General features: G+C 73.4%; 46 protein-coding genes and 1 pseudogene (1 of these 47 only partly in view). 27 read left to right on the top strand and 20 right to left on the bottom strand.

All coding sequences use genetic code 11. The features are described from left to right. The 3 genes from AB0E07_RS23725 to AB0E07_RS23715 form a co-directional block, all read right to left on the bottom strand. Positions 1-1,482, bottom strand: partial view of a pyruvate dehydrogenase gene (locus AB0E07_RS23725; protein ID WP_362255525.1) — the 5' portion only. 261 nt of this gene lie to the left of the window's left edge; the window shows 1,482 of its 1,743 coding nt (coding positions 1-1,482); its start codon is at positions 1,480-1,482; its stop codon lies off the left edge, out of view. A 77-nt stretch (positions 1,483-1,559) separates the two neighbouring features. Next, entirely contained in the window at positions 1,560-2,819 is a 1,260-nt protein-coding gene (locus AB0E07_RS23720) for a protein phosphatase 2C domain-containing protein (RefSeq protein ID WP_362255522.1), read from the bottom strand. A gap of 150 nt (positions 2,820-2,969) precedes the next feature. Then, positions 2,970-6,659 carry a S8 family serine peptidase gene (locus AB0E07_RS23715; protein WP_362255519.1) on the bottom strand — a complete coding sequence of 1,230 codons (3,690 nt, stop codon included), beginning with the start codon at positions 6,657-6,659 and terminating at the stop codon, positions 2,970-2,972. Between the two features lie 196 nt (positions 6,660-6,855). Between AB0E07_RS23715 and AB0E07_RS23710 the strand changes: the two genes are divergently transcribed. Together AB0E07_RS23710 and AB0E07_RS23705 are read left to right on the top strand one after the other, a co-directional pair. Continuing rightward, entirely contained in the window at positions 6,856-7,839 is a 984-nt protein-coding gene (locus AB0E07_RS23710) for a helix-turn-helix transcriptional regulator (RefSeq protein ID WP_362255516.1), read from the top strand. A 36-nt stretch (positions 7,840-7,875) separates the two neighbouring features. Further along, complete coding sequence (locus AB0E07_RS23705) at positions 7,876-8,358, top strand: DUF456 domain-containing protein (RefSeq protein WP_362255513.1); 483 nt, start codon at positions 7,876-7,878, stop codon at positions 8,356-8,358. Between the two features lie 13 nt (positions 8,359-8,371). Here AB0E07_RS23705 and AB0E07_RS23700 read toward each other — a convergent pair whose 3' ends face one another. From AB0E07_RS23700 to AB0E07_RS23680, 5 genes are all read right to left on the bottom strand, one after another. Further along, entirely contained in the window at positions 8,372-8,860 is a 489-nt protein-coding gene (locus AB0E07_RS23700; RefSeq protein ID WP_362255510.1) for a methylated-DNA--[protein]-cysteine S-methyltransferase, read from the bottom strand. Between the two features lie 5 nt (positions 8,861-8,865). Beyond that, positions 8,866-10,254: an AlkA N-terminal domain-containing protein gene (locus tag AB0E07_RS23695; protein ID WP_362255507.1), complete on the bottom strand. Its 1,389-nt coding sequence runs from the start codon at positions 10,252-10,254 to the stop codon at positions 8,866-8,868. 82 nt (positions 10,255-10,336) lie between these two features. Then, entirely contained in the window at positions 10,337-11,428 is a 1,092-nt protein-coding gene (rsgA, locus tag AB0E07_RS23690; protein ID WP_362255504.1) for a ribosome small subunit-dependent GTPase A, read from the bottom strand. 234 nt (positions 11,429-11,662) lie between these two features. Beyond that, positions 11,663-13,132: a cellulose-binding domain-containing protein gene (locus AB0E07_RS23685; protein WP_362255502.1), complete on the bottom strand. Its 1,470-nt coding sequence runs from the start codon at positions 13,130-13,132 to the stop codon at positions 11,663-11,665. Positions 13,133-13,339: 207 nt separating this feature from the next. Then, positions 13,340-14,659: a radical SAM protein gene (locus tag AB0E07_RS23680; protein ID WP_362255499.1), complete on the bottom strand. Its 1,320-nt coding sequence runs from the start codon at positions 14,657-14,659 to the stop codon at positions 13,340-13,342. A 138-nt stretch (positions 14,660-14,797) separates the two neighbouring features. Here AB0E07_RS23680 and AB0E07_RS23675 point away from each other — a divergent pair, with 138 nt between their 5' ends. The 6 genes from AB0E07_RS23675 to AB0E07_RS23650 all read left to right on the top strand — a co-directional run bounded on the left by AB0E07_RS23675 (position 14,798) and on the right by AB0E07_RS23650 (position 23,578). Next, the gene (locus AB0E07_RS23675; protein ID WP_362255496.1) at positions 14,798-16,048 is read left to right on the top strand and encodes an FAD-binding protein; all 1,251 of its coding nucleotides are present in this window, start codon (positions 14,798-14,800) and stop codon (positions 16,046-16,048) included. Positions 16,049-16,141: 93 nt separating this feature from the next. Further along, a complete protein-coding gene (locus tag AB0E07_RS23670; protein ID WP_362255493.1) occupies positions 16,142-17,371 on the top strand; it encodes an ROK family transcriptional regulator in 1,230 nt (409 codons plus the stop codon). Positions 17,372-17,590: 219 nt separating this feature from the next. After that, positions 17,591-18,856 (top strand): sugar ABC transporter substrate-binding protein, encoded by a 1,266-nt coding sequence (locus AB0E07_RS23665; protein WP_362255491.1) that lies wholly within the window; start codon positions 17,591-17,593, stop codon positions 18,854-18,856. Between the two features lie 23 nt (positions 18,857-18,879). After that, positions 18,880-19,848, top strand: coding sequence for a sugar ABC transporter permease (locus AB0E07_RS23660; protein ID WP_362255488.1), 969 nt, complete (start codon positions 18,880-18,882; stop codon positions 19,846-19,848). Next, the gene (locus tag AB0E07_RS23655; RefSeq protein ID WP_362255485.1) at positions 19,845-20,675 is read left to right on the top strand and encodes a carbohydrate ABC transporter permease; all 831 of its coding nucleotides are present in this window, start codon (positions 19,845-19,847) and stop codon (positions 20,673-20,675) included. Before AB0E07_RS23660 ends, AB0E07_RS23655 begins: the two co-directional genes overlap by 4 nt. A 41-nt stretch (positions 20,676-20,716) precedes the next feature. Then, positions 20,717-23,578 (top strand): glycoside hydrolase family 2 TIM barrel-domain containing protein, encoded by a 2,862-nt coding sequence (locus tag AB0E07_RS23650; RefSeq protein WP_362255483.1) that lies wholly within the window; start codon positions 20,717-20,719, stop codon positions 23,576-23,578. Positions 23,579-23,606: 28 nt separating this feature from the next. Here the strand turns inward: AB0E07_RS23650 and AB0E07_RS23645 are convergent, their stop codons facing one another. Further along, positions 23,607-24,122 carry a hypothetical protein gene (locus AB0E07_RS23645; protein WP_362255480.1) on the bottom strand — a complete coding sequence of 172 codons (516 nt, stop codon included), beginning with the start codon at positions 24,120-24,122 and terminating at the stop codon, positions 23,607-23,609. Then, positions 24,119-25,840, bottom strand: coding sequence for a PHP domain-containing protein (locus AB0E07_RS23640; RefSeq protein ID WP_362255478.1), 1,722 nt, complete (start codon positions 25,838-25,840; stop codon positions 24,119-24,121). The genes AB0E07_RS23645 and AB0E07_RS23640 overlap by 4 nt, the downstream gene beginning before the upstream one ends. A 290-nt stretch (positions 25,841-26,130) precedes the next feature. Between AB0E07_RS23640 and AB0E07_RS23635 the strand changes: the two genes are divergently transcribed. Then, entirely contained in the window at positions 26,131-27,450 is a 1,320-nt protein-coding gene (locus tag AB0E07_RS23635) for a jacalin-like lectin (protein WP_362255475.1), read from the top strand. Between the two features lie 274 nt (positions 27,451-27,724). Then, positions 27,725-28,309, top strand: a complete 585-nt coding sequence (locus tag AB0E07_RS23630; RefSeq protein WP_362255472.1) for a TetR-like C-terminal domain-containing protein — start codon at positions 27,725-27,727, stop codon at positions 28,307-28,309. Here the strand turns inward: AB0E07_RS23630 and AB0E07_RS23625 are convergent. The 3 genes from AB0E07_RS23625 to AB0E07_RS23615 all read right to left on the bottom strand — a co-directional run bounded on the left by AB0E07_RS23625 (position 28,261) and on the right by AB0E07_RS23615 (position 32,055). Next, complete coding sequence (locus tag AB0E07_RS23625; protein WP_362255469.1) at positions 28,261-29,064, bottom strand: isocitrate lyase/phosphoenolpyruvate mutase family protein; 804 nt, start codon at positions 29,062-29,064, stop codon at positions 28,261-28,263. The two genes, AB0E07_RS23630 and AB0E07_RS23625, sit on opposite strands and share 49 nt — an antisense overlap. A gap of 135 nt (positions 29,065-29,199) precedes the next feature. Continuing rightward, positions 29,200-30,918, bottom strand: a complete 1,719-nt coding sequence (locus tag AB0E07_RS23620) for a DUF2264 domain-containing protein (protein ID WP_362255466.1) — start codon at positions 30,916-30,918, stop codon at positions 29,200-29,202. Between the two features lie 90 nt (positions 30,919-31,008). Beyond that, the gene (locus AB0E07_RS23615; protein ID WP_362255745.1) at positions 31,009-32,055 is read right to left on the bottom strand and encodes a rhamnogalacturonan acetylesterase; all 1,047 of its coding nucleotides are present in this window, start codon (positions 32,053-32,055) and stop codon (positions 31,009-31,011) included. Between the two features lie 191 nt (positions 32,056-32,246). On the opposite strand from AB0E07_RS23615, the gene AB0E07_RS23610 reads away from it, so the two are divergent. Further along, complete coding sequence (locus AB0E07_RS23610) at positions 32,247-33,914, top strand: rhamnogalacturonan lyase B N-terminal domain-containing protein (protein WP_362255463.1); 1,668 nt, start codon at positions 32,247-32,249, stop codon at positions 33,912-33,914. Positions 33,915-33,921: 7 nt separating this feature from the next. Here the strand turns inward: AB0E07_RS23610 and AB0E07_RS23605 are convergent, their stop codons facing one another. After that, the gene (locus AB0E07_RS23605; protein ID WP_362255460.1) at positions 33,922-35,334 is read right to left on the bottom strand and encodes an RICIN domain-containing protein; all 1,413 of its coding nucleotides are present in this window, start codon (positions 35,332-35,334) and stop codon (positions 33,922-33,924) included. Positions 35,335-35,548: 214 nt separating this feature from the next. On the opposite strand from AB0E07_RS23605, the gene AB0E07_RS23600 reads away from it, so the two are divergent. Together AB0E07_RS23600 and mmuM are read left to right on the top strand one after the other, a co-directional pair. Continuing rightward, positions 35,549-37,114, top strand: coding sequence for an FAD-dependent monooxygenase (locus AB0E07_RS23600; RefSeq protein ID WP_362255457.1), 1,566 nt, complete (start codon positions 35,549-35,551; stop codon positions 37,112-37,114). 115 nt (positions 37,115-37,229) lie between these two features. Then, positions 37,230-38,135 (top strand): homocysteine S-methyltransferase, encoded by a 906-nt coding sequence (gene mmuM, locus AB0E07_RS23595; protein WP_362255454.1) that lies wholly within the window; start codon positions 37,230-37,232, stop codon positions 38,133-38,135. A gap of 188 nt (positions 38,136-38,323) precedes the next feature. Here the strand turns inward: mmuM and AB0E07_RS23590 are convergent, their stop codons facing one another. Continuing rightward, a complete protein-coding gene (locus AB0E07_RS23590) occupies positions 38,324-39,904 on the bottom strand; it encodes a carboxylesterase family protein (RefSeq protein WP_362255451.1) in 1,581 nt (526 codons plus the stop codon). Between the two features lie 284 nt (positions 39,905-40,188). On the opposite strand from AB0E07_RS23590, the gene AB0E07_RS23585 reads away from it, so the two are divergent. Continuing rightward, on the top strand, positions 40,189-41,256 hold the full coding sequence (locus AB0E07_RS23585) for a LacI family DNA-binding transcriptional regulator (RefSeq protein WP_362255448.1): 1,068 nt from the start codon (positions 40,189-40,191) through the stop codon (positions 41,254-41,256). On the opposite strand, the gene AB0E07_RS23580 is transcribed toward AB0E07_RS23585, so the two are convergent. Both AB0E07_RS23580 and AB0E07_RS23575 read right to left on the bottom strand, forming a co-directional pair. After that, a complete protein-coding gene (locus AB0E07_RS23580) occupies positions 41,234-41,878 on the bottom strand; it encodes a ThuA domain-containing protein (RefSeq protein ID WP_362255445.1) in 645 nt (214 codons plus the stop codon). The two genes, AB0E07_RS23585 and AB0E07_RS23580, sit on opposite strands and share 23 nt — an antisense overlap. Positions 41,879-41,951: 73 nt before the next feature. Then, complete coding sequence (locus AB0E07_RS23575; protein ID WP_362255442.1) at positions 41,952-42,530, bottom strand: hypothetical protein; 579 nt, start codon at positions 42,528-42,530, stop codon at positions 41,952-41,954. 62 nt (positions 42,531-42,592) lie between these two features. On the opposite strand from AB0E07_RS23575, the gene AB0E07_RS23570 reads away from it, so the two are divergent. Continuing rightward, positions 42,593-43,222: a VOC family protein gene (locus AB0E07_RS23570; RefSeq protein ID WP_362255438.1), complete on the top strand. Its 630-nt coding sequence runs from the start codon at positions 42,593-42,595 to the stop codon at positions 43,220-43,222. Positions 43,223-43,286: 64 nt separating this feature from the next. Continuing rightward, positions 43,287-43,682, top strand: a complete 396-nt coding sequence (locus AB0E07_RS23565) for a VOC family protein (protein ID WP_362255435.1) — start codon at positions 43,287-43,289, stop codon at positions 43,680-43,682. Between the two features lie 207 nt (positions 43,683-43,889). Here AB0E07_RS23565 and AB0E07_RS23560 read toward each other — a convergent pair whose 3' ends face one another. Next, complete coding sequence (locus tag AB0E07_RS23560; RefSeq protein WP_362255432.1) at positions 43,890-44,561, bottom strand: helix-turn-helix domain-containing protein; 672 nt, start codon at positions 44,559-44,561, stop codon at positions 43,890-43,892. 182 nt (positions 44,562-44,743) lie between these two features. Continuing rightward, entirely contained in the window at positions 44,744-45,682 is a 939-nt protein-coding gene (locus AB0E07_RS23555; protein ID WP_362255429.1) for an AraC family transcriptional regulator, read from the bottom strand. Between the two features lie 80 nt (positions 45,683-45,762). On the opposite strand from AB0E07_RS23555, the gene AB0E07_RS23550 reads away from it, so the two are divergent. After that, positions 45,763-46,707, top strand: coding sequence for an NAD(P)H-binding protein (locus AB0E07_RS23550; RefSeq protein ID WP_362255426.1), 945 nt, complete (start codon positions 45,763-45,765; stop codon positions 46,705-46,707). Between the two features lie 18 nt (positions 46,708-46,725). On the opposite strand, the gene AB0E07_RS23545 is transcribed toward AB0E07_RS23550, so the two are convergent. Next, positions 46,726-47,871 carry a YihY/virulence factor BrkB family protein gene (locus tag AB0E07_RS23545; RefSeq protein WP_362255423.1) on the bottom strand — a complete coding sequence of 382 codons (1,146 nt, stop codon included), beginning with the start codon at positions 47,869-47,871 and terminating at the stop codon, positions 46,726-46,728. 100 nt (positions 47,872-47,971) lie between these two features. Here AB0E07_RS23545 and AB0E07_RS23540 point away from each other — a divergent pair, with 100 nt between their 5' ends. From AB0E07_RS23540 to AB0E07_RS23495, 10 genes and pseudogenes are all read left to right on the top strand, one after another. Next, positions 47,972-49,606 carry an acyl-CoA dehydrogenase family protein gene (locus AB0E07_RS23540; RefSeq protein WP_362255420.1) on the top strand — a complete coding sequence of 545 codons (1,635 nt, stop codon included), beginning with the start codon at positions 47,972-47,974 and terminating at the stop codon, positions 49,604-49,606. A 270-nt stretch (positions 49,607-49,876) separates the two neighbouring features. After that, complete coding sequence (locus tag AB0E07_RS23535) at positions 49,877-51,151, top strand: GAF domain-containing protein (protein ID WP_362255417.1); 1,275 nt, start codon at positions 49,877-49,879, stop codon at positions 51,149-51,151. Between the two features lie 177 nt (positions 51,152-51,328). Beyond that, positions 51,329-52,507, top strand: a complete 1,179-nt coding sequence (locus tag AB0E07_RS23530) for a hypothetical protein (protein WP_362255414.1) — start codon at positions 51,329-51,331, stop codon at positions 52,505-52,507. Positions 52,508-52,524: 17 nt separating this feature from the next. After that, complete coding sequence (locus AB0E07_RS23525; protein ID WP_362255411.1) at positions 52,525-53,097, top strand: GNAT family N-acetyltransferase; 573 nt, start codon at positions 52,525-52,527, stop codon at positions 53,095-53,097. 125 nt (positions 53,098-53,222) lie between these two features. Continuing rightward, on the top strand, positions 53,223-53,306 hold the full coding sequence (locus AB0E07_RS23520) for a putative leader peptide (protein ID WP_310591794.1): 84 nt from the start codon (positions 53,223-53,225) through the stop codon (positions 53,304-53,306). Between the two features lie 126 nt (positions 53,307-53,432). Next, positions 53,433-55,130 carry a nitrite/sulfite reductase gene (locus AB0E07_RS23515; RefSeq protein WP_362255408.1) on the top strand — a complete coding sequence of 566 codons (1,698 nt, stop codon included), beginning with the start codon at positions 53,433-53,435 and terminating at the stop codon, positions 55,128-55,130. Beyond that, positions 55,127-55,306 carry a hypothetical protein gene (locus AB0E07_RS23510; RefSeq protein WP_362255405.1) on the top strand — a complete coding sequence of 60 codons (180 nt, stop codon included), beginning with the start codon at positions 55,127-55,129 and terminating at the stop codon, positions 55,304-55,306. The genes AB0E07_RS23515 and AB0E07_RS23510 overlap by 4 nt, the downstream gene beginning before the upstream one ends. Continuing rightward, on the top strand, positions 55,303-56,013 hold the full coding sequence (locus AB0E07_RS23505) for a phosphoadenylyl-sulfate reductase (protein WP_362255402.1): 711 nt from the start codon (positions 55,303-55,305) through the stop codon (positions 56,011-56,013). Before AB0E07_RS23510 ends, AB0E07_RS23505 begins: the two co-directional genes overlap by 4 nt. Then, on the top strand, positions 56,010-56,585 hold the full coding sequence (cysC, locus tag AB0E07_RS23500) for an adenylyl-sulfate kinase (RefSeq protein WP_362255399.1): 576 nt from the start codon (positions 56,010-56,012) through the stop codon (positions 56,583-56,585). The genes AB0E07_RS23505 and cysC overlap by 4 nt, the downstream gene beginning before the upstream one ends. Next, a pseudogene (locus tag AB0E07_RS23495) lies at positions 56,582-56,730 on the top strand (sulfate adenylyltransferase small subunit); the annotation flags it as partial. The gene cysC and the pseudogene AB0E07_RS23495, both read left to right, overlap by 4 nt.

Here is a 56,730-nt window from a genome sequence, read left to right as displayed (position 1 = left end):
CACCGCGGCGAAGTCGGGGTTCTTGTTGGTGGTGCCGTACGAGGGCAGTCCGGCGACCAGCATCTCCAACTCCACCATGGAGAGCGCGGAGTTGTTGAACAGGACGACCTTCACCGGCAGGTCGTACTGGACCAGGGTGAGGAAGTCGCCCATCAGCATGGTGAATCCGCCGTCGCCGGACATGGAGACGACCTGGCGCCGACGGTCGGTGAACTGGGCGCCGATCGCCATGGGCAGCGCGTTCGCCATCGAGCCGTGCGAGAAGGAACCGATCACCCGGCGGCGGCCGTTGGGGGTGAGATAGCGGGCGGCCCACACATTGCACATTCCGGTGTCGACGGTGAACACCGCGTCGTCGTCGGCGAGTTCATCGAGGACGGAGGCGACGTACTCGGGGTGGATCGGGGTGTGCTTCTCCACCTTCCGGGTGTACGCCTTGACGACGCCCTCCAGCGCGTCCGCGTGCTTCTTCAGCATCCGGTCGAGGAAGCGCCGGTTGTTCTTGGCGCGCACGCGCGGGATCAGACAGCGCAGGGTCTCGCGGACGTCGCCCCAGACGGCGAGGTCCAGCTTGGAGCGCCGGCCGAGGTGTTCGGGCCGCACGTCGACCTGGGCGATCCTCACGTCGTCGGGCAGGAAGGCGTTGTACGGGAAGTCGGTGCCGAGCAGGATCAGCAGATCGCACTCGTGGGTGGCCTCGTAGGCGGCGCCGTAGCCGAGCAGGCCGCTCATCCCGACGTCGTAGGGGTTGTCGTACTGGATCCACTCCTTGCCGCGCAGGGCGTGGCCCACGGGCGACTTGACCTTCTCCGCGAACTGCATGACCTCGGCGTGCGCGCCCGCGGTGCCGCTGCCGCAGAACAGGGTGACCTTGTCGGCCTCGTCGATCATCCGGACCAGGGCGTCGATCTCGGCGTCGCCGGGGCGGACCGTGGGCCGGGAGGTGACCAGGGCGGTCTCGACGGGCTTGGCGGGGGCGGGCTGGTCGGCGATGTCGCCGGGCAGGGAGACGACGCTGACGCCGGAGCGGCCGATCGCGTGCTGGACGGCGGTCTGCAGCAGGCGGGGCATCTGCTGCGGGTTGGAGATCAGCTCGCTGTAGTGGCTGCACTCGCGGAACAGCTGGTCGGGGTGGGTCTCCTGGAAGTAGCCGAGGCCGATCTCGCTGGAGGGGATCTGCGAGGCGAGGGCGAGGACCGGCGCCATGGAGCGGTGGGCGTCGTAGAGGCCGTTGATCAGGTGCAGGTTGCCGGGGCCGCAGGAGCCCGCGCAGGCGGCGAGGCGGCCGGTGATCTGCGCCTCGGCGCCCGCGGCGAACGCGGCGGTCTCCTCGTGGCGTACGTGCACCCACTCGATGCCGGGGTGGCGGCGCACCGCGTCCACGACGGGGTTGAGGCTGTCGCCGACGACGCCGTAGAGGCGTTCCACTCCGGCACGGACGAGGATGTCGACGAACTGTTCCGCGACGTTCTGCTTGGCCATGGCTTCGGTGTGCCCCTTCGGTCTCCTTCGATGCCTCCGGGTTCCATTGGAGGCACAGGGGCGCGCGGTTCGCTCGGTCAGCTCTCCCAGACGGCGGCGGCGGTGCGGTCGTCGGCGTAGCCCTTGACCCGCACCTGGGTGTCGGCGAGGAACGCGGCGAGGCCGGGCGGGGTGGGCCCGGACCACCGGCCGGTGAGGTGGCGGGCGAGGTCCGCCTCGCCGCGCAGGGGCTCGGCGAGCCCTCCGGTGCACATCAGCAGCGTGTCACCCGGACGGGCTACGGAGGCGCGGAAGCGGAAGGGTTCGCGGGCCGGTTCCGGGGCGGGTTCGTAGGGGCTCGGGGGTGTGGGGATGCCGAGGTCCATGGTGAGCCGGTCGCCCTCGGGGGTCTCCGACGGCGGTGAGCCGAATCCGACGACGGCCTCGCCGACGGCGTCGGTGACGCGGGGCTCGATGTCCTGCCACTCGCCGTCGCGGAGCCGGAACAGCCCGCCGGCCCCGACGCCGAAGAAGACCCGGGTGCGGCACGCCGGGTCGGCCGGCAGGAGCAGACAGCGCAGGGTGGCCGCGTACTCCTCGGGGTCCACGCCCCGTTCGGCCGCGCCGGCGCGGAGCCTGCCGAGGCTGCGGTCGGTGAGGCGGTGCAGGCCGGACTTGAGGTCGCCGCGTCGGCCGGCCCGGATGTCCTCGGCGAGCCGGGCCTGGCTGCGGCCGACGGCCCGGCCGATCCAGTGGCAGACCTCGGCGGCGGCGCGGTGGGCGCCGGGGGTGGCGCGGGCGCCGGTGGCCATGGCGACGAGGACGAGGGCCAGGTCGCCGGTGCCGAAGCGGGCGGTGAGCAGGGAGTCGCGGCGGGGCTCGCCCCGGTAGCGGGCGGAGTCGCCGCGCACGGAGGCGGCGCGCAGGGTGCAGGCGCCGTAGTGCGCGCCGTCGAGCACGGTGTCGGCGACCAGGTCGTCGAGGGCGTCGGGGTCGGCGGGCGGCAGGGCGGTGGGTTCGGCGTCGTAGGTGGGCGGGCCGGAGCCCAGGTAGGCGGGGGCGGCGGGGCGCGGCTCCCGGGGCGCGGGGGCCACGGGGGCCGGCTCCGGGGCGGGGCGGGCCTCGCCCGGCGGGGCCGCGACTTCGGCGGCTTGGGCGGCTTGGGCGGCTTGGGCGGCGTCGGCGGGCGGCGGCTCCCACGGGGCGCGCGGCCTGCCCACGGTGTGGGACGCGGAGGCGAACCGGTCGTCCAGCGAGTCCGGCGCCCCCGCGGGCCCGGTGTCCTCGGCGGTGTTGTCGTACAGCTGCATCCACCAGTCGTCCTCGCGTCCGGTGGGCCTTCCCCCCTGCTGGCTCATGCCCCTAATTGTCCACCGCTCGGGCCGGATGAAAACGGGGCATCCCGAAAATCGGGTGAGCCGTCGAACTGGTGTGGGACGGACGGGACATGTGCCGCCGGGCGGTTCCACCCCCCACGGGAGAACCGCCCGGCGACGTCCTGGTGACCGTCAGCGCACGTCGTAGGCGCGGGTCACGGTCTGGTCGACCGCATTGCCGTTCGCGTCGGTCAGTTCGGTCCTGAGGGTGACCTGCTTCCCGGTGGCGCCGGCATGGTCGACCACCGCCTCCCAGGCGCCGTCGCGCCGGACGGTGCGCGCCTTCGTCCAGGTCTCGCCCTCGTCGTACGAGTAGGAGAGCCGGACCTCGGTCAGCCTGCCGGGGGTGTAGCCGGCGTGCCCGGTGGCGGTGAGGGCGATGCGCTGTCCGTCCTGGGCGGGCAGGGTCTTCCGTCCGTCCTCGGGCAGTGCGTAGCGGGGGAAGAGGAGCGGGATGCCCTGCGAGTACACGTCCTCGTCGAGGGCCGAGCGGAAGGACCAGGTGGTCGTGGTGGCGGTCGAGCGCTGCCACGCCCGCGCGGGCTGGCCGATCTTCGTGGTGTTCAGGGTGAGTTCGTAGGCGGAGTCCTCGGCCGGGACGGTGAACACCCCGAAGGGGTAGCCGCTTTCCCCCACCGCCTCGCCGTCGCGCTTGAGGACCATCGAGCCGATGTCCCCGAAGCTGCCCTGGATTCCCTGGTGTTCGTTGTCGCCCCAGAAGCCGGGCGCGACGCCGATGAGGTCGCCCTGCCGTTCGGCCGCCAGTGCCGGCCGTCCGCTGTCGTCGAGCGGGGCGACGGGGGTGAGGACTCCGCCGTACCACTCCTCCCGGGTGGACTCTCCCTTCCGGTAGGTCCGCGCCGGATCGGTCATGAACTCGCCCCAGGGGAAGCTGCTGGAGACGTCCTGGCGCCAGGCGGTGTCGCCGGGTGTGTGGAACTCGGTGCGGGTGAAGGGGGCGGGCACGGTCTCCAACTGGGCGAAGTAGGCGGCCAGTCCGTTCGGACGGGTCATCGACTCCATGTCGATGTGGTCGGTGCCGGCCCCGGACATCGAGCGGTACGTGGCCTGCGTGGACGCCAGCCCGGCGTCGCGGACCCGGTAGGTGCGGGCCGAGCCGATCGGTCCGCTCTCCGGGAAGGCGAGGTTGTACACGTACGGGCTCTGGGCGGTGGCCCGCCAGCGCAGGGCCGCGCCCTCGGTGGCGAGGAGGGCGGTGGCCTCTTCGGCGGGCAGGGCGAGCACGGGCAGCGGGCCGCCCGCGAAGCCGGTCGAGGGGTACCAGCGGCCGGGCTCGTCGCGGTGGACGACCAGCGCCACGGCGCCGGCGGCACTCGCCCGGCTCGCGACGTCCGCGGCGCCTTCCCCGTCCGGCAGGCGCACCACCGCGACCTTCCCCTTCGCGCCCGAAAGTTCTTCCTCCGTACCGGACTTGGCGTCGAGCACGGCCGCCTGTCCGGTGCCGTCGAGGTTGGCCGAGCCCAGGTGGGCGGTGGTCGGGTGGAGCTTTCGGCCGCCGACGACGGCGAGTTCGGTGATCTGCGGGGCGGCGGCGCGCCAGAAGCTGTCGAACTCGAAGTCGCCGTCGTGGGCGCGGCCGGTGACCGAGGCGTAGTAGCCGGTCAGGGTGCGGCCGGCCGCCGCGGTGCCCGCGTGCAGCCAGGTGTCGTCCCAGCTGCGGGCGAACCCGAGGGTGGCGCTGCGGACTTCGGAGGGCCGTTCGGTGTCGACGCTCAGCCGGTGGGCCTTGCGGGCGTCGAGCACGATGGTGGTGTCGCCGCGGATCTCCAGCTGCGGCCGGGCGAGGTAGGTGAGGGAGTCCACGAGCGTACCGGCGGGCTCGGGGGTGGTGACGAAGGAGGACAGGAAGTAGCTGCCGGGGCGGACCCGGTACGTCTGGTCGGTGGCCGCCTCGTTGAAGCGGCGTTCGCCGCTCGCGTCGTCGGTGCCGATCAGGTCGACCGAGGAGGATCCGTCGGCGGGCCGGCCGAGCCGGTCGACGAGCTTCACCCGCAGGGTGACCGTCTCGGGCTGGACGTACAGCGCGAACGGGGTGGAGACGGTGACGCCTTCGGCGGTGGCGAGCACGCGTCCGGTGATGTCGCCGTACTGGGCGCGGGTGAGAGCGGCGGTCGGGTCGACGGTCAGCGGGATCTCGGCGGTGCCGCCGGCCGGAACGGTGAGTGTGCGGCCGCTGAGGCGGGCGACCGGTGAGCGGACGGCGGAGCCGTCGTTGCCGGTGACACCCTCGACCGAGAGTCCCAACTTCACCGGCCGGTCGCCGGTGTTGGTGTACGGCACGGTGACCGTGGTGCGGTCGCTGCGGTGCTGCGGCCAGTCGAAGGCGCCGGCCTGCACGGCGGGCGCGCCGAGCACGGGCTGCTCGACGGCCGCGGCGACGTCGAGGCGGCCGCCGCCGGTGGCGCGGACGTCACCGGGTATCTCCGTCTCGGCGGAGGAGACCAGGGCCGCCTTGATCCGCTGCGCGCTCCAGCCCGGGTGCCGTTGCCTGACGATCGCGGCGGCGCCCGCGACGTGCGGGGTCGCCATCGACGTACCGCTCATCGACTGGTAGGCGTACACGCCGCGGCCGCCCGCGTTGGCGGCGGAGATGGCGACGCCGGGGGCGGTGATCTCGGGCTTGAGGGTGTGGGAGCCGTAGGCGGGGCCGCGGCTGGAGAAGGAGGCCGTTGTGTCGTCGCGGTCGACGGCGCCGACGGTGAGCACGCTGGGCGCGCAACCCGGCGAGGAGACCGTGTTGTCGCCGGGTCCGGTGTTGCCGGCGGCGATCACGAACAGGGTGTCCTCGGCGGCGCGGGCGAGTTCCTCTGCGGCCAGGGCCATCGGGTCGGAGCAGTCGGTGCGGGCGGGGTTGCCGAGGCTCATGGAGACGACGTCGGCGCCCTCGTCGACCGCCCACTGCATACCGGCGATGATCCAGGAGGTCTCGCCGTAGCCGTAGTCGTTGAGGACCTTGCCGTTGAGGAGTTCGGTGCCGGGCGCGACGCCCTTGTTGCGGCCGCCGCTCGCGGCGCCCGAGCCGCCGACGGTGGAGGTGGTGTGGGTGCCGTGGCCGTCGCGGTCGGCGGCGTCCTCGGAGTCGGTGAAGTTCTTCGAGGCGGTGATCCGGCCCTTGAGGTCGGGGTGTTCGGCGTCGACGCCGGTGTCCAGCACGGCCACCTTGGTGCCCGTGCCGTCGTACCCGGCGGCCCAGGCCTCGGGCGCGTTGACCTGCCGGGTCGAACGGTCCAGCGTGGCCTCGACCTTGGCGTCCAGCCACAGCTTGCGCACCGGGCCGCGGGCCTCGGCGACCTCGGCCCACAGGCCGGCCGCCCGGTCCTTCTCCGTCTCCAGCGCGACCCCGTCGATGGCGTCCAGGACGAGTCCGCGTTCGGTGCCGCGCGGCAGGGCGCGCGGGGCGGCTCCGTCGTAGGTCGCGATCAGCGGGAGGGTGTCGCGGTGGGCGTCGTCGTAGCCCTGGCGGACGAGCCCGGTGACGTTGAAGAGTTCCTCGTCGACCCGGCCGGCCGCGAGGGCCTCGACGGCGCTCTCCGGGTACACGTACAGGTCGTCGCCCGAGCGACGGGTCTGGGTGAAGGGGGTGCGGCCGTCGTCGCCGGGCAGGGCGAGGGCCCCGTCCGCGGTGACGAGGACGCGGTCGCCGGTGACGAGTGTGACGACGGAACCGGCCGCCGACGCGGCCCGGGTCCCGGTGGGGCCGGCCTGTCGTTCGTCGGCCGCGTGCGTGGGTACGGCTGCCGTGACGGCCAGGACGGCGGCGGTCGCCGCGCCCAGGGCCGTCCTCGTTGTCGCTCTCCCCAAGGTCGCCTTCTTCCGGGTGCTGCCGTATGTCCGTGGGCGCGCGAACGCGCAGGCCAAAGGCCCAAGGCGGGCAATACGGGCGGTGGTTGATGCTGCGGTGGCGTCACCTTGGCAGAGTGGCGGGCGGTGCGGCGATGATGTGCCGAGGCGGCTTTGCGCCGTGGCCGCTTCCCGCCACGGAGCCCTGGGGAGAGTGATGCTCGCAGCGATAGGTCTGGACGAGACGCACGAGTCGGCGTACCGGGCGCTGGTGTCGGCCGGCGCGGTGGACGTCCCGTCGCTCGCCCGGCGGCTGACCCTCGGCGAGCGGGACACCGAGCGCGCGCTGCGGCTGCTGGAGCGGCACGGCCTGGCCGCGCAGTCTCCCGCCGGGCCCGGACGCTGGGTCGCCGCGCCCCCGGCGGTGGCGCTCGGCGCGCTGCTGACCCAGCAGCGGCACGAACTGGAGAAGGCGGAACTGGCGGCGGCCCTGCTCGCCGAGGAGTACCGGGCGAGCGCCGCCGAGCCGGCCGCGCACGATCTGGTCGAGGTGGTGATCGGCGCGGACGCGGTCGCCCAGCGGTTCCTCCAGATCCAGCTCGGCGCGGCCCGGGAGGTGTGCGCGCTGGTCAGCGGGAACCCGGTGGTGGTCTCCGGCACCGACAACGACGCCGAGGAGCTGGCCGCCGACCGGGGTGTGCGCTACCGGGTGGTCGTCGAGCGCGCGGTGTTCGACCTGCCGCAGGGGATCGCGGAGCTGTCGGCGGCGCTGCGCCGGGACGAACAGGTGCGGGTGGTGGACCGGGTGCCGGCCAAGCTCGTCGTCGTCGACGGTACGCACGCCCTGGTCCCGCTGACCTCGCCGGACTCGGAGCCGGCCGCGCTCGTGGTGCACGCGGGCGGGCTGCTGGACCTGGTGTCCGGGCTGTTCGAGTCGGTGTGGCGGGAGGCGCTGCCGCTGACGCTCGGGGCGTCCGGGTTCTCGGAGCGGGAGCCGGACGGGCCCGACGCCACCGATCTGGAGGTGCTGTCGCTGCTGCTGGCCGGGCTGACCGACGCGAGCGTGGCCAAGCAGCTGGATCTGGGCCTGCGGACCGTGCAGCGCCGGGTCAAGCGGCTGATGGAGCTGACCGGGGTGAGCACCCGGCTCCAGCTCGGGTGGCACGCCTACGAGCGGGGATGGGTGGCCCGGCGGCTCTGACCTGCGAGGTCATCCGGGCTCCTGCACTCTGGTCAGATGGGAGTGTGGGATCTCCTGCTGGTCGGCACGGTCATCCTGCTCGGCCTGTGCGGAGTGCTGGTGCCCGGTGTGCCCGGGTCGTGGCTGGTGTGGGCCGCGGTCATGTGGTGGGCGCTGAAGGACCCGCAGCCGGTGGCGTGGGGGCTGCTGGTCGGGGCCACCCTCGCGCTGTTCGTGTCCCAGGTGGTCCGCTGGGCGCTGCCGCCCAGACAGCTGCGGGAGAGCGGCGCGACCCGGCAGATGGCCGTGTACGCGGGTTCGGGCGCGTTCCTCGGCTTCCTGCTGATCCCGGTGCTGGGCGCGATCCCCGGTTTCATGGCCGGTATCTACCTGGAGGAGCGCCACCGGCTCGGCCGGCACGCCGAGGCGATGGCGGCCCTGCGTACGGCGATGCGCTCGGGCGGCTCCAGTGTGCTGGCGGAGCTGTTCACCTGTCTGCTGATCGCCGGTGCCTGGGTGGGCGTGGTGCTCTGGGGCTGACCGGGCGGGCGCGTCACCTCAGGGCGCCTTCGAGGGTCAGCAGGGCCGTCTTGCGTTCCAGGCCGCCCGCGTACCCGGTCAGGGAGCCGTTCGCGCCGATCACCCGGTGGCAGGGGCGGAGGATCAGGAGCGGGTTGGCGCCGATCGCGCCGCCGACCGCCCGGACGGCGGGCCGGGAGACGCCGATCCGCGCGGCGATCTCCCCGTAGGTGGCGGTCGCGCCGTAGGGCACGCCGTCGAGGGCGTCCCACACCTTTCGGCGGAACGCGGTGCCCTCGGCCCGCAGCGGCAGCCGGAACTCCTTCAGCTCCCCCGCGAAGTACGCGGCGAGCTGCTCCTCGGCGTCCCGGAACGCGCCGGGCGCGTGCAGCCAGCCCTCCTGGACACTCCGGCCGCCCTTCTGTCCGGGCACGGACAGCGAGGTCAGGGCGCCGGTCGCGGGGTCGGCGGTGAGCAGCAGCGCGCCGACGGGGCTGTCGAGGCGGGTCCACTGAACGGTCATGTCGGTCACTCCCACTCCCCCGCGGTGCGCAGGTGCAGTACGGCGTACGAGCGCCAGGGGCGCCAGCTGTCGGGGACGTCGGCGCCGGGCGGGGCGACGTCGGGGTCGCCGAGGGCGCGGGTGCGCAGCACGGCGGCGGTAGGGGCGTCCAGGCCGGGCAGGGCGAGCAGGGCCGCCTGCGCGTCGTCCCGGTCGGCGCCGGGGTCCAGGCGCAGGGTGCCGTCGGCGAGGGCGGCGGTGAGCGCGCCGAGGGTGCCGTGCGGCTCGGCCCCGGCGAGGACGGCGGCTTCGGGGAAGAGGTGGGTGAGCGGGCCGCAGGGGGCGTCCAGTGCCTTGCCGTAGCGGCGCACCAGGCGCTCGGCCGTCGCCGGGCCGGCCACGGCCCGGATCGCGAGTTCCCCGGGGTCGGCGGCGCCCGGCGATCTGAGGCCGGGGCGGGCGGCGACCAGGGGTGCGAGGCGTGGGTCGGCGCCGAGGCGCTCGTCGACGGCGTAGGGGTCGGCGTCGAGGTCGAACAGGCGGCGCAGGCGCTGGACGGCGGTGGTGAGGTCGCGGGGGTCGGTGAGGTGGAGGCGGGCGTCGAGCCAGCCGCCGGGGTGGGTGGCGGTGCCGGTACCGCCGGTGCCGGGGCGCTCGTCGACGGCGGCGATGCCGGTGCCGTGCGGAAGGCGGAGGGTCCGCCGGTAGGTGCGCCGTCCGGGGAGGCCGCTGACGTCCTCGACGCCGGGGACGGCCTCGGCCGCGAGGAGGTCGAAGACGGTGTCGGAGCGGTAGGGGCCGCGGTGGGCGAGCCGCAGCGGGATGCCCGCGGTGGGGGTGGCGGCGCGCCGGACCGTCCGGGCGGTGGCGGCGCGCAGCTCGCTGGGGGTGCGGGCGTACACCGTGCGGACGGTGTCGTTGAACTGGCGGACGCTGGCGAAGCCGGCCGCGAAGGCGATCTCGGTGATCGGCAGGTCGGTGGTCTGGAGCAGGACGCGTGCGGTGTGGGCGCGCTGGGCGCGGGCCAGCGCGACGGGTCCCGCGCCCAGCTCGCCGGTCAGCTGGCGCTGCACCTGGCGGGCGCTGTAGCCGAGCCGGCCGGCGAGTCCGGTCACTCCTTCGCGGTCGACGACGCCGTCGCCGATGAGCCGCACGGCGCGGCCGACGACGTCCGCGCGGACGTTCCAGTCGGCCGAGCCGGGAGCGGCGTCGGGACGGCACCGCCGGCAGGCCCGGAAGCCGGAGCCCTGCGCGGCGGCCGCGGTCGGGAAGAAGCGGACGTTGCGCCGCTTGGGGGTGACGGCGGGGCAGCTGGGCCGGCAGTAGATGCCGGTGGTCTCGACGGCGAAGAAGAACGCGCCGTCGAACCGGGCGTCCCGGCTGCGCACCGCCTCGTACCTGGTGTCCTCGTCCATCACGTGTTCCAGTCTCCGGCAGGGCCGGGACCGGTGCTGGCGGGATTCGGACATCGCGGTGGTCACCCCCGTGCGCGGGGTGTCACCGCCATCCGTTGCGCTTGGCCTCGCCCGCCGCCCGGCCCTCGGCCCCCTTCCGCTTCCAGTCCCGGCGGATCTCGGCGCGCAGGCGGGCGTCGGTCTTGGCGACGATCCGCCGGTTCTCCCGCATCAGCTTGCGGTAGCTCTCCAGCCGCCGTTCGGGCAGGTCGCCGGAGTCGATCGCGCCGAGCACCGCGCAGCCCGGCTCGGCCTCGTGGGCGCAGTCGTGGAAGCGGCAGTCCCGGGCGATCTCCTCGATCTCCGAGAAGACCTGTCCGACACCGGTCCCGGCGTCCCACAGGCCCACGCCGCGCAGCCCGGGGGTGTCGATCAGGACTCCCCCGCCGGGCAGCGCGAGCAGGTTGCGGGTGGTGGTGGTGTGCCGTCCCTTGCCGTCGACGTCCCGGATGGCCTGTACGTCCATGACGTCGGCGCCGAGGAGGGCGTTGGCGAGGGTCGACTTGCCGGCTCCGGACTGGCCGAGCAGCACGGAGGTGCCGCCGCCGACGAGGGCGGTGAGCGTGTCGAGCCCCTCGTCGAGGTGGGCGCTGACGGTGAGCACCGGCACGCCGGGTGCGGTGGTCTCCACGTCCTGCACGAGGTGCGCGAGGGTCACCGGGTCCGGGACGAGGTCGGCCTTGGTCAGCACGACCACGGGCTGGGCGCCCGATTCCCAGGCGAGCGCCAGGAACCGCTCGATCCGCCCGAGGTCGAGTTCGCGGGCGAGGGAGACGGCGACGACGGCGTGGTCGACGTTGGCGGCGAGGATCTGCCCCTCGGACCGCTGGGAGGAGGTGGAGCGCACGAAGGCGGTCCGGCGCGGCAGATACGTCCGGACGTAGCGCGGGTTGCCGCCGGGTTCGACGGCGACCCAGTCGCCGGTGCACACGACCCGCAGCGGGTCGTGCGGGGTGACGAAGGCTGTGTCGGCGCGCAGCACTCCCGCGGCGGTGACGACGTCGCACTGGCCGCGGTCGACGCGGATGACGCGCCCGGCGATCAGTCCTTCGGCGTCGTGGGGGGCGAACGCGTCCGCCCATGCGTCGTCCCAGCCGTAGGGGGCGAGCGCGGAGGAAGCAGAGCTGGAAGTCAAGGGTGACCCTTCACAAGGGCGGCCCCGGCGCGCGTCGCTGGACGCGGGAGAGGAGTGGGTTCAGCCGGTGGCCACGGGAGTGGACGTGATGGATTGCTGGATGCGGGCAGCGCCCTTCGCAACGACAGCCATCGGTCACACCTCCCGTTCCGCACTCGTCCGTTCAGACGCATCGCTGTGATGCGCCGCCACTGTAGCCCGGCCGTGCGGCGGCGCGTCAACACGTTTTCCGGGTCAGGAGACCCGGCACTCCCGGCCGTTCAGCTCGAAGTCGTGCGCCGGGGAGTTGCGGCCCTGCCAGGAGGCGATGAAGCCGAAGGTCAGGGCGGAGCCGGCGGCGACCGTGCGGTTGTAGTCGGCGGCGGTCGCGGTGACCCGGGAGCCGTCCTGGGCGAGGTTCGCGTCCCACATCTGGCCGACCCGCTGGCCGTCACGGAAGGACCAGGCGAGCTGCCAGGTGTCCAGGGCCTGTTCGGTGGTGACGGTGACGGCGGCCTGGAAGCCGTCGGGCCACTGGTTGACGAGGTCGTAGCGGACCCGGCAGGTCTCGGCGGACCCGGATTCCGCGCCGGCCGCGGTGGTGGTGGAGGTGCCCTGGGGTTCGGGGTCGGGGTCCTCGCTCTCCGGGGTGGGTTCGGCGCTGTCCTCGGAGGGCCGCGGAGAGTCGCTCGCGCCGGTGTCGTCCGCGGACGGTTCGAAGGAGGCGCCGGGGTTGTCGGCCACCGGCGTGCGGTCCCTGGGGTCGGCGGCGGCCGCGTCCCCCGTGGCGCCCGGACCGCCGAAGGGCATCATCGACACCCCGAGGGCCAGCAGGGACACCAGGACCGCGGCGACGAGCAGCCCGCCGCGCACCGCCTTGGCCCGCTGCGCGCCGGGGTCGGGCTCGGCGGGCGGGAGGTCCGGGCGGCCGGCGCCGAGGCGGACCTCGGCCGCGCGGCGGCGGCGCTCCAGGTAGGCGAGGCCGCCCCAGCCGATGACACCGCCGGCGAGCGCGGCGGGCAGCCCGAGGCCGTGCAGCCGCAGACAGGCGGCGGCCTCGGCGCAGTCGACGCAGGTGGCAAGGTGCCGGGAGAGGTCGTCGGGGGTGTCCGCGACGGGTGAGCGGGTCACCGCGTCGAGCAGCCGGACGTAGCCGCGGCACTCGGGTGCCTTCGGCGCGTCGAGGTGGTTGCGGTGGCAGCGGTCCCGGAACAGCAGGCGCACCTGGGCGAGTTCCTCGGACGCGGTGGCCGGGTCGAGGCCGAGGCGGCGGGCGGCGACGGTCAGCGGCAGCGCCTCCACCTCGACGAGCCAGAGCAGTTCGGCGTCCGGCTGCTGCATGTCGCGCAGTCCGCGCAGGGCGAGCGGGCGGCCCTGCGGGGGGCCGGCGTAGCGGGCGGCCTTGCCCGAGTTGAGCCACAGCCGCAGATCGGGGTCGAGCCGGTTGCCGCGGCCCGCGACCTCCCAGTCGGCGGCCGTGGTGCGAACGGCGCTCAGCAGCAGGGGTATTCGGGGCAGTCCGGGGGTGCGGCGGCCGGTGGGGCGGCCGGCCTGCGACTCGGCGACGCGGACCTCGCGCATACCGGTCGAGAAGGCCTCGGTGGCCAGGTCGGTGGCCGCGGTGGAACCGGCCGTGCACAGGTCGGCGTACGAGAGCACCGCGTCCCAGCACTCGGAGAACAGCGCGGCCTCGGTGGCGTCCTGGGGGGTCGGCAGGTCGGGCATGAGTCTCCTGCATCCACAAGCGAAGTCAACTCGCCATATTGGCAATGGAGTTGGGGGGAACCTCGCGGCAGGACAGGACCCTTTCACGTATCCGACACAACTGACAAGCGCGCTATTCAAATGTTCACGGGCGCCCGTCCGCCCCCTCAACTCCACCGCATGGTACGGATCCCGGGCGCCCCGTGCTCACCTCAGGTCACATCGTGGTCACTCGGTGGTCGCCCACTCCTCGGGCAGGCTGTCCATGAAGGAGCTGACCGAGAACACCGCGCGGCCGGGTCCGGGCGGACCGTATCCGGGGGGCGAGGAGAGCCCGAACTCCTCCATGGTGGCGCGGTACGCCTGAAGGAGCCGGATGTGGTACTCCAGCGGGGCGCCCTGGGGGTTGGCCTTGCCGAGCGGCGTGGTGGGTTCGGGGCACCAGGTGGTGAAGCGGGGCGTGATGCCCTGCGACATGAAGAAGCGCAGGCCCTCCGTGGTGGAGGCGATGGCCTCGTCGACGGTCTTGAAGCCGAAGGGCTCGGCCATCTCCACGCCCGCGACGAAGTTGGGGATGACGTTGCGGGCGCCGAACACCTCCGCGGAGTCCAGGATCCGCTTGTGCCATACGTCGCGGCCGACGTAGCGCTCCTTGCCCGGGCAGTACATCTTGAAGAGGTACTCGTCCCAGACCTCGTAGTTGGGGTGGTAGATCTGCACCCCGTAGTCCTTGAAGCGCTGCACGTCGTCGCGGGGCAGCGCCTGGGCGACGACCTTGCCGATCCAGCGGCCGGGGAAGCGCTCCTCGATGGCCTTGGCGTACATGCCGTAGAAGTCGGCCTCGTCGCGCCCGGCGACCGTCTTGGTGATCGCGCCGCCGGTCAGGGTGTAGGCGGTGGAGGCCTTCGCGGTGTCGTACCGGTCGATGATCTCCAGCGCCTCCAGCACCTCCTCGACGTCCTTGACCCCGGTGTAGGGGCGGCCGGCCGCCTTGTGCTGGCGCCAGTTGTGGTTGATGTCGCAGTACTGGCACTCCTCCTTGGCGCCGAAGTACTGGCAGACCCGGAAGACGGTGAGGTAGATCAGGTAGCCCCACTGGATGGTGGGGGCGACCTCCATCACGGACTTCCCGTTGGAGAGCTTGTGCCGGTAGTACTCCGGCATGGGCGGCACGCCCACGTCCGCGATCCGCCTGCCGTCCAGGTACAGGCCGAGCAGGCCCTCCTCGTCGGCGGCGACCCGGTACGGGGAGGTCGGGTTGACCCGCACGGAGACGACGGTGCGGCGCAGGTCGTAGGGCCCGCCGGTGAGGATGATCTCCTCCGGGGGCCGGCGCAGCGCGGCCTCGCCCAGCTCGGGCAGGGTGCCGTGGTCGAAGGAGAAGATGAAGTACGACTTCGGCTTGACCTCGCCCGACTCGTTGTCGCTCAGCGCGGAGGGGTCGAAGGCGACACCGCCGCGGAGCAGGTCCTCCTTGAAGACGGCCTCCCGCGGCACATGCGGAAACCGCTCCATCAGATCCTCGACCAGCGCGGTACGGCTGCCCATCCCGTGTCTCCTCCCGGCTCAGGCGTTCGACTCCTCACGTTATGCCCCTGCCTGGCCGTCCGGGGCATCGGGGCCCCTCGTGCCGCCCGGCGCGGATGAGAAGGTCTCCCCGGAACCACTCTCCGGGAGGGACGACGGATGACGCACACGGTCACCAACTGGGCCGGCAACATCACCTACGCCGCGAAGGAGCTGCACCGCCCGCACTCGCTCGACGCGCTCCGGGCGCTGGTGGCCGACAGCGCCCGGGTGCGGGTGCTGGGCAGCGGGCACTCCTTCAACGGGATCGCCGAGCCGGGGCCCGGGGGCGTCCTGCTGTCGCTGTCCGGGCTGCCCGCGGAGATCGACGTCGACACCACCGCCCGCACCGTGCGCGTCGGCGGCGGGGTGCGGTACGCGGAGCTGGCCCGGGTGGTGCACGCGCACGGTCTCGCCCTGCCGAACATGGCGTCGCTGCCGCACATCTCGGTGGCCGGGTCGGTGGCGACCGGCACCCATGGCTCCGGGGTGGCCAACGGCTCGCTGGCCGCGCCGGTGCGCGAGGTGGAGCTGGTCACGGCGGACGGTTCGACGGTACGGATCGGGCGCGCGGACCCGCGCTTCGGCGGCGCGGTGACCTCGCTCGGCGCGCTCGGCGTGGTCACCGCGCTCACCCTGGACCTGGAGCCCTCCTTCGAGGTCGAGCAGCACGTCTTCACGGAACTCCCCTCGGAGCGGCTGGAGTTCGAGACGGTGGCGCGGTCCGCGTACAGCGTCAGCCTGTTCACCGACTGGGCCGCGCCGGGGTTCCGGCAGGTCTGGCTGAAGCGGCGCACCGACCAGCCGCCCGGCCCGCTGCCCCGGGCGACGCCCGCCACCGAGAAGATGCACCCGGTGCCGGGGATGCCCGCCGTCCACTGCACCGAGCAGTTCGGTGTGCCGGGACCCTGGCACGAGCGGCTGCCGCACTTCCGGGCGGAGTTCACGCCGAGCAGCGGCGCCGAGCTCCAGTCGGAGTACCTGCTGCCCCGGCCGTACGCGACGGACGCGCTGCGCGCGCTGGACGCGGTCCGGGCGGCGGTGGCCCCGGTGCTCCAGATCTGCGAGGTGCGGACGGTGGCCGCCGACGAGCAGTGGCTGAGCCCGGCGTACGGGCGTGAGACAGTGGCGCTGCACTTCACCTGGACCGACGACACCGCGGCGGTGCTGCCGGTGGTGCGGCGGGTGGAGGCGGCGCTGGAGGGGCTGGAGGCGCGGCCGCACTGGGGGAAGGTGTTCACCGTGCCGGCCGAGGAGCTGCGCGAGCGCTACCCGCGGCTCGGGGAGTTCCGGGAGCTGGCCGGGGCGCTGGACCCGGCCGGAAAGTTCACCAACGCGTTCGTGCGGGACTTTGTACACCCCATTTCCTAACCCCTTGTCGAAAGGACGGGGCAGCCCATAGCCTTGCCGCGCGCCGGTGCTCCGTTCCGCCCCGGCCCGCGAGAAGGGACGGGGGCACCTCCGATGAAGCGCACCTCACGGGACATCCGCACCGCGAACCGCTACGAGGTGCTGCGCCAGATCATCGCCGCCTCGCCCACCTCCCGGCAGGAGCTGGCGGCCGCCACGGGGCTGAGCCTCGCGACGGTCGCCACGCTCGTCGGTGAGCTGCTCGACCTGCGGATGATCACCGAGGTGGGGTTCGAGGACTCCGCGGGCGGCCGGCCCCGCGGCCTGGTCGCGGTCAACGCGTCCGGGGGCGCGCTGATCGGCGTCGACATCGCGGAGACCTACGTCCATGTCGAGCTGTTCGATCTCGCGCTGAACGTCCTGGCCCGCGCCGAGGAGGACGTCCGGCCCGGCGAGAGCCGGCCCGAGCAGGTGGTCGGACATGTCGCCTCCGCCGTCGGCTCGGTGGTCGCGCAGGCCGGCGTCGAGGGCTCCCGGGTGCTCGGCGTGGGGGTGAGCGTGCCGGGACAGGTGGACCGCGCGACCGGCGTCTGCGAGTACGCGCCCAACTGGGACTGGCACGAGGTGCCGCTGCTCGACCTGCTCACCGAGCACATCGCCTACCCGCTGCACCTGGACAACCCGCTGCGCGCCTGCGCGGTCGCCGAGCTGTGGTTCGGGGCCGCCCGCGGGCGCGGGGACGCCGTGGTGGTGAACCTGGGGACCGGTGTGGGCGCCGGGCTCGTCCTCGGCGGAGCCCTGCACCGGGGCGTCAGCAACAGCGCCGGCGAGTGGGGCCACACCACGATCGTGCTGGACGGGCGGCTGTGCCGGTGCGGTCGGCACGGCTGTGTCGAGGCGTACGTCGGCGCCTTCGGGATCATGCTCACCCTGCGCGAGCTGAGCGCGGAGAGCCCGCTGCTGCACCCGGAGGACCAGACGGCCACCATCGCCGCGCTGGCGGCGGCGGTGCGGGCGGGGGACCCGGTGGCGCTCAAGGCGCTCCGGGACACCGTGCGGTACCTGGGCGCCGCCGTCGCCGACCTGGTCAACCTGTTCAACCCCGAGGTGGTCGTGCTCAGCAGCTGGGTCGCGGCGGCCCTCGGCGAGCCCCTGCTGGCGGAGGTGCGCGAGGCCGTCGCCCGGCACGCGCTGCCCCGGCCGACGGCCGCCACCGAGATCGTCCTCTCGCCGATCCCCACCGACCCGGTCTGCCTGGGCGCGGCGACGTTCGCGCTGGAGGGCGCGCTCCAGTCCGCCGGGCAGCGGCAGTCCAGGCGGAGCCGTACCGCGCCGCCGTCCTGACCGAGGGCCGAGCGCGAGCCGCGGGCCCCGGGCCGCAGCCCGGGGCCCGCGGCTCCGTCACGTCCGGCATCCCGAACGTCCGGCAACGCTTCGAACGGACTTCGTCCAACCCCTTGCCGAAGCCTTAGCCGAAGGTTAACGTCCCGCACCGCGACGGCATTTCGGGTGACCGGCGCCGTGGCGTGGAGCCGAAGCCGCACAAGAGACAAGGACGTCACCATGTCGGCATTGAGCAACAGCAACTGGGACCGCCGTACCGTTCTGCGCGCCGCCATGGGCCTCGCCGCCACGGGGGCGCTGGCCGCCTGCGGGGGCAACAACGGCCGCGGGGGCGGGGCGGGTTCGGGCACGAACCTGACGCAGTACTTCCACGCCTACGGCGAGGCGGGCACCGAGCAGGCGATCAAGCGGTACGCCAAGGCGTACGACAAGGCGAACGTGACCACGCAGTGGATCACCGGCTCCAACTTCGAGAGCAAGCTGTTCTCCGCCCTGCTCACCGACAACGCGCCGGACGTCTTCGAGTTCCACCCGCAGATCCAGCTGGTCAGAAGCGGCCAGGTGGCCGACCTCAGCGACCTCGTCGACCCGGTCAAGGACGACTTCAACCAGGCCGACATCGCGTCGCACACGATCGACGGCAAGATATGGGGCGTCCGCATGATCGACGACCCGCAGTTCTTCTACTACCGCAAGTCGATGCTGGCCGACGCGGGCGTGGAGCCGCCCGCCACGCTGGACGAACTGGTCGAGGCGGCGGCGAAGCTCACCTCCGACAAGGTCAAGGGCGTCTTCCTCGGCAACTCCGTGACCCCGGTGATGAATCCGCTGATCTGGTCGACCGGCGCCGACACGCTCGACGGCCAGAACGGGATCGCGTACCACACGGACGCGGTCGCCGAAGGGCTCGGCAAGCTGCGCACGATGTTCAAGGACGGCCATCTGCTGCTGGACGCCCCCGCCGACTGGTGGGACCCCTCGGCCCTCACCCAGGGCCTGGTGGCCATCCAGTGGTGCGGCATGTGGGCGATGCCGGTGATCGAGAAGGCGCTCGGCGACGACGTCGGCATCATCCCCTTCCCGTCCTCCGCGGACGGGGGCAAGCCCGCGGTCACCAACGGCGGCTGGTCGATGTTCGTCAACGCCAAGTCCCAGCACCTCGACGAGGCGAAGGAATACGTCAAGTGGCTCTGGATCGACCAGCGGGAGTACCAGGAGGACTGGGCGCTGTCCTACGGCTTCCACATCCCGCCGCGCACCTCGCTCGCCGACTCCGCCGACAAGCTGAAGACGGGCCTCGCCGCCGAAGGGGTCAGGCTCTTCAACGAGTTCGGGCACTTCGACAACCCGGCCTGGACCCAGGCCATGATCGTCGCCCTGGAAGGGGTCGTCGCCGACTCCGTACGCAAGGGCGGCAGCCCCGAGGCCGCCCTCGACAAGGCGGACACGACCGTGAACCGCGAGCTGAAGAAGCTGTTCGGATAGGCCGGCGGAGAGAACCCGACGCCATGTCGACGACCACCGCGCGCGGTGTCACCCGGAACCCCGCCGCCGAAGGGACCGCCCCCGCGGCCCCCCGGCGGCGCGGGGTCCGCGGCCGCACCCTCAGCTTCTGGCTCTTCACCGGCCCCTTCCTCGCCGGGCTGGTGATCTTCGTCTACGTTCCGATCGGCTGGAGCGCCTACCTCTCCTTCTTCGAGGCGCGCTACACCGTCACCCCCAGCGAGTTCATCGGCTTCGAGAACTACTCGTACATGCTGACGAACGACAAGTTCGTCGAGTCGCTGGTCACCTTCACCGTCTTCGCCGCCCTCGTGGTGCCCGTCACCTGGGCACTCTCGCTGGGGCTGGCGCTGCTGGTGCACCGGATCCGGTTCATGCAGGCGTTCTTCCGGTCGGTGTTCTTCCTGCCGACGGCGGTCAGCTTCGTCGCCGCCTCGCTGATCTGGAAGATGTCCGTCTTCAGCGGTGTGCGCTTCGGTCTCGCGAACACCGTGCTGAGCTGGTTCGGCGTGGAGAACATCGCCTGGCTCGCCGACCCCGAACCGCCCTGGTACTGGCTGGTCATCGTCACCGTACGGCTCTGGCTCCAGGCCGGCTTCTACATGATCCTGTTCCTGGCGGCCCTGCAGAACATCCCGCCGGTGCTGTACGAGGCCGCCGCCATCGACGGCGCGCGGCCCGGCTGGCAGACCTTCCGGCACATCACCCTGCCCCAGCTGCGGGCGACCTCCACGGCCGTGATCCTGCTGCTCCTGGTCGCGGCCTACCAGGCGTTCGACGAGTTCTTCAACCTGCTCGCCAAGACCACCTGGGGCCGGCCGCCCCTGGTCGAGCTGTACTACACGGCCCTCGGCGAGAACCAGGACTACGGCGCCGGCAGCGCGGGCGCCATGATCCTCACCCTGCTGATCTGCGCGGTCACCCTGCTCCAGGGGAAGCTCATGGGCTTCGGCCGGGGGGAGGAGGCCAAGTGAGGACCCGACGCACGAGCACCGCCGGCCTGTACCTCGCCACCGGCTTCGCAGCCTTCCTCTTCCTCGTCCCCTTCTACCTGATCGTCCGCAACGCCCTGTCCACGGACGCCGAGATCACCGGCGAGAACTGGAAGTTCTTCCCCACCGCCGTCCAATGGGGCAACATCACCGAGCTGTTCGACGACCCCACGGTGCCCTTCGGCCGGTCCCTGTGGAACTCCGCGGTCGTCGGCGTCCTGCACACCCTCGGCACCCTGCTGGTCTGCTCGCTGGCCGGATACGGTCTGGCCCGCATCCCCTACCGGCACGCGAACAAGATCTTCTACGCGGTCCTGGTGACCCTGATGGTGCCGACCGCCGTGACCTTCGTGCCCAGCTTCGTGCTGGTCTCCTCGCTGGGCTGGGTCTCCACCCTGCGCGGCCTGGTGATCCCCGGCCTGTTCAGCGGATTCACCTGCTTCCTCTTCCGGCAGTACTTCCTGGGGTTCCCCAGGGAACTGGAGGAGGCGGCGCGCGTGGACGGACTCGGCTACTGGGGCGCGTACTGGCGGATCGTGGTGCCCAACTCGCTGAACTTCTTCGCGGCCATCGCCACCATCACCTTCATCAGCGGCTGGAACGCCTTCCTGTGGCCCCTGGTCATCGGCCAGGACCAGGAGGCGTGGACGGTCCAGGTGGCGCTCTCCTCGTACATGACCAACCAGACCGTCAACTTCCATCTGATCTTCATGGCCACCGCCGTGTCCGTCCTGCCGCTGGTCCTCGTCTTCCTGTTCCTCCAGCGCTGGCTGGTGCAGGGCGTCGCGCAGACCGGCATCAAGGGCTGATCCCACGTCACCACCCCGAGCACCCCGAGACCTGGAGACCGATGTCATTCCGCGCCACCACCTACGTCGAGGACGTCTCGCCGGGCCGCGGGGCCCTTGCGCCCCGCGCCCGGTACGCGTCCTCGGACGCGAAGTCCCTCTCGCTGAACGGGAGCTGGCGGTTCCGGCTCTCCCCCACGGCGGACGCCGAGGACGACTCCTTCGCCACCGAGGGGTACGACCCGGAGGGCTGGGCCTCGGTCACGGTCCCGGGCCACTGGGTGCTCCAGGGCGACGGGGCGTTCGGCGCGCCGATCTACACCAACCACCTCTACCCCTTCCCGGTGGACCCGCCCCACGTCCCCACCGAGAACCCCACCGGTGACCATCTGCGCCGCTTCGACCTGCCCGGCGACTGGCCGGCGGACGGCGGGGCGACGATCCGCTTCGACGGCGTGGAGTCCTGTGCGCGGGTCTGGCTGAACGGCACCGAGCTGGGCGAGTTCAAGGGGTCCCGGCTGCCGCACGAGTTCGCGGTCGGCCCGCTCCTGCGGCGGGCCGGCAATGTGCTGGCCGTCCGGGTCCACCAGTGGTCGGCCGGCTCGTACCTGGAGGACCAGGACCAGTGGTGGCTGCCCGGCATCTTCCGTGACGTCACCCTGCTGCACCGCCCGGCGGGCGCGGTCGGCGACTTCTTCGTGCACTCCGGCTACGACCACGGCACCGGTACGGGCACGCTGCGCGTCGACTCGGAGACCGGGGGCCGGGTGACCGTGCCGGAGCTGGGGCTCGACCTGGCGACCGGCGAGGCGGTGACCGTGCCGGTCGAACCGTGGACCGCCGAGACGCCCCGCCTGTACGACGGGGTGCTGGCCACCGCGGGAGAACGGGTCCCGCTGCGGATCGGCTTCCGGACGGTGCGGCTGGAGGACGGCCTGATCAAGGTCAACGGCCGGGCCGTCCTCTTCAAGGGCGTCAACCGGCACGAGTGGCACCCGGAGCGGGGCCGCGCGCTGGACCCGGCGACCATGCGCGAGGACGTGCTGCTGATGAAGCGGCACAACCTCAACGCGGTCCGCACCTCGCACTACCCGCCGCACCCCGACTTCCTCGACCTGTGCGACGAGTTGGGGCTGTGGGTGATCGACGAGTGCGATCTGGAGACGCACGGCTTCACCGAACAGGGCTGGCGCGACAACCCCGTCGACGACGAGCGCTGGACCCCGGCCCTGCTGGACCGGGCGGCGCGGATGGTCGAGCGGGACAAGAACCACCCCTCGGTCCTGTTCTGGTCGCTGGGCAACGAGGCCGGCACCGGACGCGGCCTGACCGCCATGGCCGAGTGGATCCGCGGCCGCGACCCGGACCGGCTGGTGCACTACGAGGGCGACTGGAACTGCCGGGACACGGACGTCTATGCACGGATGTACGCCTTTCACGACGAGGTCGAGCGGATCGGACGCGGACTGGACGGCGGCACCCGAAGGCGCCGCGAACTCCCCTTCATCCAGTGCGAGTACGCGCACGCCATGGGCAACGGGCCCGGTGGACTCGCCGAGTACCAGGAGCTGTTCGAGCGGTACGAGCGACTCCAGGGCGGCTTCGTCTGGGAGTGGATCGACCACGGCATCCGCCATCCGGAGCTGGGCCACGCCTACGGCGGCGACTTCGGGGAGGAGCTGCACGACGGCAACTTCGTCTGCGACGGACTGCTCTTCCCGGACCGGACGCCGTCCCCCGGGCTCGTCGAGTACAAGAAGGTCCTCGAACCGGTCCGCTTCGAGGGCGACGGCGCCGACGGCACCGTACGGGTGGTCAACCGGTACGACTTCGCCGACCTGTCGGGGCTGGCGCTGGAGTGGTCGTACCAGGTGGACGGCGAGACGGTGGCCTCCGGCGCGCTGTCGTCGCCGCGCCCCGCGCCGGGCGACGCGGCCGATGTGAAGCTGCCCGAGCCGCCCGCCGGAGCCCCGGGCGGTGAGGCGCAGTGGACGCTGCGGGCGGTGCTGGCCGAGGACACCGCCTGGGCGCCGAAGGGGCACGAGGTGGCGTGGGCGCAGCTCCCGGTCACCGGGCGGGTCCGGCCCGCCGCGGCGACGGGGGCGACGCCCGCGCTCCGGGACCGGGTCGTCCGCCTGGGACCGGGCTCCTTCGACGCCCGTACCGGAGCACTGCTGGACATCGGCGGTGTACCGGTGAACGGGCTCCGGCTCGACGTGTGGCGGGCGCCCACCGACAACGACGAGGGCGCCGAGTGGCAGCCCGACGCCCGCTACGGGAAGCTCTGGCGCGAACTCGGCCTGCACCGGATGCGGCACCGGCTGGACGCCGTGGAGACGGACGGCGGGGCGTTGACGGTCCGTACGCGGGTGGCGCCCGCCGCCCGTGAGGTCGGCCTCGGCACGGTGTACCGGTGGACCTCCGACGGGGAGCGGCTGCGGCTGACGGTCTCGGTGACCCCGGAGGGCGACTGGACGGTGCCGCTGCCGCGGCTCGGCGTACGGTTCGGGCTGGCGGAGGCGGACACGGTGCGCTGGTTCGGCGGCGGCCCCGGTGAGGCGTACCCGGACAGCAGGTCCGCCTCACGGCTCGGCCACTGGCGGTCCACCGTGGACGCGCTGCAGACCCCGTACGTCCGCCCGCAGGAGAACGGCGCGCGTGCCGACGTCCGCTGGGCGGAACTCGGCGGACTGCGGATCGAGGGCGACCCGGAGTTCTGGTTCGGCGCGCGGCGCTGGACCAGCGAGCAGTTGGACGCGGCAGGTCATGCCACCGACCTGACGCCCGGCGACACGGTGTGGGTCACCCTCGACCACGCCCTGCACGGCCTCGGCTCCCAGTCCTGCGGCCCGGGCCCCCTCCCGCGGTACATCCTGTGGGCGAGCCCGGCGGAGTTCACGTTCGTGTTCTCCACCACCCGCTGAACCGCGGCCCCTTGCTTCTGCGGGGACGCTAGTGGTCCGCGCAGCAGGGGGTGGGTTCCGGGACCTCGAAGGGGACCAGGGTGCCGGCGGCCGCGGGCATGGCGGTCAGGACCAGGGTGCCGGACTGCCAGTGTGGGCGGACGTGTTCGCGGGTCGCCAGCCGGGCCGTGGCGTCGGGCGGGCCCGCGGCGCCCAGGACCGTCACCCGGTCGATCGCGGAGCGGGCGAGCAGCTCCGCGACCGTCAGGGTGCCGGTGAGCGCCGCGGAACCGGGGAACGCCACGGCGCGGCCGACGGCGTCCGGCAGCCCGTCCTTCACCGCGTACCCCCGTGCCGTGAGCGCCTCCCGGGCGGTGCGCAGGAGGGGCTCCGAGGGCAGGGTGAAGGACAGCGCGACGCGGGGCCGGTCGCCGCGCACCAGGTGGGTGCAGCCGAACCCGTCCTCACCGAGGGCGAGTTCGGCCGCGAGGCCCAGCAGCAGGTGATCGGCCGCGCGCAGGTCCCTCACGTCCGGGTCGACGGTGAGGGCGTACTCGGGTGTCACGACGGCAGGATCCACACCGGGTTGGAGTAGAACCACAGGTCGCGCCAGGGGTCGGCGTCGCCGACGACGTCGATGGCCGGGCCCGCCGGGTCGACCGCCGCGCCCATCGCGCCGACCGCGGACCGGTTGCCGTCGGTGCCGCGCAGACGGACGTACAAGGGCTGCTCCACGCGGCCGAGTTCGTAGGTGAGGCGGACGGTGCCGACGGCCTTGTCGACCTCGTAGGACCTGACGACCCCGGCGGTGGGCGCGGTGAGGGTGTCCCGGTCCGCGGCCTCGCCCGTCATCTCGCCCCGGATGACGTCGACGCGCGCCAGCTTGGGCTGGAATCCTGCCCAGTTGGGGCCCCCTGCGAGGGCGATGTCCACGCTCAGGGTGACCTTCGTGCCCTTCTTCACATGCAGCGCGCCGCCCAGGGTGGCCCACCGGCCGCCGCCCACGGCCCGGACGTCGAGCCCGTCGATCAGCTGACCGTGGTCGACCCAGATCCGGCCGGCCCGGATGCCGTCCATGACGGCGGCGTAGGAGAAGCCGTCGGCGCCGACGTGGGTACGGCTGTACTGGCCGGGCCAGTAGTCGCCCTGGGTGAGGTCGATCCCGCCGGCGTAGACCGGGTCGTCGTAGCGGCCGGCGGTGTTGAAGTCGCCGCCGCCGCGCGCCGCGGTGTCGCCGTAGACCTGGTGGGAGTCGGAGTTGGCGGTGATCCACCAGGGCTTGCCCTCGGCGAGGAGGCTGTCCCACAGGCCGCCGACGGTCGCCGTCATCCAGTCGAAGCCGCCCCAGGTGCGGTAGCTCTCCGGCGGGTACCCGGCGAAGGAGTTGGCGCCGGGGCTGTTGTCGTAGATGCCGCGGGCGCGGGCCATGCCGAGCGGTGCGGGCAGACCGGCCGCCTGGTGGCCGGGGGCGCCCTCGAAGCCGACGGCGATCTGCCGGTCGGCGCCGGTGGCGTCGCGCCAGCCGCGGATCTCGTGCGGGGAGTCGACGCCGCGCCGCGCCGGGTGGTTGGCGAGCATCAGCGCGTCCTTGACCTTGCGGCGCTGGACCTGCTCGGCGAGGAAGTTGAGGCCGGCGACGGCGAGGGCTTCGTTGGCGGGCGTGGAGTCGGAGGCGCCCTTGACGCTGCCGTCGTAGTCCGTCTCGAACTGCTTGAGGACGGATACCTCGTTCCTGCCGGGGTGGACGAAGACCGTGCCGTGCTCGGCGGCCGGGATGTTCCACTCCAGCCCCTGGAAGACGAGGGTGTCCTCGTGGGCGGCGCGGGCCTCCCGGATGTCGGGGTTGACCTTCTCCACGCCGATCCTGGCGTGCGTGGCGCTGCCGTGGTCGGTGATGACCAGCCAGTCCATGCCGTGCCGGGCGCCCTGGCGGACCTGGTCGACGACCCGGTACTTGCCGTCGCTGCTGTACTGGGTGTGGATGTGGTGGTCGCCGGCCAGCCACAGGAAGCCGTTGGTGCGGCGGCCGCCCGGGGCAGCGGCGGCGGGGGAGGCCTGGGAGGCGAGTACCCCTCCCGCGGCGAGACCGGCGCCCAGCAGGCCCGCGCGGCGCAGCAGCGAGCGGCGGGACTGCTGCTCGGGGGTCAGTTCCGCGTCGGGGACGCCGAGGTCGAAGGCGGCGGGCAGCGGCCGGGGCTCGTCGTGGTCGTGCCCGTGGTCGTGCCCGTGGCCGCTTCCGTGGTGATGGTGGTGGTGCTGCCCGTGCGCGTGGCCGTGTCCCATGACGCCTCCCGGTTGCCGCCCGCAACGGCGGCTGTCGTGCGCGGCGCGACCACGCCGCGACTGGAGGATCGAGGCGAAACATGAACGTTGAACGAGCGAGGCGTGGACATCACGTGCCCCACACGAGGCGGATCACCACGGCACTCACGGTTTCCCCAACTCACCTTGCACAGCACACTGGTTGACACCGAACCTGAGCGCTGTTCGCGTTCCCTCCCGCTTACCTCCTACCGCTTCCCGCTCCCCTCCCCACGCCCCCCGCTCCCCCGTCCGACGGAGAGACCCCCACCATGAGACGAGTCCTCGGCACCCTCGCGGCCACCGCGCTGGCCCTCACCGGCCTGACGGCCACCGCCGCCCCGCCCGCCTCGGCCGCCGCCACCGGCTCCTTCGACGTGCTGACCTACAACATCGCGGGCCTGCCCCTGGGCCTCGGCGACAGCGACCCCGAGACGAACACCCCGCTGATCGGGCAGCGCCTGGCCCCCTACGACATCGTCAACGTGCAGGAGGACTTCAACTACCACGCCTCCCTGTACGCCAACGACACCCACGCGTACCGCACCGCCACCAGCGGCGGCGCGGGGATCGGCGACGGCCTCAACACGCTGTCCGACCATGCCTTCGAGGACTTCGAGCGGGTCGACTGGAACGACTGCGCCGGCACCGACTGCCTCACCCCGAAGGGCTTCACGCTGGCCCGGGTCCGCCTCGCCGAGGGCGTCTTCGTCGACCTGTACAACGTCCACACCAACGCCGATGTGACGGACGCGGCCCTGGCCGCCCGCCGCGCCAACATCGAGCAGCTGTCGGACTTCGTCCAGGAGCGGTCGGCGGGCAACGCCGTCGTCGTCATGGGCGACACCAACACCCGCTACACCCGCGCCGGCGACAACATCCGCACCCTGCTCGCGGAGAACGGCCTGCGGGACCCGTGGGTCGACCTTGTCCGCGGTGGTTCCGCGCCCGCGCAGGGCAGCGAGGCGCTGGTCTGCGACGCGGTCGCGCCGACCGACGACTGCGAGGTGGTCGACAAGGTCCTCTACCGGGGCAGCGACCTGGTCTCCCTGAGCGCCACCCGCTACCACAACGCGTGGGCGTCGTTCCTGCGGGACGACGGCGAGCACCTCTCCGACCACTTCCCGCACGAGGTCGGCTTCTCGTACACCCTCAACCCCGCGCTCCGGGCGAGCGACTTCTTCGGCGGCCCGCACGGCACGGCCTTCAACGACGCCGACGACCTGCCGGCCGCCCCCGCCCCGCGCACCCTCACCCTGCGCGGCGGCGCCCGGCTGGACGCCGTCTCGCTCACGCACGACGGCGGTACGGCGCTGAGTCACGGCGGCACGGGCGGCACCGCCGTCTCCCTGACCCTGGCCGCGGGCGAGCACCTCACCTCGGTGGCGCTCACCCGGGGCCAGAAGGACGGCCGGACCCGGATCTTCTCCGCCGCGTTCGGCACGGACCGCGGCCGCGTCCTGTCCGCCGGTACGGCGACCTCGGACACGAAGACCTTCACCGCGCCGTCCGGTTGGCAGATCGTCGGCTTCACGGGACGCGCGGGCGAGGAGATCGACAAGCTGGGCGTGGTCTACGCGCCGATCGGCTGAACCGGCGCCCCGCGAGGGCGGGGCGGGCCGGGGCGGGGCCGCGCTACTCACCGCGCAGCACCTCCGCGATGGTCAGCCTCGCCGCACGCCGGGCCGGTACCAGCGGGCCGAGCACCGCGATGGTGACCCCCGCGAGGGCGAGGCAGGCCAGAACGGGGCCTGCCAGACGTCCGTCATGTACGCGGGCAGGGTGATCCCCACCGCGTCCGCCAGATACCCGGGCAGGGTTGGCTAGCCTCTAGGGACCCCAGGCATCCCGGAGGAACCCCGCATCATGGCGCGCGCAGGACTCACCGCCGACCGGCTCACCGCGGCCGCCGCGGACCTCGCCGACGAGGTCGGCCTCGACAGGGTCACCCTGTCGGCGCTGGCCCGTCACTTCGGGGTGAAGGACGCGAGCCTGTACTCGCACGTGCGCGGCCTCCAGGACCTGCGGACGCGGATCGCGCTACTCGCGGGCGGAGAGCTGATCGAGCGGATCGCCCTGGCGGTCGCGGGCCGGGCCGGCCGGGACGCGCTGGCGGCGTTCGCGGGCGCCTACCGCGCGTACGCCCTGCGCCACCCGGGCCGCTACGCCGCCACCCAACTCCCTCTGGACCAGGCCCTGATCGCGGACACCCCGGCCCTGCGCCGCACCGCCGACATCACCTCTTCGATGCTCCGCGCCTACGGTCTGGAGGAGCCCGACCTGACGGACGCGGTACGCCTGCTGCGCAGCACCTTCCACGGCTACTGCGCCCTGGAGTCGGCCGGCGCGTTCGGCGCGCCCAGGGACGTGGACCGTTCCTGGGACAAGGCCGTGCAGGCGCTTCACGTGGCCCTGGAGCACTGGCCGAGCGAGGCGGACGCGAACGTCTGAACGTCCTCGTAGCTCGGTGCGGTGCCGTGCGGCTCCCGTCCGGCCCGAATGGCGACGGCCGTCTCCACGGCCGCGCCGAGCGCCCGCCGGTACGGCAGCGACCCCAGACTGACCCGGCGCACGCCGAGGTCGGCGAGGTGCGGGAGGGAGGGTCCGGCGGGCGAGTACAGGATGTTGAGCGGAACATCGAGCCGGTCGACCAGCCGGCCGATCCGTGCCGGGTCGGTCAGCCCCGGCACGAACACGCAGTCGGCGCCCGCCTGCTGGTAGGCGTCGAGCCGCCGCAGGGTGTCGCGTTCGTCCCCGTCGCGGAGCCAGTGGGTGTCGGTGCGCGCGTTGACGAAGAGCGTCGGCGCCGCCCTCCTCACGGCGGCGATCTTCGCCGCGTGCAGGGCGGCGGGTCCCGTGCCGTCCTCCAGGTTGATCCCGACGGCCCCCACGGCGAAGAGTTGCCGGGCGAACTCCCCCACCGTGTCCGGGTCCTGGGCGAATCCGCCCTCGGCGTCGACGGAGAGCAGGAACGGCCCGCGCCCGAGCGTCAGCGCGAGCCCGAGCGTCTCGTCCCGGGTCACCGAGGCCCCGTCCGGCACCCCCGCCGCGGCGGCTACCGCGAGGCTGGTCGTCCCGACGGCCGGGAACCCCTCGGCCGCGAACGCCGCCGCGGAGGCGTGGTCCCAGGCGTTGGGCAGCAGCAGGGGCTCGTCACCGTGGTGGAGCCGGGCGAACGCGGTGGTGGTGGGCGGTCCGGAGGTCATACGGGCCACGGTAGGCGGGGGTCGCTTCGGCACCGGCCGAACGGTCGCCGCCAACGGCCGAACGGTCGTCGCCCCGGCTCGGTCGTCGCCGCGGCTCGGTCGTCGCCACCGGCTCGGTCGCGCCGCGCACCGGGCTCAGCTCACCTCCACCCGTCCCTCCCCCATCCGCACCCGCTGCTCCCCGCCCCCGATCCACCGCACGACGACCGTCTCGCCGTCCGCCCCGCCGTCCGCCCCGCCGTCCGCCCGGTCGGGCTCGACGTCGACCGTGACCAGGCCGGACAGGTCGGCCGGGTCGGGGTCGGCGGTGAGGCGGGCGACGGCGGCGAAGAGGGTCGGGGCGTCGCCGACGGTGCCCGTGAGACCGTCGGTGAGGGCGACGGCGGGAGCCAGGTCGGCACGGAGGCCGCCGGTCCCGGGCCAGCCCGTGATCCGGACGGGGGTGCCGGGCTCCGCGCCCGTCACCAGGTGCAGGCGGACCTCCACCGCCCCGCGCACCAGCACCGCGCTCGTCACCCGCGCGCCCGAGGGCACGGTGTGCCGGGAGGCCGCCCAGCCGTCGCCGACGCCGAGGGGCTCGATGCCGGTACGGCCCGGGTCCTCGCCGACGAACACGCTGTTGTCGTACGCGGGGGACGGCGCGGTCGCCGTGGAGTAGGCGAGCCGCGAGTAGTGCGGGTCGTAGGCGGGGTGCTCGCTGCCGTGGTTGTGGAGGCGGACCAGGCCGTCCGAAGCCGTCGACTGGAGCAGCCAGTTGGGCGGGGTCACCGGGTGGGCGGCGTCCGGTCCCTCCGCCGGGGAGGGTTCCTCACGGGCCGTCCACACCTCGTGTTCCGGCGGCAGCAGCAGGCACAGGAACGCCTTGCTCGCCCAGTAGGGGGAGGCCGGGCCGGAGTAGTCCTGGAGCACGGCCGGGTCGGGGCCGTGCCAGCCGAGGGTAAGCAGACCCCGCTCGTCCGGCGCGCCCCGCTCCCGGAAGTGGCGCAGGGCGCCGGAGGCCAGGCGCCGGGTCAGGCCGGGTGCCAGGGGGGTGTGGCCGGTGAGCGCGCCGAGCCACAGGGGGGCGGTCGTCGCGAAGCGGTACGTCAGGGAGCGGCCCTGGTGCAGGGGGGCGCCGTCGGCGGCGAACAGGCGGGCGTAGTCGTGCAGATGGCGGGAGAGCCGTCCGCCGTAGAGGTCCAGCAGGGCGGGGTCGTCGGCCAGCCAGGCGTGCAGCACCGGGTAGAGGTGCATGGCCCAGCCGTTGTAGTAGTCGAACTTGCGGCCGTCGCCGTCGGTGTACCAGCCGTCGCCGAGGTACCAGCGCTCGATGCGTTCCAGGCCGCGGTCGACGGCCTTGCGGGACGCCTCCGGTTCGTGGCCGACCGACTCCAGGAAGCCGCCCACCGTCACCGGGAACAACTCCCAGTTGCACGGCCAGGGTTCGGCGGTCAGCGCGTCCGCCAGCCAGGAGGCCGTCCGCTGTCGCACGCCGTCGTCGAGCCGGTCCCACAGCAGCGGGCGGGTCAGGCGCAGGGCGAGGGCGACGGAGGCCGCCTCCACCAGGGGCTGACTGCGGTGCTCGACGCGGGGCCACACGCCCGCGGTGCCGGCCGCGAGTCCGTCGGCGTAGCGCTCCAGGGCCGTCTCGTCACCGCGGAAGGCCGCCAGCAGCAGGGTGCGGGCGTAGCCCTCCAGGCCGTCGGAGAGGCGTCCGGAGAAGCTCTGCCGGTCGCCGGGGAGGTGGTAGAGGGCGCGGTCGGCGGTGGCGTACGGCTCCACCGCGGCCAGCAGCGCGTCGGCGGCCGCCTCCCAGTGGGCGCGGGTGAAGCCGGTGCGAGGGCTCAGGACGCGGTCCTCGGGCGGCGGTTGCATCGGTTCTCCCGTCGGCTCGTGGCGCCCGGGGCGCGGGCGCCGTGGCACGGACCTGGGGCGCCCCGGTTCCGGTCGGGACGCCCCAGGTGCTCATCCCACCCTCACCAGGCCCTCGGGCACCAGACCCTGGACGACGAGTTCGTCACGGACCAGGCCCGCGTAGGCCGTGGCGCCGCGCACCGAGGTGTGGGTGTTGTCTCGCTTCTCGTTGTAGAGGTACAGGGACTTGGAGCCCTCCGGGCCGAGCGACTCGACGAGCGCCTTGCTCAGCGCCGTCAGGTCGATCAGGGGGACGTCCTCGGCCTCGGCGACCGACCGGACGACCGCGGGGTGGTCGACGCCGAGGCCGTTGACGAGGAGCGCGGTGCCGTTGTTCAGGGTGCCGTCGGAGTTGAACCAGCGTCGGACGATCGGGGTGACGAGGACCGGCCTGCCGCCCTTCTCCCGCACCCCCGCCACCAGGGCCTCCAGGTTGGCCCGGTAGGTGGCCTCGTCGGTGGTCTTGTCGTTGTGGGCGAGCTGGACGAGGACGAGGTCGCCGCGGTGGATCCGCGGCTGGACGGTGGCCCACAGCTGCGGGTTCCCCAGATAGGTGACCGTACTCTCCCCGGAGTCGGCGTGGTTGGCGACCGACAGCCCCTTGCGGAGGTACTGCGGGAGCTGCTGGCCCCAGCCGTAGTAGGGGTCGCCGGGCTGGTCGCAGACGGTGGAGTCGCCGACCAGGAAGATCTGGCGGGCGTGCCGGGCGGGGGTGACCCTGATGTCGGCGAGGGCCGGTGCCGTGCCGCCGATGACGAGGTCCAGGCCGGAGTTTCCGTCGGGGCCGGTCGGCTCGCCCTCGGGGGTGCGGACGTCGACGGTGAAGCTGCGGGCGACGCGCTCCCCGGCGGGCGCCGCCGTCTCGGGGAGCAGCGCGCGCCGGGTCTCGCCGGTGATCGCGGTGCTGGACTCCGTGTCGCCGCCCAGCAGCACCCTGACGTCGTAGGTGCCGGGCGGGACGTCGAAGTGGCAGGTGGTGGCGGTGCATTCGGCCGGTACGGGCGCCGGCCGGGCGGCTCCGGCGGCCTCGGCGGGTACGGCGCTCAGGGCGGTGCTCAGCGCCACCGCCGCCAGCACAGCGATGCTCGGACGTCTCACCGGCAACTCCTCCGTCAGGGCGAACAGGATCTGGCGGTGGACCGTACCGTCCTCCACAAGCGCTTTCTAGACCCTGAACCGAATTCACAAGATTGCCAACATCCAGTGCGCGCAAGCCCTTTCGTAAAAACGATTCAACTGTCACTCTCGCTGACACCCGCAACCCCCAGGTCTCCCCAAGGAGGTCCGTCATGTCCGGATCCCCGCACCACCCCGTCGGCCGGCGCGCCTTCGTCCTCGGCGCGGCCGCCGCCGCGGGCACCGCGGCCCTCGGCGGCACCGCCTCGGCCGCCGCGTTCGGCTGGAGCGACGACGGCTCGAACTACGTCGTCGACACCGGCGCCAACCTGGTCTTCAAGGTCCGCAAGTCCAACGGCGACCTGTCCTCGCTGGTCTACCGGGGCGTGGAGTACCAGGGCTACGACGGCAAGAACTCGCACATCGAGTCCGGCCTCGGCTCGTCCACCGTGACGATCCTCCAGTCCGGCTCGACGATCCTGGTCTCCGTCACCTACGGCACGCTGAAGCACTACTACGCGGCCCGCAGCGGCGAGAACAACATCTACGTCTGGACCAACAAGGCCGACACGTCCGTCTCGGCCACCCGCTTCATCCTGCGGGTGAAGGCGGGCCTGTTCCTCAACGACGAACCGGACTCGTACACGTACGCGCCCACCGCCATCGAGGCGTCCGACGTGTTCGCGAAGTCGGACGGCCAGACCCGCTCCAAGCACTACTCGAACCTCCGGGTCCTCGACTACGACTACGTCGGCTGGTCGGCGGGCGGTGTCGGCCTGTGGGTCGTGCGCAGCAACCACGAGAAGGCGTCCGGCGGCCCCTTCTACCGCTCGCTGCTGCGGCACCAGAGCGCCGACGGCGGCGGTCTGTACGAGATCCTGTACTACGGCCAGAACCAGACGGAGGCGGAGCGCTTCGGCCTCCAGGGCCCGTACGTCATCGCGCTCACGGACGGCGGCGCCCCCTCCTCCGCCCTCTTCCCCGGCACGCTCACCACCTCCTGGGCGGACTCCCTGGGGCTGTCCGGCTACGTCGGCGCGAGCGGCCGGGGCCGGGTGGCGGGGGTCGGCATCACCGGCCGGAACACGGCCTACGCCTACACCGTGGGACTCGCCAACAGCGCCGCCCAGTACTGGGGTTCGGCGCGCTCCTCGGACGGCTACTTCTCCGTCCCCGGGGTGCTGCCGGGCACGTACACGCTCACCGTCTTCAAGGGCGAACTGGCCGTGTACACCAGCTCGGTGACGGTCACCGCGGGCGCCACGACCACCCTCAACACCATCGCCGTCCCGTCCTCCAACGACCCCTCCAACGCGAGCGCGATCTGGCGGATCGGCGACTGGAACGGGACGCCCGCCGGGTTCAAGAACGCGTCCCTGATGGCGTACGCGCACCCCTCCGACGCCAGGGCCGCCGCCTGGACCGGCAATGTGGTGATCGGCAGCGGCACCGAGACCTCCGCCTTCCCCTGCTACCTCTGGAAGGACGTCAACAGCGGGATCCTGGTGTACTTCCGGCTGACCGCGGCGCAGGCCGCCGCCGCGCACACCCTGCGCATCGGTGTGACGACGGCCTACGCGAACGGGCGCCCCCAGGTCGTCGTCAACGACACCTGGACCTCTGCCATCCCCTCCCCGCCCACCCAGCCGGCCACCCGGTCGCTGACCAACGGCTCGTACCGGGGCAACAACCACACCTTCACCTACAGCGTGCCGGCGTCCGCCTGGCTGACGGACACCAGCGCCTACAACAAGCTGCGGATCGACGTGGTGAGCGGTTCGGGGACCACCTCCTACCTCAGCGCCGGCACTTCGGTCGACGCCATCGACCTGCTGGGCTGAGTTGCCGTCAGCTGCCGCGCGTCCACTGCTGGTTGGTTCCGCCGTTGCAGGTGTAGGTGATGACGGCGGCGGAGTTGGCGGTGGACGCGCCGTTCACGTCGAGGCACTCGCCGGTCGCCCGGGAGACGACGTTGACGTAGGAGCCGGTGGTGACCAGCGACCACTGCTGGTTCGTCGCCGAAGCGGCGCAGTTCTCCTGGGTGACCGTGCTCGCGTTCTCCTGGACGCACAGCGAGCTGTGCCGGAGGGCGAGTTGGTAGTGGCCGCCGCCCACGGACCTGAACCAGTACCGCTGGTTGGCGCCGCCGTTGCAGTCGTACTGCTTGATCTGCGCGCCCTGCCACTGCGACTGGCTCGTCACATCGGCGCACTTCGCGGAGTGCCGGGCGATCAGCGTGCTGTACGTGGCGCTCGTCCCGACGGCCGTTCCGGTCGCCGTGTCGACCGTGACCTCCGGGGTCCAGGACATCGACAGTGTGGTGGAGGTGGGGAAGGACAGCGGCAGCCAGACGTAGCGGGAGTCGTTGACGGTGCCGCCGAAGGAGTTGCCCCAGCGGTCGCCGAGGTAGAGGTAGGAGGTGCCCGAAGTGCCCTGCACGGGAAGGACGTACGCGGTCTGCGAGCCGTAGGCCGTGGTGTCGCCGACGTTCGCCATCGCGGTCCAGGGTCCGGCCGGGGAGGTGGCGGTGGCGTACTGCTGCTGGTTGGGGTTCCAGCCGGTGGCGCCCGAGGTGAGCATGAAGTACACCCCGCCCCGCTTGAACAGCGCGGGCGCCTCCCGGTGGCCGCCGTGCCAGGGGTCGGCGACCAGGGCGGCGACGCCGGTGTAGTCGGCGGTCAGCCGGTAGATGTGCAGGTCGTAGTTCTCCCGGGCGGCCGAGACCATGTAACCGGTGCCGTCGGTGTCGACGAAGACCGTGATGTCCCGGGACATGTGGGTGCCCAGCGGGCGGAAGCTGCCCTGCCAGGTGTAGTCGCCGTCGACGGTGTCGGAGACGGCCACGGCGGCACGGGCCTCGCTGTAGTCGACGCCGTTCTCCTTGTGCATCCACATCACGAACCTGCCGGTGGCCGCGTTGTACATCACCTTGGGCCGCTCGATGTTGGCGGTGGCCAGCTCCGGGTCGCTCGCCTCGGTGAGGACGTGGTTGCGGAACTCCCAGGTCTTCAGATCCGTGGAACGGTAGGCGTCGACGTAGCGGAAGGTGTTGTCGGCGTTGCGGTGCTCGCCGAACCAGTAGTAGTAGGCGCCGACCTTGAGGATCCCGCCGCCGTGGGCGTGCACCGGGTTGCCCGAGGTGTCGGTGAACCCGGTTCCGTTGGTGACCGTTTGCGGCGCGGCCTGGGCGGGCCCGGCGGTGGCCAGGGCGCCGGCGAGGGCCAGGCAGAGGGCGAGCAGGGCCACGTACACACGTCTCATCGCATGCTCTCCTAGGGGTGGGGCCTCGGGACACGCTCCGGATGTTCGACATCGCGAACGGCATCTGCGATGACGAACGCCGAAAAGGTAAGGGTGTGTTACGGGGAGGTCAACGGGTCGCGCGGGGCCGAACCCGGCCCGATGGCCGGTCGATTCCGGCACGGTCCCGCGCCCACCGTTGCGACCTGCTGGGACACCCGCCCAGGATTGATCCATGACGGATCGGAACGTCCTCGTGGACGACGAGTTCGAGGTACTGATCGTCGGCAGTGGGCCCGTCGGGCTCACCGCCCGCGCGTTACTGGAGCGTTGGGGCGTACGGACCCTCACGGTGGAGCGGCATCGCGAGCTGTCGCCCTTCCCGCGTTCGCGGTTGGTCAACATGCGGTCGATGGAGATCTTCCGCGGTCTCGGGCTGGACCGGGACATCACGGAGACCGCCTTCGGCCCGGAGTTCGGCACCCTCCGCTTCCGGGACACCGCGGACGGCGCCGACTTCGCCGTGGCGCGCTGGGTCGGCGTCAGTTCGCCGGTGCCGGAGAGCCCGGCGCTGGGTGTGGTCACCTCGCAGGACCGCCTCGAACCCCATCTGCTGGCGGCGGCGCGGGCGCCGGTCCGGTTCGGCACCGAACTCGTCGGGCTCACCGAGCAGGTCGACGGGGTCGTGGCCCTCCTCGCCGACCGGGCGAGCGGCGCCACCACCCGGGTGCGGGCCCGCCTGCTGCTCGCCGCGGACGGCGCCCACTCCACCGTCCGGAGACTGCTGGACATCGGCACCACGGGCCCCGGGGCGCTCGCCGACATGACCACCGTGGTCTTCGACGCCGACCTCGACCGCTGGTGCGCCGGACGGCCCGCCGGGGTCTACTTCCTGGCGAACGGATCGCTGATCCCGCTCTACCCCGAGGGCGGCTGGGCCTGGATCGGCCCGCACCCCGAGGCCGCCGGTCGCACCGCCTGGCCGGAACTACTCGGCGGCCTGCTGGGCGCCGAGGCGCCGGTCGAGGTGGCGCGGGTGCAGCGCTGGGAGATGAACGCCTTCGTCGCCGACCGCTTCGGCCACGGCCGGGTCCTGCTGGCCGGCGACGCCGCGCACGCCCTGCCGGTCACCGGTGGCCTCGGCATGAACACCGGGATCGCCGATGTCCACAACCTCTGCTGGAAGCTGGCGGGCGTCCTGCGGGGATGGGCGGCGCCGGAACTGCTCGACAGCTACGGGACGGAACGGCACCCCGTCGCCCGTCGGACACTCCGCCAGGCGGTGGCCAACGCCGAGCTGATGTTCCAGGTGCAGGCCCGCCGCCGCAAACAGCTCCGGTCCGGGGCGGGGCCCACGGCGCGGGTCGAACTCCCCTGGTCGGAACGGTACTTCGCGCAACTCGGGCTGCTGCTGGGCGTCGCCTACGACTCCGGTGCCGTCCTGCCGGACCGCAGCGCCGAGCCCGAGCCGCCGGACCCGGCCGTGGACTACGTCCCCACGGCGCGGCCCGGACACCGGATGCCGCACCTGTGGCTGGCCCCGGGACGCTCCACGCTGGACACCTTCGGCGCGTGGTTCACCCTGCTCACCCCCGACCCCGGTGCCTGGCGGTCACCCACGGCGCCGTCCGCGCCGTTACGGGTCGAGCCGCTGCCCGCGCAGCACACCGGCGCGTGCGGGATCGGCCCGCACGGCGCCGTCCTGGTACGGCCGGACGGCCATGTCGCCGCCCGCTGGGCCGCCGGGCCCGCCGGCCCGGGGGTGCTGCACGAGGCCCTCACCGCCGTCACCGGCACCTGATCCCCATGCCGGTCGCACCGCCCGCCCGTCGGCCCCGCCCGCCTTCCCGTCGGCCCGTCCGGCCGCCGCTCTGCCCCGTCCGGCCGCCCGGCCACGGTTCGACTAGCGTCGGGGCATGACCGGCACCACCCTCGCCCAGGCCCTCGCCTCCGGTCCCGTCGTCCTGGACGGCGGGATGTCGAACCAGCTGAAGTCCGACGGGCACGACCTCGGCGACGCGCTGTGGTCGGCGCGGCTGCTCGTGGAGCGGCCCGAGGCGATCACCCGGGCGCACCTCGCCTATTTCGCGGCGGGGGCGGACGTCGCGACCACCGCGAGCTACCAGGCCACCTTCGAAGGGTTCGCGGGTCGCGGGATCGGCCCCCAGCGGGCCGCCGAGCTGCTCGCCCTCAGCGTGGAACTGGCCCGGGAGGCCGCGCGTCGGGCGACCGCCGACCGCCCGCTGTGGGTCGCGGCGTCCGTCGGCCCGTACGGCGCGATGCTCGCCGACGGCTCCGAGTACCGCGGCCGCTACGGCCTCACCGTCGACGAACTGGAGCGCTTCCACCGGCCCCGTCTGGAGGTGCTGGCCGCCGCCGCGCCCGACGTGCTCGCCCTGGAGACGGTCCCGGACGCCGACGAGGCACGCGCCCTGCTGCGCGCGGTGCGCGGACTGGGCGTCCCGGCCTGGCTGTCCTACTCGGTGGCCGGCGACCGGACCCGCGCCGGGCAGCCGCTGGAGGAGGCGTTCGCGCTCGCCGCCGAGACGGACGAGGTGATCGCGGTCGGCGTGAACTGCTGCGCGCCCGAGGACGTGGACGCGGCGGTGGCTACCGCGGCCCGGGTCGCCGGCAAGCCGGTGGTCGTCTACCCCAACAGCGGCGAGACCTGGAACGCCGACGCCCGCACCTGGGAGGGCCGCTCCACCTTCACCCCGGCCCGGGTCCACGGCTGGCGGGAGGCGGGGGCCCGACTCCTCGGCGGCTGCTGCCGGGTGGGACCGGAGGCGATCGGCGGCATCGCGGAAGCGGTCCGGGGGTAACGGGGCCGGTCCCCTCGGGGCCAGCGGGTACGGAACGCCGGGAGCCGGACCGCTGGACGCGGCACGCTGCGAGCCGGGCGCCTCGCACGGGCACCGGCGACCGCGCGCCGTCGTCCACCGACGCCGCGCGTCGGACGCGAACCGGCAGGTACGAGCACCGGCCCCCGGTGACCGGCGTCCCCGCCGGGTCAGTGGCGGCGCACCGCTCCGGGGAGTCGCAGGCGGCGGACCACCGCGCGCAGCTCCGCGCCGCGCATCGTGCCGTCGGCGGGGACGGACACGGACGGTACGGGGTCCTCGGGGGCCGGGGCGGCCGCCCACAGGGCCAGCTCGCGGTCGCGGGGGCCGAGGTCGGTGCGCGGTTCGCCCGCGCCGAAGATCCGCACCGGATGCGTGGTGTCCCAGTGCTGCCAGCCGGGGTCGCCGTGCTCGGCGAACCGCACCCAGGCGCGGTGCATGGCCTCGGACAGCTCGGGCGGAGCGCCCTCGCCGGCCAGCTTCACCGACTCGGGGACCTCCCCGGTGCCGAAGACGAACCCCAGCTCCAGGGCGTGACAGGCGCCCAGGCCGGGCCGGTTGGAGGGCCAGGCGAACTCGTAGACGTGGGTGGTGTCCGGCCGGGCGTCCGCCAGCCGGTGCAGCGGGAGCCGCAGCAGGTGGTCGGTGACCATCTGGCCGACGATCTCGGCGGTGCCGGCCCCGGGGTGCAGGGTGCGGTAGCCGCGGGGGACCTCGTGGCCGCAGTGGCAGCGGGCCATGGCGCCGGCCAGCGCGACCGCGCCGAGCCGGTCGACGCGTTCCAGGAGGCCGCCGGGCACCAGCCACAGCCGGTACTCCTCGCTGGTCCAGCCCACCATCAGCTCGACCCCGGCCGCCGCGCCGCCCTCGGTCAGCGCATCGAGCGGATCGCACGGCACGACGTCGCCGTCGACGACGACACCGAAGGCGGGCCCGCCGAGCACCGGGCTGCTCAGCCTGCCGACCTCGGCCTGGGTGCGCAGCAGCACTTCCCGGTCGACCTCGGCGAAGGCGGCGGCCGTGGCCGGGATCCTCAGCCGGGCCGCCATCCGGCGCACCATCCGCCGTACCTTGTCCCGCTCGGCGGCCTCGGGCGGGCCGCTCTGGAGGATGGCCCGCCGCACCATGCCCCGCGTCTGCGGGGCGGCGAGCAGGGCCCCGGCGCTGATGGCTCCCGCGGACTGTCCGAACAGAGTGATCCGGTCGGCGTCGCCGCCGAAGGCGCCGATCGAGGCGCGCACCCACTCCAGGGCGGCCATCTGGTCCCGCAGTCCGGGGTTGGCGGGGGCGTCGGGGAACAGTCCGTACCCCTCCACCCCCAGCCGGTAGTTGACGGAGACCAGCACGATCCCGTCGCGGGCGAAGTGCCGTCCGTCGTACACGGGCACCGCGGAGGACCCGCGGGTCAGCGCGCCCCCGTGCAGCCACACCATGACGGGCAGCCGCGCGCCGGGGTCCGGGGCGGGCGTCCACACGTTCAGGTTGAGGCAGCCGTCCCCCGCCACCACGGGATCGGACAGGAACTGGGCGAAGGCCTCGGAGTACGGCGGCTTCGGTGCCGTCGGCCCGAAGGCCCCGGCGTCGCGGACGCCGTCCCAGGGCTCCGGCGGCACGGGCGGCCGGAAGCGGAGCGGGCCGACGGGAGGCGCCGCGTACGGGATGCCCCGGAACACCGCGACGTCGTTCTCGTACCTGCCGCGCACCGCCCCGTAGGGGGTGTCGACCACGGGATTCGTCGAGTCCGCCGGCATCTGCCCACCAGCCCTTCGCCAACGCTCCGGCACCGTTCACATCAGAGCACCACAAGGCCCGGATGTATTCCGGTGGAGAGCCAGATCCGCTGGGCCACTCGGGTTACCCCCGGCGGATCCGGCCCGGACGGCCGGAGCGGCCCTGGCCTCGCCCGCCTCTTCCCGCCGACCGGCCGCGAACCTAGGGTAGGAAGCGCTTACTATCCGACGGCGCCCCGGCCGGTCCCGGCAGCGCCGGTCGGGACATCCGATGGCCCTCGGGCGGGCCGGAGAGGCGGTTCCCCATGGTCCGTACGGGGAGTACGAACATGGCGGCCGGGCCGACCCTCGCGGTCGTCGCCCGGGAGGCGGGGGTGTCCGTGCCCACCGCCTCCAAGGTCGTCAACGGCCGCGAGGACGTGGCACCCGAGACCCGGCGCCGGGTCTCCGAGGCGCTGGACCGGCTCGGCTACGTCCGCAGACCCCGCTTCGACGCCGTCCGCACCCCCGGTCTGGTCGACCTCGTGCTGCACGCGCTGGACACCTCCTCGTCCGGCGCGGTCCTGCACGGGGTGGAGGCGGCGGCCCATGACGCGGGCCTGGAGGTGGTCGTCTCGGCCGGACTGCCCCGGACCTCGGGCGGCGGGTCCGACCGGGGCTGGCTGGACAAACTCACCGCCCGCGGCTCCGCGGGCGCCCTGTTCCACCTGACCGATCCGACCGACGTCCAGTACGGGCGGCTGGAGCAGCACCGCATCCCGTTCGTGATGATCGACCCGGTCCTCGAACCGCCCCCGGGCGTGGTGTCGGTGGGCGCGGCGAACTGGCAGGGCGGGGTCACCGCCACCGAGCATCTGCTGGCGCTCGGGCACGAGCGGATCGCCGTGGTCGGCGGTCACCCGCGCACGATGGCCGGCATCGCGCGGGTGGCGGGATACCGCTCGGCGCTCGCCTCGGCGGGGGTGCGGCACCGGCCCGAGTACGTCCGCCACGCGAACGCCGACGAGGGCCTGGCCCGCCGCCGCACCCTGGAACTGCTCGACCTGCCGGAGCCCCCGACCGCGGTCTTCGTCTGCTCGGACCGGCTGGTCCCCGGGGTGTACCACGCGCTGGCGGAGCGCGGTCTGGCCGTGCCGGAGGACGTGAGCGTCGTCGGTTTCGACGATCTGCCGGAGTCCCGCTGGATCACCCCGGCGCTCACCACCGTCCGGCAGCCGCTGTCCGAGATCGCGGCGACCGCGCTGCGCCTGCTGGTGCGCATGATGGACGGCGACCGCCCCGAGAGCACCCGTACCGAACTGTCCACGCGGCTGGTGGAACGGGCCAGCACGGCACCGCCGTGCCGGTCCCTCACCTCCGTGCCGCCCAGGTGATCCCACCCCGCAGATGGGCCCGGAAGTCCGGGTCGCCGTACAGCTCCGCCGTGTGGCCGAGGGCGGTGTAGAAGACGCGTCCCGCGCCCTGGTCCCGGCACCAGACCAGAGGGTGGTCGGCGCCCATGCCGCCGCCCTCGTAGGAGGACTCGTCGGCCGAGACCAGGACGCGCGCGGCCGGTCGGGGGCTGACGTCGAAGTCGTACCACTCGTCGGTCAGTTCCCACACCGGCGGCAGGTGCCGGGTCGCCGGGTGGTCCGGGTCCTCGACGAGGGCGCGGCCGGGCTGGAGGGCGGGGTGGCGGGCGAAGCGGGCGCCCAGCAGCCGCCCGTAGTGGGGCCAGGTGTACTCCGTGCAGGCCGCCGCGTGCACCCCGACGAACCCGCCGCCCGCCTCGACGTAGTGCGCGAGCCGCTCCCGTCCGGCGGGGGTGAGCACCTCGCCGCTGGTGGAGAGGAAGACGACGGCCGCGTACGCCTCCAGCGGCCCTTCGAGCGCGGCCGGGTCCTCGCCGTGGTCGATCACGAAGTCGCCCAGCCCGCGCAGGCAGTCGACGGCGGCCGGTATGGAGTCGTGGCGGTAGTCGGTGGTGCGGGTGTGGACGAGGAGTCGGGGGCCCATGACGGCGAGCGTAGGGCCCCGACGACGGACGCGGGGCCGGACCGAGTACCGCGCGGGTGGAGGTGACGGACCGTCAACCGGTGGCGTTCTCCTCGTTGTCGGGCGCTCCGTCGCCGACCGGCGGCAGGTCGCCGCGCTCCACCGGCGCCTCGCCCTCGGCCGCCGGGGGCAGCAGGGCCTCCAGTTCGGCCTCGGACGGCCGGTGCACGGCGAGGGCGGCCTCGCGCAGCACGTCCCGCGCGATGCCCGCGCCGCCGACCCGCACGACGTGCCCCTTCTGCGGCACGGCGTACTCCTGGCCGCGGTACCAGACCTCGCCGTCGCGTTCGCAGGGCGCCGTCGCCCCCTCGGCGCAGTTGGCGGCGGTGAGCGTGCCGCGGTCCACGGAGAGCTGGAGTTGGGCCCCGCCGTCCTCGGCGACGTACACGGCCGAGAAGCCGTCGTCGCCGAGCACGCCGACGGACTGCCGGGCGAGGGTGAAGCCGGGCACCTCGGTGACGTAGACGTGTTCCGGCGCGATGCCGAGGGCGGAGGCTCGCGCGCCGATCTCGGCCGGGTCCGCCGCGGCACCGCCGGACTTCTCACTTCCGCAGGCCGTGAGCAGGGCCGATACGAGCAAGAGCATGAAAAGTACACCCCGTTGACGCATCATGCGGCCATCCTGCCGCACACGCGTTCCCCCCACGAGGGGGAATCCGCATAGCCTCGTAGGCGATGAACACGATTCCGTCCCTGTTGGACCATCTCGTCCTGGCCACCCCCGATCTCGCCGCCACGGTCGCGGAGTTCGCCCGGCGCACGGGTGTCACGCCCGCGCCCGGCGGTGCCCATGTCGGCCTCGGTACCCGCAACCACCTGGTGGGGCTGGGCGGCGCGGCCTATCTGGAGATCATCGGACCTGACCCGGAGCAGTCCGCGCCCGAGGGCCCCCGCCCCTTCGGGGTCGACGGACTGACCGGTCCGCGCACGGTCAGCTGGGCGATCTGCCCGCCGGACCTGGACGCGGCCGTGGCCGAGGCCCGTTCCCGCGGCCACGACCCCGGGCCCGCGCATCCGATGAGCCGCCGCCGGCCCGACGGCACGCTCCTGCGGTGGCGGCTGACGGACGGCGCCGCGCACCCCTCCGGGCTGGTGCCGTTCCTCATCGACTGGGACGGGTCGGTGCACCCCACGGCCTCGGGACTGCCGGTCGTGCCGCTGCTGTCGGTGTCCGCCACCGCCCCGGACCCGGCCGGGATCCGCCCGCTGCTCGCCGCGCTCGGCACCGAACTGGACCTTGCCGAGGGCCCGGTGGGCATCTCCTTCACCCTGGACACCCCGAACGGGCCGGTCTCCTTCGGCTGAGCCGCAAGGCGCGGTGTCCGTTTCCTTCAAGACCGGCGGCGGCCCGGCTGTCTACGGTGGCCGCATGACTCCACGATTCGACGCCATCGGGCTGGTGGTCTCCGACATGGCCGCAGCCGTCGCCTTCTACCGCCTGCTCGGGTTCGACTTCCCCGAGGGGTGCGAACGCGAGCCGCACGCCGAGGCCCCGCTGCCCGGCGGGACCCGGCTGATGCTGGACACCGAGGAACTGGCCCGCTCCCTGCACCCCGACTGGCAGCCGCCCGCCGGCGGCCGGCACGCGCTGGCCCTGCGCTGCGACGACCCCGCCGAGGTGGACCGGGTGTACGAGGAACTGGTCGGCGCGGGCCACCATGGCGAACTCAAACCGTGGGACGCGTTCTGGGGGCAGCGGTACGCGGTCGTGCACGACCCGGACGGCAACGGCGTCGACCTGTTCGCCCCGCTGCCCCCGGCGTGAACGTCCTCCGCTCCGAGGCACCTTCGGGCAGCGGTACGCGGCGCCCGTTCCCGCAGTAGGGCGTGTTGCGGAAGTCCCGCTTGCCCCGCGACGCCCGACCTGCCCCTCGCCGCCCCAAGGCGCCCGCGGGCATGCTCCACGCGACCGGCGCACCACACGCAGGCGGGTCGCTCGGGTCGGAAGCGGCGGTGTGGACGGCGGCATGGGCTAGCCCCCGCCGAGCAGCGCCCCCAGCGGCACCCCGGCCAGGTCCTTCACCTCCCGGGCCAGGTGGGCCTGGTCGGCGAAGCCGGTGCGGGCCGCCGTCTCGGCGAACGGCACCCCGGCGCGGGCCAGTTCCAGGGCGCGGCGGAAACGGAGGATACGGGCCAGGGTCTTGGGCCCGTACCCGAAGGCGGCGAGCGAGTGCCGGTGCAGGCGGCGGGCGCCGAGGCCGAGTTCGTCGGCGGTGGCGGCGACGGGCCGTCCCGCGGCGAGGGCGGCCACCAGGTGCCCGAGGGCCGGGTCGGGCTCGGGAGCGCGCTCCAGCACCGCGGACTCCAGCGCCGTGGCGAGGTCGGCCGGACCCGCGACCCGGTCCCGCAGCCGGCGGACCTCGGCCGCGGGCCACAGCTCGCCGAGATCGACGCGCCGGTCGCGCAGTTCGTGCGCGGGCACGCCCAGGAAGGCGGGCGCGCCGCCGGGCCGGAAGCGCACCCCGTACCAGCGGCCCTCCTCGCCCTCGGTGGAGTGCGCGCGGGTGTCGGGCCCGGCGACGATCAGCCGCCCGTCGTGCCAGAGCAGATCCATGCAGCCGTCGGGGAGCACCCGCCCGTCCCCGGCGGACGTGGTCGCCCAGACCACGGCACCGGACAGCCGGGACGGCCGTTCCCGGTACACGGCCAGTGCCGCGGCAGGCGACGTTCGCCCGTGGAGGAGCGGCGTCCGGTGCGTGCTCTCGGCGTGCCGGACGGAAGCCCTCGTACCGGATGTACTTGGGTTCCGTCCGGTGCGGCGAGTGGGGGTGCCCCCTCTGGGGGAGCGTGCCGGGCGTCGCGACGGGGCGGACGTCGCCTGTCGCGTCACTGGGCCCCCCTCCCCCGGTGTTCCTGCGGGCTCACCCCGTACACCCGCTTGAAGGCGCTGGACAGGGCGAACGCGCTGCCGTAGCCGACCCGGCGGGCGATGGCGTCGAGGGTGTCGCCGGAGTCGCGCAGGGCGTCCGCGGCGAGCGCGAGCCGCCAGCCGGTGAGGTAGGTCATCGGCGGTTCCCCGACCAGTTCGGTGAAGCGGCGGGCGAGGGCGGCCCGGGAGACCCCCGCCTTGGCCGCCAGCGACGACACGGTCCAGGGGTGGGCCGGGTCGTCCTGCACCAGCCGCAGCACCCGCCCCACCACCGGGTCGGCGAGCGCCCGGTACCAGGCGGGGGCCGCCGCCTCGGGCCGGGAGAACCAGGCCCGCAGCGCCGCGATGACGAGCAGGTCCAGCAGCCGGTCGAGGACCACCTCCTGGCCGGGCTCGTCACGGACGATCTCCGCCATCAGATAGGGGGTCAGCGGGCAGTCCCACACGTCCGCGGTGAGCGTCAGCAGCGGCGGCAGCGCGTCCAATAGCCGCCCGCTGACCTCGCCCTGCCACAGGTAGGTGCCGATCAGCATGACCGCCGACCCGTCGAGCCGGTCGCCCCAGGTGCGGACGCCCAGGTCCATGACGCCGTTGAGGGAACGGCCGTCGGGGTAGCTGCACTCCCCGCCGGGCAGGATCAGCGCCTGCGGCGGGGTGCCGGGGTCGTCGGCGCAGGTGTACGGGTCGGGACCGCGCGCGATGGCCAGGTCGCCGGGGCGCAGCCGCACCCGCTCCCCCGTCCCCGGGACGATCCAGGACTCGCCCCGGACCATGAGCATCAGGGTGAGCGGGGCGCGGTCCTCGATGCGCACCGCCCAGGGCGGGTCGAAACAGGCGCGGATCATGAAGGCGCCACGGGCGCGCGGGCCCTCCAGCAGACCGGCGAGAGCGTCCATGGCGCCAGCGTAGACGCGCGCGCATGGGAATGAGCCGTTCGGCGATGGGTTGCCGGAGCCCGCGGCCGTTGACTGGGGACATGACGAACACGACGCGGAACACGACGGACTCGACGGTCTCGACGGACTCGACGGACTCGGCGGACTCGGCGGACTCGGCGGACTCGGCGGACTCGGCGGACTCGGCGGACTCGGCGGACTCGGCGACCACGACCGTGGTGGTGACCGGGGCCTCCGGCCGGACCGGCAGCAGGGTGGCGCGGGCGCTGCGGGAGGCCGGCCTCGGGGTGCGCGAGGCGACCCGGTCCCGGGGCTTCGACTGGGAGGACCCGACGACCTGGGCGGACACCCTGCGCGGCGCCGACGCGGCCTATCTGATGTACCCCTCCGACATCGGCTCCCCGGCCGCGGCCGAGGGCGTCGGGGCGCTGGCCCGGGAGGCGGTGGGCCTCGGCGTGCGGCGGCTGGTGCTGCTGTCGGCGCGCGGTGAGGACCAGGCGCTGCCGGCGGAGGAGGCGCTGCGGTCGTCCGGCGCCGACTGGACGGTGGTGCGGGCCGCGTGGTTCGCCCAGAACCTCAGCGAGGGGCCGCTCGCCGGCGAACTGCGCGCGAGCGGCGGGCTGGTCTTCCCGGCGGACGGGGTCGGGGAGCCGTTCCTCGACGCACGGGACATCGCGGACGTGGTGGCCGCGGTGCTGACCGCCGGGGACCGGTACGCGGGGCGGACGCTGGAGCTGACCGGGCCGCGGCTGCTGACCTTCGGTGAGGCGGTCGCGGAGGTCGCGGCGGCGACGGGGGCGGAGCTGACGTACACGCCGGTGCCGGCGCGGGAGTACGGGGCGCGGCTGACCGGGTTCGGCATCCCGGCGGAGGAGGCGGAGTTCCTGGTGGAGGTCTTCGAGACCCTGCTGGACGGCCGGAACGCCCGGCTCACCGACGGGGTCCGGCAGGTGCTGGGCCGTGACCCCCGGGACTTCGCGGAGTTCGCCCGCGAGGCCGCGGCCGAGGGCGCCTGGAAGGCGTGAGTCGAGGGGTCGGGGCGGTCAGGACCCGTCGGGCTTGTGCGGGGGGTGGGTACTCCTGACATGGGTGCGCAGCCGGGAGGAGAGGTCCTCCGGCGGCAGGAAGCGGGACCAGCGCTCGGGGAACTCCGAGGGCATGTCGGGGTCGTCCGGGTCGTCCTGGACGGCCTCGCGGTAGGCGGTGGCCCGGGCCACGTACTCGGCGACCTGGGCCTCGCGCAGCCGTTCGTTGGCGGCGCGCGCGGCGGCCGTCGCCGCGGCCGGCCAGACCCGGTCGATGGCGGCGTTGACCGCGGCTCCGACGAGCACCGCGAACGCGGAGACGCCGATCCACAGCAGGACGGCGACGGCGGCGGCGAGGGAGCCGTAGATGGTGGCGCCCTCGACGGTGTTGGTCAGGTAGATGCGCAGCAGGAAGCTGCCGAGGACCCACATGCCGAGCGCCACCAGGGCGCCGGGGACGTCCTCGATCCACGGGGAGCGGACGGGGACGGAGACGTGGTAAAGCGTGGTGAGGAAGGCGATGGACAGCACGATGACCACGGGCCAGTACAGGACCTGCACCAGCGTCTCCGACCAGGGCAGTACGTTCAGCACCGCGTCCGGGCCCGCGACCATCAGCGGCAGCGCGATCGAGCCGATCACCAGGGCGACCAGGAAGAGCACGAAGGCGACCAGCCGCGTCTTGACGATCCCGCGGACCCCGTCCAGTCCGTACATGACGGTGATGGTGTCTATGAAGACGTTCACCGCGCGGGAGCCCGACCACAGGGCGAACAGGAAGCCGATGGAGATGACGTCGGGGCGGCCGCCCTTCATGACGTCGTCGAGGATCGGCTGCGCGATCTGCCGCACGCCCTTGTCCGACAGGACCGTGCGGGACGCCTCCAGGAGGTTGGCCTCCAGGCTGGTGATGGTGTCGGTGCCGGTCCAGTCGTCGACGTAGCCGAGCAGTCCGATCATGCTCAGCAGCAGTGGGGGGACGGACAGCAGCGTGAAGAAGGCCGCCTCCGCCGCGAGCCCCAGGATCCGGTACTCGATGCACGAGTTGACCGTGTCCTTCAGCAGCAGCCAGGCGGTCCTGCGCTTCGAGACGTTCCGGTAGAGGGCACGCGCCCGGTGGAGACGGCCGGAGGGCCGCTGGGGGGATTCACTTGCTGGCTGCACGACCTAACGGTATCCGCCGTACGGCCCGGTCCTGTCCCGCACCGGGGAGGGGAGCGTCGGTGCGGTCACCGTCCCGGGCCGGAGCGATAGGTTCGCACGCATGGACGGCACCACCCACACCGTGACGAATCAGCCCCCGCCCCTGGTCGGCCACGACGTGTACACCGGCGACCGGGCGCTCGTCGCGGCGGTCGAACGGCATCTCGGCGAAGGTCAGCTCGACGAGGCACGCGAGGAGCTGACGGCGCTGGGCAGGGCGGCCGGGTCGGCGCAGCTCCAGGAGTGGGGCGCGCTGGCGAACGAGAACCCGCCCCGGCTGCGCACGCACGACCGGTACGGCCACCGGATCGACGAGGTCGACTTCCATCCGGCCTGGCACCGGCTGCTCGGCAAGGGCGTCGCGGCGGGCCTGACCTCGGCCTGGACCCGTCCCGGCGGGCATGTGCGGCGGGCGGCGGCGTTCGTGGTGTGGACGCAGGTGGAGGCGGGCAGCGGCTGCCCGCTGTCGATGACGCACGCGGCGGTGCCCGCGCTGCGCGCCGACCCGGACCTGGCCGTCGAGTGGGAGCCCCGGCTGACCTCGACGGTGTACGACCGGGAGCTGCGGCCCGCCCGGCTGAAGGCGGGCGCCCTGCTCGGGATGGCGATGACGGAGAAGCAGGGCGGCAGCGACGTACGGTCCAACACGACGGTCGCGCGCCCGCTGCCCGACGGGGAGTCCTACGAACTGACCGGGCACAAGTGGTTCTGCTCGGCGCCGATGTCGGACGGGTTCCTGGTCCTCGCGCAGGCCCCGGGCGGGCTCACCTGCTTCCTGCTGCCCCGGGTGCTGGACGACGGCACCCGCAACCCGTTCCTGCTCCAGCGGCTGAAGGACAAGCTCGGCAACCGGTCCAACGCCTCCGCGGAGGTCGAGTTCGCCGGGACCCGGGCCCGGCGGGTGGGCGAGGAGGGCCGCGGGGTGCGGACCGTGATCGAGATGGTGGCGGCGACGCGGCTGGACTGCGTCCTGGGGTCGGCGGGGCTGATGCGGCAGGCGGTCGCGCGGGCGATCCACCACTGCGACCACCGCCGGGCCTTCGGCGCGCGGCTCGCCGAGCAGCCGCTGATGCGCAACGTGCTGGCCGACCTCGCGCTGGAGTCCGAGGCGGCCACCGCCCTGGGCCTGCGGCTCGCGGCGGCGTACGACGACGGCGGCGAGCAGGAGCGGGCCCTGCTGCGGCTGGCGGTGCCCGCCGCGAAGTACTGGGTGACGAAGCGGTGTACGCCGGTGGCGGTGGAGGCGGCCGAGTGCCTCGGCGGCAACGGCTACGTCGAGGAGTCCGGGATGCCCCGGCTGGTGCGCGAGTCGCCGCTGAACTCGGTGTGGGAGGGGGCGGGCAATGTGCAGGCGCTGGACGTGGTGCGGGTGCTGCGCCGGGAACCGGAGGCGCTGAACGCCTGCCTCCGGGAGATCGGCGCGGCGCGGGGCGCCGACCACCGGCTGGACGGCGCGATCAAGGGGCTGCTCACCGAACTCGCCGACCTGGAGGGCGTGGAGGGCCGGGCCCGGCGGCTGGCGGAGCGGCTGGCTCTGGTCCTCCAGGGGTCGCTGCTCGTACGTTTCGCGCCATCGGAGGTGGCCGACGCGTTCTGCGCGTCGCGCCTGGGCGGGGACGGGGGCGCGGCCTTCGGGGCGCTGCCGACCGGTCTGCCGCTGCGGGCCCTGGTGGACCGCGCCCGGCCCGTGGGGTGACCGCGTGACCGGCGAGGACGCGATGGCGGGGGTGGTGCTGCGCCGACACGGCACCACCCCCGCGCTGGCCCGTTCGAGGCCGCGAACGCCGCTCGGGACGGCGTTGCTCAAGTTTCAATCAGGCCAAGCGGCACCACCAGGGTTGCAGGGGGTTGCAACTTCCTGGTCACTGTGTGCGGACTGTGCCCCTCCGCTGCGGCGGGGCGTCACCATGAGACGAACAGTCAGGAATGGCCGCACTTGGGGGGAGGACCAGTGACGCTGTCGCCGATGGACGTGGCACAACTGGCCGCCGTCGACACGGCGCGCGCGGCGCGGGTACTGAGCGAGGTGCGCCAGGCGGCGCTCGCCGGGCAGCGGGGCCCGGTCGCGCCGCGCCCGGTGATCGAGCAGTCCTGGGGACGGATGCTGCGGGGCGGGGTGGACCCCGACCACGACTTCCGGGAGGGGCTGCTCTCGCGCGCGGAGGTGGAGCGGCGCCGGGAGGCCAGCCCGCTGCGGCAGGTGCTGCCGGTGCTGCGGGAGGGGCTGTTGTCGGTCGCCGACGTCGCCCACCACATCATGGTCGTCGCCGACGAGGACAGCCGGGTTCTGTGGCGGGAGGGCAGCCCGGCGGTGCTGCGCAAGGCGGACGGGCTCGGTTTTGAACTCGGCGCCGACTGGCGGGAGGACGTGGTCGGCACCAACGGCGTGGGCACCCCGGCGGTGGTGCGCCGGCCCGTGCAGGTCTTCGCCTCCGAGCACTTCGTGCGCACGCACGCCGGCTGGACCTGCGCCGGTGCCCCCCTCACGGATCCGCGGGACGGCCGGCTGATCGGCGTGGTGGACGTCAGCGGACCGCTGGAGACCATGCATCCGGCGACCCTGGCCTGGGTGGACGCGGTGGCCAAGCTGGCCGAGGCCCGGCTGCGGGAGGTGCATCTGGCCTCGCTGGAGCGGCTGCGCGCGGTGGCGGCGCCGGTGCTGGCGCGGCTGGCCGGGCGGGCGCTGGCGGTGGACCGGGACGGGTGGTGCGCGGCGGTGACGGGGATGCCGTACACCCAGCGGGTCACCCTGCCCAAGCCGCTCGGGGCGGGCCGCCGGTGGCTGCCGCCGCTCGGGGCGTGCGTGGTGGAGCCGCTGGCCGGCGGCTGGCTGCTGCGGCCCGTAGAGGAGCCGCTGCCGCGCGGGCGGACCCGGATCGTGCTGGATCTGTCGCAGCCGCGGCGCCGGTCGCTGACGGTGACCGGGAGCGCGGGCTCCTGGAGTCATGAACTCAGTCCCCGGCACGCCGAGTTGCTCGGCCTGCTGGCCCGGCACCCCGGGGGCCTCGGCGCGGCGGCCCTGGCCGAGGAGATGTTCGGCGACGCCGGCCGGACGGTGACGGTACGGGCCGAGATGTCGCGCGTACGGCGCTATTTGGGGGGCTTGCTCGACCATAGGCCGTATCGTTTCTGCGCGGATGTGGAGGTCCAGGTGCTGTCCCCCGAGGACCCCCGCGGCCCGCTGCCGCACCCCACGGTGCCGGAGGTGGCCGGCGGCCGGGGGGCGGACGGACCGGCGTGAGCCGTCGCCCCGTGCGCCCCTAAGAGCTCCGCAAGGCGGCATCTTCCGCATATTTGCGGGGTCTTCGTCCGCGACCGTGCCCCACTGCCGTAGCATCGCCTCAGGGCCACCCCACCTGCTCCTTGGTCAACGCACAGATCAACAGGCGCAGTTGGCCCGCCCTCGGGAGGACGTGTCATGACGAAGCATCGCGGCAGACACCGCCGGCGCAAGCGGGGCCGCGCGCTGCGCGGAGTGCTGGCCGGAACCGCGCTCGCGCTGACCGCCGCCGCGACCATGATCAGCGCCTCCCAGGCCACGGTCGAGGACGACCCCGGGGCCCTGAAGCCCCTCACCTCCGCCGCCGCGCTGGACACCCTGCGCCTGAGCGAGGACCTGCCCGCGCCGGACCAGGACGACCGAGCCGCCGAGGGCCGGTCCGTCGGCGTCGGCACGGTGCTGGACGCCGCCGACCGCACCCTGCGCGACCCGGCCCACTGCACCGCCGGCGAACGCGCCGCCCTGCCGGTGGCGCCCGCGGCCACCCACGCGTACTGCTGGGACGCCGACGACACCCGCGGCTGGCGGTCCCGCGCGGTGACCACCTCCGGTGACGCCGACGACGACGGCCGCTGGGGCGAGCACCGGGTGGTGCTCTCCGCCTGGTCGGCCCCCGGGGCCTCCCGGGTCGCCTTCGTCGACGCAGGCGACCTCGACCGGCTCCGCTACTCCTGGGTACTGCTGGCGGCCCCCGCCCGGGGCGGCACCGGCGCCGCGGCCCACCGCGCGCTGCGCCCGGCGGTCTCCGGCATGGTCTGGTACCAGGACAAGCTGCTGGTCGGCGCCGGGGACGGGGTGTACGTCTACGACATGCACCGGATCCGGCGGGCCGACGCGGCGACCGCGGCGGAGCACGGCACCCCGTTCGTCCTGCCCGCGGCGGGCGTGTACCGGGCGGCCGGGCACGGGCCGGTGAGCCTGTCACTGGACCGCACCACCTCGCCGGACAGCCTGGTGGCGAGCGGCGACGGCCTCCTGCGGCGCTACGCGTTCAGCAAGGAACCGGGCCGTGCCGGACTCCTCGCCACCGGACGCCCGAGCCAGGTGTACCGGTCGGAGGTGGACGGGGCCGGCGGCGTCCTGTCGTACCGCTCCCGCTGGTACGTGACCCAGGGCGCCGAGGAGCGCGGCACGCTGTGGCGGCAGAGCGGGGGCGAGGCCCTCGCCACCCGGTGCGGGGCCGAGGAGTCCCACGCCTGCTGGAGCGCGGCGACGCCGTCCCTGTCGTACTGGGAGGAGCGGGGCGAGGTGTGGTCGCAGTCGGGGCGGGCCCTGTTCGCGCTGCCGCTGGACTCGATCGACAACGCGCTCGGGTAGATGATTCCCTGGGCTCCATGCCCAACATTCCCGTGACCACCTGGTCCCTGGAGCAGACGGACCCGTCCGACCTGCTGCCGGCCGCCGCCCCCGAGGGGGACGTGCGGATCGTCCGCTCCGAGGTCCCCTCCCCCGAGTTCAGCCGCTTCCTGTACTCCGCCGTCGGTGGCGACATCCGCTGGATCGACCGGCTCGGCTGGAGCCACGCCCGGTGGCGGGAGCATCTGGAGCGCCCCGGGGTGGAGAACTGGGTCGCCTACGACCGGGGCACGCCGGCGGGATACGTGGAGCTGTCCCCGCAGGACGACGGGGTCGTGGAGATCGAGTACTTCGGGCTGATCGCCGCCTTCCGGGGCCGCCGCATCGGCGGCCATCTGCTCTCCCAGGGCGTCGCCCGCGCCTGGGACCTAGCCGACCGCTGGCCCGGACTGTCGCGGACCAAGCGGGTCTGGCTGCACACGTGCAGCCTGGACGGGGAGCACGCCATGGCCAACTACCAGCGCCGCGGCTTCAAGCTGTTCGACACCAAGGTCGAGGAGCAGCCGGAGGTGGCCGCTCCGGGCCCCTGGCCTGGGGCATACCCCGCCTGACCTGCACAAGGCGGCACATCCCCGCCATGTGACCAAGGACACCCTTGTCTCGCTCTGCGGGACAAGGGTGTCCGCATCTTGGACGAAGCTGGACTGTGTCCAGAACGCCGTGACACGCTTCCGTCATGTCTGGAACTGGAATTGCCTTGGTGAGTCGGCGGCACGTCGACCTCGGCCGCATGTCCAGCGCCATCTGTCCGGCGCGCTGAGAGCCCTCCAGCACCGCCCGACACATCCCCTTTTGCCTGCTTTCCTGCGCAAGGACGCGCACGTTTGCCGTGCCCCCGTGCGCAGATCAGAGCCGCTTACCCGCCTGTCCCGAAGGACGTAGAACCATGGCCGCCACCCCGCAGAACCCCGCCGCCGCGACTCCCCGCCGCAGGGCGAGCCGTCACCGCGGCGAGGGCCAGTGGGCCGCGGGGCACTTCACCCCGCTGAACGGCAACGAACAGTTCAAGAAGGACGACGACGGTCTCAATGTGCGGACACGCATTGAGACGATCTACTCCAAGCGCGGTTTCGACTCGATCGACCCCAACGACCTGCGCGGCCGGATGCGCTGGTGGGGCCTCTACACCCAGCGCAAGCCCGGGATCGACGGCGGCAAGACCGCGATCCTGGAGCCGGAGGAGCTGGACGACGAGTACTTCATGCTCCGCGTCCGCATCGACGGCGGCCGGCTCACCACGCAGCAGCTGCGGGTCGTCGGCGAGATCTCGCAGGAGTTCGCGCGCGGCACCGCCGACATCACCGACCGGCAGAACGTCCAGTACCACTGGATCCGGATCGAGGACGTGCCCGAGATCTGGAACCGCCTGGAGGCGGTCGGCCTGTCCACCACTGAGGCCTGCGGGGACACGCCCCGCGTGATCCTCGGCTCGCCCGTCGCCGGAATCGCCGCCGACGAGATCATCGACGGCACTCCGGCGATCGACGAGATCCACCGCCGGATCGTCGGCAACAAGGACTTCTCGAACCTGCCGCGCAAGTTCAAGTCCGCGATCTCCGGATCACCGCTGCTGGACGTCGCGCACGAGATCAACGACATCGCCTTCGTCGGCGTGGACCACCCCGAGCACGGCCCCGGCTTCGACGTCTGGGTCGGCGGCGGCCTGTCCACCAACCCCAAGATCGGTGTCCGGCTCGGCACCTGGGTCGCGCTGGACGAGGTCCCGGACGTGTACGAGGGCGTCATCTCGATCTTCCGTGACTACGGATACCGGCGCCTGCGGACCCGCGCCCGCCTGAAGTTCCTGGTCGCCGACTGGGGACCGGAGAAGTTCCGCCAGGTGCTGGAGGACGAGTACCTCAAGCGCAAGCTGACCGACGGCCCGGCCCCGGCCCAGCCCGTCGAGCGCTGGCGCGACCACGTCGGCGTGCACCGGCAGAACGACGGCCGTTTCTACGTCGGCTTCGCCCCGCGCGTGGGCCGCGTGGACGGCGCCACCCTGACGAAGATCGCCGAGTTGGCCGAGGCGCACGGCTCCGGCCGGGTCCGCACCACCGCCGAGCAGAAGATGCTCGTGCTGGACGTCGAGCAGGAGCAGATCGACTCGCTCGTCGAGGGCCTGGAGGCGCTCGACCTCACGGTCAAGCCGTCCCCCTTCCGGCGCGGCACGATGGCCTGCACCGGCATCGAGTACTGCAAGCTCGCCATCGTCGAGACCAAGGCGCGCGGCGCCTCCCTCATCGACGAGCTGGAGCGCCGGATCCCCGAGTTCGACGAACCGATCACCATCAACATCAACGGCTGCCCGAACGCCTGCGCCCGGATCCAGGTCGCGGACATCGGTCTCAAGGGCCAGCTGGTCCTCGACGACCAGGGACAGCAGGTCGAGGGCTTCCAGGTGCACCTGGGCGGCGCGCTCGGCCTGGAGGCCGGCTTCGGCCGCAAGGTGCGCGGTCTGAAGGTGACGTCGCAGGAACTTCCCGACTACGTCGAGCGGGTCCTGAAGCGTTTCCAGGCCGAGCGAGAGGACGGCGAGCGCTTCGCCGTCTGGGCCGCGCGCGCTTCCGAGGAGGCACTCTCATGAGCGAGCGGGCCGCCCCCTTCTACTGCCCCTACTGCGGTGACGAGGACCTGCGTCCCAGCGAGCAGGGCCACGGCGCGTGGGAATGCGCGGCGTGCAACCGGGCCTTCCAGCTGAAGTTCCTCGGGCTGCTGGCCCGGGGAGTTCGGCCGACCGAAGCAGGGGGAGACCAGATATGACGACCACTCAGGAAGACCGCTCCACCGAGGAGTTGAAGGCGCTCGCCGAGCAGGCGGGCCGCGACCTGGAGGACGCCTCCGCGCTGGAGATCCTCCAGTGGGCCGTGAACACCTTCGGCCGGCGATTCTGCGTGACCTCCTCCATGGAGGACGCGGTCGTCGCCCATCTCGCCTCCCGCGCGTTGCCCGGAGTCGACGTGGTGTTCCTCGACACCGGCTACCACTTTCCCGAGACGATCGGTACTCGTGACGCGGTGGAGGCGGTGATGGACGTCAACGTCATCACCCTCACCCCGCGTCAGTCGGTCGCCGAGCAGGACGCGCAGTACGGACCGAAGCTGCACGACCGCGACCCGGACCTGTGCTGCAAGCTGCGCAAGGTCGAGCCGCTGGAGCGGGGCCTGACCGACTACCTGGCGTGGGCGACGGGCCTGCGCCGCGACGAGTCCCCGACCCGGGCGAACACCCCGGTCGTCGGCTGGGACGAGAAGCGGCGGAAGGTCAAGGTCTCCCCCATCGCCAAGTGGACCCAGGAGGACGTGGACGCCTACGTCAGCGAGCACGGCGTCCTCACCAACCCGCTGCTGATGGACGGTTACGCCTCCGTCGGCTGCGCCCCCTGCACCCGCCGCGTCCTTGAGGGCGAGGACGCGCGCGCCGGCCGCTGGGCGGGCCGCGCCAAGACCGAGTGCGGACTGCACCTGTGACCACGACCCCGTTTCCGGAGAATCAGGAGAACCACGTGACGACCGGAGCCACCGTCTGGCTCACGGGTCTGCCGAGTGCCGGCAAGACCACCATCGCGTACGAGCTGGCCGGCCAGCTGCGCGCGGAGGGCCACCGTGTCGAGGTTCTCGACGGCGACGAGATCCGCGAGTTCATCTCCGCGGGCCTCGGCTTCAGCCGCGAGGACCGGCACACCAACGTCCAGCGCATCGGCTTCCTGGCCGACCTGCTCGCCCGCAACGGCGTCAAGGCGCTGGTGCCGGTGATCGCGCCGTACGCGGACAGCCGTGAGGCGGTGCGCAAGCGCCACCAGGAGAGCGGGGCGGCCTACGTGGAGATCCACGTGGCGACCCCGGTCGAGGTGTGCAGCGAGCGGGACGTCAAGGGCCTGTACGCCAAGCAGGCCGCCGGTGAGCTGACCGGGCTCACGGGGGTCGACGACCCGTACGAGGAGCCCGAGACGCCCGATCTGCGCATCGAGTCGCAGAACCAGTCCGTACAGGAGTCCGCGGCGGCCGTGTACGCCCTGCTCAGCGAAAGGGGCCTGGCATGACGACGACCGTCTCCTCGGTCGAGGAGGGCACGGGCACCCCGTACGCCCTGTCGCATCTGGACGCGTTGGAGTCCGAGGCGGTGCACATCTTCCGCGAGGTGGCGGGCGAGTTCGAACGGCCGGTGATCCTCTTCTCCGGCGGCAA

The sequence above is a fragment of the Streptomyces sp. NPDC048002 genome, from assembly GCF_040653275.1.
Lineage (GTDB): Bacteria > Actinomycetota > Actinomycetes > Streptomycetales > Streptomycetaceae > Streptomyces.
Note: the sequence above shows the minus strand (reverse complement) of the source record. Positions and strands in the feature narration are given on the sequence as shown.

Coding starts and splice junctions, on each gene's coding strand:
- AB0E07_RS23530 (WP_362255414.1), top strand. CDS start 51,329: ATGACGAAGCATCGCGGCAGACACCGCCGGCGCAAGCGGGGCCGCGCG.
- AB0E07_RS23590 (WP_362255451.1), bottom strand. CDS start 39,904: ATGCCGGCGGACTCGACGAATCCCGTGGTCGACACCCCCTACGGGGCG.
- AB0E07_RS23665 (WP_362255491.1), top strand. CDS start 17,591: ATGTCGGCATTGAGCAACAGCAACTGGGACCGCCGTACCGTTCTGCGC.
- AB0E07_RS23600 (WP_362255457.1), top strand. CDS start 35,549: ATGACGGATCGGAACGTCCTCGTGGACGACGAGTTCGAGGTACTGATC.
- AB0E07_RS23625 (WP_362255469.1), bottom strand. CDS start 29,064: ATGACCTCCGGACCGCCCACCACCACCGCGTTCGCCCGGCTCCACCAC.
- AB0E07_RS23650 (WP_362255483.1), top strand. CDS start 20,717: ATGTCATTCCGCGCCACCACCTACGTCGAGGACGTCTCGCCGGGCCGC.
- AB0E07_RS23635 (WP_362255475.1), top strand. CDS start 26,131: ATGAGACGAGTCCTCGGCACCCTCGCGGCCACCGCGCTGGCCCTCACC.
- AB0E07_RS23660 (WP_362255488.1), top strand. CDS start 18,880: ATGTCGACGACCACCGCGCGCGGTGTCACCCGGAACCCCGCCGCCGAA.
- AB0E07_RS23670 (WP_362255493.1), top strand. CDS start 16,142: ATGAAGCGCACCTCACGGGACATCCGCACCGCGAACCGCTACGAGGTG.
- AB0E07_RS23510 (WP_362255405.1), top strand. CDS start 55,127: ATGAGCGAGCGGGCCGCCCCCTTCTACTGCCCCTACTGCGGTGACGAG.
- mmuM (WP_362255454.1), top strand. CDS start 37,230: ATGACCGGCACCACCCTCGCCCAGGCCCTCGCCTCCGGTCCCGTCGTC.
- AB0E07_RS23675 (WP_362255496.1), top strand. CDS start 14,798: ATGACGCACACGGTCACCAACTGGGCCGGCAACATCACCTACGCCGCG.
- AB0E07_RS23520 (WP_310591794.1), top strand. CDS start 53,223: ATGTCTGGAACTGGAATTGCCTTGGTGAGTCGGCGGCACGTCGACCTC.
- AB0E07_RS23570 (WP_362255438.1), top strand. CDS start 42,593: ATGAACACGATTCCGTCCCTGTTGGACCATCTCGTCCTGGCCACCCCC.
- AB0E07_RS23630 (WP_362255472.1), top strand. CDS start 27,725: ATGGCGCGCGCAGGACTCACCGCCGACCGGCTCACCGCGGCCGCCGCG.
- AB0E07_RS23710 (WP_362255516.1), top strand. CDS start 6,856: ATGCTCGCAGCGATAGGTCTGGACGAGACGCACGAGTCGGCGTACCGG.
- AB0E07_RS23525 (WP_362255411.1), top strand. CDS start 52,525: ATGCCCAACATTCCCGTGACCACCTGGTCCCTGGAGCAGACGGACCCG.
- AB0E07_RS23700 (WP_362255510.1), bottom strand. CDS start 8,860: ATGACCGTTCAGTGGACCCGCCTCGACAGCCCCGTCGGCGCGCTGCTG.
- AB0E07_RS23550 (WP_362255426.1), top strand. CDS start 45,763: ATGACGAACACGACGCGGAACACGACGGACTCGACGGTCTCGACGGAC.
- AB0E07_RS23610 (WP_362255463.1), top strand. CDS start 32,247: ATGTCCGGATCCCCGCACCACCCCGTCGGCCGGCGCGCCTTCGTCCTC.
- AB0E07_RS23720 (WP_362255522.1), bottom strand. CDS start 2,819: ATGAGCCAGCAGGGGGGAAGGCCCACCGGACGCGAGGACGACTGGTGG.
- AB0E07_RS23605 (WP_362255460.1), bottom strand. CDS start 35,334: ATGAGACGTGTGTACGTGGCCCTGCTCGCCCTCTGCCTGGCCCTCGCC.
- AB0E07_RS23580 (WP_362255445.1), bottom strand. CDS start 41,878: ATGGGCCCCCGACTCCTCGTCCACACCCGCACCACCGACTACCGCCAC.
- AB0E07_RS23705 (WP_362255513.1), top strand. CDS start 7,876: ATGGGAGTGTGGGATCTCCTGCTGGTCGGCACGGTCATCCTGCTCGGC.
- AB0E07_RS23540 (WP_362255420.1), top strand. CDS start 47,972: ATGGACGGCACCACCCACACCGTGACGAATCAGCCCCCGCCCCTGGTC.
- AB0E07_RS23535 (WP_362255417.1), top strand. CDS start 49,877: ATGGACGTGGCACAACTGGCCGCCGTCGACACGGCGCGCGCGGCGCGG.
- AB0E07_RS23620 (WP_362255466.1), bottom strand. CDS start 30,918: ATGCAACCGCCGCCCGAGGACCGCGTCCTGAGCCCTCGCACCGGCTTC.
- AB0E07_RS23680 (WP_362255499.1), bottom strand. CDS start 14,659: ATGGGCAGCCGTACCGCGCTGGTCGAGGATCTGATGGAGCGGTTTCCG.
- AB0E07_RS23685 (WP_362255502.1), bottom strand. CDS start 13,132: ATGCCCGACCTGCCGACCCCCCAGGACGCCACCGAGGCCGCGCTGTTC.
- AB0E07_RS23515 (WP_362255408.1), top strand. CDS start 53,433: ATGGCCGCCACCCCGCAGAACCCCGCCGCCGCGACTCCCCGCCGCAGG.
- AB0E07_RS23555 (WP_362255429.1), bottom strand. CDS start 45,682: ATGGACGCTCTCGCCGGTCTGCTGGAGGGCCCGCGCGCCCGTGGCGCC.
- AB0E07_RS23575 (WP_362255442.1), bottom strand. CDS start 42,530: ATGATGCGTCAACGGGGTGTACTTTTCATGCTCTTGCTCGTATCGGCC.
- AB0E07_RS23695 (WP_362255507.1), bottom strand. CDS start 10,254: ATGGACGAGGACACCAGGTACGAGGCGGTGCGCAGCCGGGACGCCCGG.
- AB0E07_RS23585 (WP_362255448.1), top strand. CDS start 40,189: ATGGTCCGTACGGGGAGTACGAACATGGCGGCCGGGCCGACCCTCGCG.
- AB0E07_RS23565 (WP_362255435.1), top strand. CDS start 43,287: ATGACTCCACGATTCGACGCCATCGGGCTGGTGGTCTCCGACATGGCC.
- AB0E07_RS23505 (WP_362255402.1), top strand. CDS start 55,303: ATGACGACCACTCAGGAAGACCGCTCCACCGAGGAGTTGAAGGCGCTC.
- AB0E07_RS23640 (WP_362255478.1), bottom strand. CDS start 25,840: ATGGGACACGGCCACGCGCACGGGCAGCACCACCACCATCACCACGGA.